The 57,671-nt window shown below is 73.4% G+C and carries 42 protein-coding genes and 1 tRNA gene (1 of these 43 only partly in view); 15 read left to right on the top strand and 28 right to left on the bottom strand.

Annotation, left to right across the window (positions count from 1 at the left end; all coding sequences use genetic code 11):
* Positions 1–133: 133 nt before the first annotated feature.
* Positions 134–769: a TetR/AcrR family transcriptional regulator gene (locus ACWDUZ_RS15295; RefSeq protein ID WP_451632282.1), complete on the bottom strand. Its 636-nt coding sequence runs from the start codon at positions 767–769 to the stop codon at positions 134–136.
* A gap of 203 nt (positions 770–972) precedes the next feature.
* On the opposite strand from ACWDUZ_RS15295, the gene ACWDUZ_RS15290 reads away from it, so the two are divergent.
* Positions 973–1,518, top strand: coding sequence for a hypothetical protein (locus ACWDUZ_RS15290; RefSeq protein ID WP_451632281.1), 546 nt, complete (start codon positions 973–975; stop codon positions 1,516–1,518).
* Between the two features lie 431 nt (positions 1,519–1,949).
* Here the strand turns inward: ACWDUZ_RS15290 and ACWDUZ_RS15285 are convergent.
* Positions 1,950–2,022, bottom strand: a tRNA-Arg gene (locus tag ACWDUZ_RS15285).
* A 320-nt stretch (positions 2,023–2,342) separates the two neighbouring features.
* Between ACWDUZ_RS15285 and ACWDUZ_RS15280 the strand changes: the two genes are divergently transcribed.
* The 4 genes from ACWDUZ_RS15280 (at position 2,343) to ACWDUZ_RS15265 (ending at position 8,761) form a co-directional block, all read left to right on the top strand.
* Positions 2,343–3,965, top strand: coding sequence for a dynamin family protein (locus ACWDUZ_RS15280; protein ID WP_451632280.1), 1,623 nt, complete (start codon positions 2,343–2,345; stop codon positions 3,963–3,965).
* A gap of 444 nt (positions 3,966–4,409) precedes the next feature.
* Positions 4,410–6,257, top strand: a complete 1,848-nt coding sequence (locus ACWDUZ_RS15275) for a GTPase (RefSeq protein WP_451632293.1) — start codon at positions 4,410–4,412, stop codon at positions 6,255–6,257.
* Between the two features lie 267 nt (positions 6,258–6,524).
* The gene (locus ACWDUZ_RS15270) at positions 6,525–7,052 is read left to right on the top strand and encodes a single-stranded DNA-binding protein (RefSeq protein ID WP_451632279.1); all 528 of its coding nucleotides are present in this window, start codon (positions 6,525–6,527) and stop codon (positions 7,050–7,052) included.
* Positions 7,053–7,369: 317 nt separating this feature from the next.
* Positions 7,370–8,761 (top strand): TQXA domain-containing protein, encoded by a 1,392-nt coding sequence (locus ACWDUZ_RS15265; RefSeq protein WP_451632278.1) that lies wholly within the window; start codon positions 7,370–7,372, stop codon positions 8,759–8,761.
* A gap of 421 nt (positions 8,762–9,182) precedes the next feature.
* Here ACWDUZ_RS15265 and ACWDUZ_RS15260 read toward each other — a convergent pair whose 3' ends face one another.
* Positions 9,183–9,725: an HAD domain-containing protein gene (locus ACWDUZ_RS15260; RefSeq protein ID WP_451632277.1), complete on the bottom strand. Its 543-nt coding sequence runs from the start codon at positions 9,723–9,725 to the stop codon at positions 9,183–9,185.
* 239 nt (positions 9,726–9,964) lie between these two features.
* Between ACWDUZ_RS15260 and ettA the strand changes: the two genes are divergently transcribed.
* From ettA to ACWDUZ_RS15245, 3 genes are read left to right on the top strand one after another with little or no spacing between them, the layout of a single operon-like run.
* A complete protein-coding gene (ettA, locus tag ACWDUZ_RS15255; RefSeq protein WP_451632276.1) occupies positions 9,965–11,629 on the top strand; it encodes an energy-dependent translational throttle protein EttA in 1,665 nt (554 codons plus the stop codon).
* Between the two features lie 8 nt (positions 11,630–11,637).
* Positions 11,638–12,087 carry an acyl-CoA thioesterase gene (locus ACWDUZ_RS15250; RefSeq protein WP_451632275.1) on the top strand — a complete coding sequence of 150 codons (450 nt, stop codon included), beginning with the start codon at positions 11,638–11,640 and terminating at the stop codon, positions 12,085–12,087.
* Positions 12,084–12,809: a hypothetical protein gene (locus ACWDUZ_RS15245; RefSeq protein WP_451632274.1), complete on the top strand. Its 726-nt coding sequence runs from the start codon at positions 12,084–12,086 to the stop codon at positions 12,807–12,809. Before ACWDUZ_RS15250 ends, ACWDUZ_RS15245 begins: the two co-directional genes overlap by 4 nt.
* A 172-nt stretch (positions 12,810–12,981) precedes the next feature.
* On the opposite strand, the gene ACWDUZ_RS15240 is transcribed toward ACWDUZ_RS15245, so the two are convergent.
* The 4 genes from ACWDUZ_RS15240 to ACWDUZ_RS15225 form a co-directional block, all read right to left on the bottom strand.
* Positions 12,982–13,941 carry an ABC transporter ATP-binding protein gene (locus tag ACWDUZ_RS15240; RefSeq protein WP_451632273.1) on the bottom strand — a complete coding sequence of 320 codons (960 nt, stop codon included), beginning with the start codon at positions 13,939–13,941 and terminating at the stop codon, positions 12,982–12,984.
* A 196-nt stretch (positions 13,942–14,137) separates the two neighbouring features.
* Positions 14,138–16,903: an FtsX-like permease family protein gene (locus ACWDUZ_RS15235; RefSeq protein ID WP_451632292.1), complete on the bottom strand. Its 2,766-nt coding sequence runs from the start codon at positions 16,901–16,903 to the stop codon at positions 14,138–14,140.
* Between the two features lies 1 nt (position 16,904).
* On the bottom strand, positions 16,905–20,201 hold the full coding sequence (locus tag ACWDUZ_RS15230) for an FtsX-like permease family protein (protein ID WP_451632272.1): 3,297 nt from the start codon (positions 20,199–20,201) through the stop codon (positions 16,905–16,907).
* 190 nt (positions 20,202–20,391) lie between these two features.
* Positions 20,392–20,805: a globin gene (locus ACWDUZ_RS15225; RefSeq protein WP_451632271.1), complete on the bottom strand. Its 414-nt coding sequence runs from the start codon at positions 20,803–20,805 to the stop codon at positions 20,392–20,394.
* A gap of 86 nt (positions 20,806–20,891) precedes the next feature.
* On the opposite strand from ACWDUZ_RS15225, the gene ACWDUZ_RS15220 reads away from it, so the two are divergent.
* Positions 20,892–21,938, top strand: a complete 1,047-nt coding sequence (locus ACWDUZ_RS15220) for a methyltransferase domain-containing protein (RefSeq protein ID WP_451632270.1) — start codon at positions 20,892–20,894, stop codon at positions 21,936–21,938.
* 39 nt (positions 21,939–21,977) lie between these two features.
* Here the strand turns inward: ACWDUZ_RS15220 and ACWDUZ_RS15215 are convergent, their stop codons facing one another.
* From ACWDUZ_RS15215 to ACWDUZ_RS15150, 14 genes are all read right to left on the bottom strand, one after another.
* A complete protein-coding gene (locus ACWDUZ_RS15215) occupies positions 21,978–23,363 on the bottom strand; it encodes an FHA domain-containing protein (RefSeq protein WP_451632269.1) in 1,386 nt (461 codons plus the stop codon).
* A gap of 91 nt (positions 23,364–23,454) precedes the next feature.
* A complete protein-coding gene (locus ACWDUZ_RS15210) occupies positions 23,455–24,801 on the bottom strand; it encodes a vWA domain-containing protein (protein ID WP_451632268.1) in 1,347 nt (448 codons plus the stop codon).
* A gap of 198 nt (positions 24,802–24,999) precedes the next feature.
* Complete coding sequence (locus ACWDUZ_RS15205) at positions 25,000–26,346, bottom strand: protein phosphatase 2C domain-containing protein (protein ID WP_451632267.1); 1,347 nt, start codon at positions 26,344–26,346, stop codon at positions 25,000–25,002.
* Positions 26,347–26,349: 3 nt separating this feature from the next.
* The gene (locus ACWDUZ_RS15200) at positions 26,350–29,007 is read right to left on the bottom strand and encodes a tetratricopeptide repeat protein (RefSeq protein WP_451632266.1); all 2,658 of its coding nucleotides are present in this window, start codon (positions 29,005–29,007) and stop codon (positions 26,350–26,352) included.
* Complete coding sequence (locus ACWDUZ_RS15195) at positions 29,004–30,338, bottom strand: hypothetical protein (RefSeq protein ID WP_451632265.1); 1,335 nt, start codon at positions 30,336–30,338, stop codon at positions 29,004–29,006. Before ACWDUZ_RS15195 ends, ACWDUZ_RS15200 begins: the two co-directional genes overlap by 4 nt.
* 89 nt (positions 30,339–30,427) lie before the next feature.
* On the bottom strand, positions 30,428–31,450 hold the full coding sequence (locus ACWDUZ_RS15190; RefSeq protein WP_451632264.1) for a glutamate ABC transporter substrate-binding protein: 1,023 nt from the start codon (positions 31,448–31,450) through the stop codon (positions 30,428–30,430).
* Positions 31,451–31,485: 35 nt separating this feature from the next.
* Positions 31,486–32,943 carry a hypothetical protein gene (locus tag ACWDUZ_RS15185; RefSeq protein ID WP_451632263.1) on the bottom strand — a complete coding sequence of 486 codons (1,458 nt, stop codon included), beginning with the start codon at positions 32,941–32,943 and terminating at the stop codon, positions 31,486–31,488.
* 372 nt (positions 32,944–33,315) lie between these two features.
* The gene (locus ACWDUZ_RS15180) at positions 33,316–34,287 is read right to left on the bottom strand and encodes an N-acetylglucosamine kinase (protein WP_451632262.1); all 972 of its coding nucleotides are present in this window, start codon (positions 34,285–34,287) and stop codon (positions 33,316–33,318) included.
* Positions 34,278–35,543 (bottom strand): 6-phospho-beta-glucosidase, encoded by a 1,266-nt coding sequence (locus tag ACWDUZ_RS15175; RefSeq protein WP_451632261.1) that lies wholly within the window; start codon positions 35,541–35,543, stop codon positions 34,278–34,280. The genes ACWDUZ_RS15180 and ACWDUZ_RS15175 overlap by 10 nt, the downstream gene beginning before the upstream one ends.
* A 17-nt stretch (positions 35,544–35,560) precedes the next feature.
* On the bottom strand, positions 35,561–36,454 hold the full coding sequence (locus ACWDUZ_RS15170; RefSeq protein WP_451632260.1) for a carbohydrate ABC transporter permease: 894 nt from the start codon (positions 36,452–36,454) through the stop codon (positions 35,561–35,563).
* A 2-nt stretch (positions 36,455–36,456) separates the two neighbouring features.
* Positions 36,457–37,398, bottom strand: a complete 942-nt coding sequence (locus tag ACWDUZ_RS15165) for a carbohydrate ABC transporter permease (protein ID WP_451632259.1) — start codon at positions 37,396–37,398, stop codon at positions 36,457–36,459.
* 3 nt (positions 37,399–37,401) lie between these two features.
* Positions 37,402–38,745 (bottom strand): ABC transporter substrate-binding protein, encoded by a 1,344-nt coding sequence (locus ACWDUZ_RS15160; RefSeq protein WP_451632258.1) that lies wholly within the window; start codon positions 38,743–38,745, stop codon positions 37,402–37,404.
* A 47-nt stretch (positions 38,746–38,792) separates the two neighbouring features.
* On the bottom strand, positions 38,793–40,004 hold the full coding sequence (locus ACWDUZ_RS15155; protein WP_451632257.1) for an ROK family transcriptional regulator: 1,212 nt from the start codon (positions 40,002–40,004) through the stop codon (positions 38,793–38,795).
* A 283-nt stretch (positions 40,005–40,287) separates the two neighbouring features.
* Positions 40,288–41,385: a mechanosensitive ion channel family protein gene (locus ACWDUZ_RS15150; RefSeq protein WP_451632256.1), complete on the bottom strand. Its 1,098-nt coding sequence runs from the start codon at positions 41,383–41,385 to the stop codon at positions 40,288–40,290.
* Between the two features lie 332 nt (positions 41,386–41,717).
* Here ACWDUZ_RS15150 and ACWDUZ_RS15145 point away from each other — a divergent pair, with 332 nt between their 5' ends.
* Positions 41,718–42,254 carry an HNH endonuclease gene (locus tag ACWDUZ_RS15145; RefSeq protein WP_306190126.1) on the top strand — a complete coding sequence of 179 codons (537 nt, stop codon included), beginning with the start codon at positions 41,718–41,720 and terminating at the stop codon, positions 42,252–42,254.
* Between the two features lie 120 nt (positions 42,255–42,374).
* Here ACWDUZ_RS15145 and ACWDUZ_RS15140 read toward each other — a convergent pair whose 3' ends face one another.
* The 4 genes from ACWDUZ_RS15140 to ACWDUZ_RS15125 all read right to left on the bottom strand — a co-directional run bounded on the left by ACWDUZ_RS15140 (position 42,375) and on the right by ACWDUZ_RS15125 (position 48,136).
* The gene (locus ACWDUZ_RS15140; RefSeq protein ID WP_451632255.1) at positions 42,375–43,748 is read right to left on the bottom strand and encodes an FtsX-like permease family protein; all 1,374 of its coding nucleotides are present in this window, start codon (positions 43,746–43,748) and stop codon (positions 42,375–42,377) included.
* Positions 43,745–44,449 (bottom strand): ABC transporter ATP-binding protein, encoded by a 705-nt coding sequence (locus ACWDUZ_RS15135; RefSeq protein ID WP_451632254.1) that lies wholly within the window; start codon positions 44,447–44,449, stop codon positions 43,745–43,747. Before ACWDUZ_RS15135 ends, ACWDUZ_RS15140 begins: the two co-directional genes overlap by 4 nt.
* The gene (locus tag ACWDUZ_RS15130) at positions 44,446–44,988 is read right to left on the bottom strand and encodes a PadR family transcriptional regulator (protein ID WP_451632253.1); all 543 of its coding nucleotides are present in this window, start codon (positions 44,986–44,988) and stop codon (positions 44,446–44,448) included. The genes ACWDUZ_RS15135 and ACWDUZ_RS15130 overlap by 4 nt, the downstream gene beginning before the upstream one ends.
* A gap of 91 nt (positions 44,989–45,079) precedes the next feature.
* Positions 45,080–48,136 carry a beta-N-acetylglucosaminidase domain-containing protein gene (locus tag ACWDUZ_RS15125; protein WP_451632252.1) on the bottom strand — a complete coding sequence of 1,019 codons (3,057 nt, stop codon included), beginning with the start codon at positions 48,134–48,136 and terminating at the stop codon, positions 45,080–45,082.
* A 230-nt stretch (positions 48,137–48,366) separates the two neighbouring features.
* Between ACWDUZ_RS15125 and ACWDUZ_RS15120 the strand changes: the two genes are divergently transcribed.
* The 3 genes from ACWDUZ_RS15120 to ACWDUZ_RS15110 are packed head-to-tail and all read left to right on the top strand — an operon-like array spanning position 48,367 to position 51,266.
* A complete protein-coding gene (locus ACWDUZ_RS15120) occupies positions 48,367–48,639 on the top strand; it encodes a hypothetical protein (RefSeq protein ID WP_451632251.1) in 273 nt (90 codons plus the stop codon).
* A gap of 18 nt (positions 48,640–48,657) precedes the next feature.
* Positions 48,658–50,955 (top strand): 4-alpha-glucanotransferase, encoded by a 2,298-nt coding sequence (gene malQ, locus ACWDUZ_RS15115; protein ID WP_451632250.1) that lies wholly within the window; start codon positions 48,658–48,660, stop codon positions 50,953–50,955.
* A gap of 47 nt (positions 50,956–51,002) precedes the next feature.
* Positions 51,003–51,266 carry a hypothetical protein gene (locus ACWDUZ_RS15110; protein WP_451632249.1) on the top strand — a complete coding sequence of 88 codons (264 nt, stop codon included), beginning with the start codon at positions 51,003–51,005 and terminating at the stop codon, positions 51,264–51,266.
* Between the two features lie 170 nt (positions 51,267–51,436).
* Here ACWDUZ_RS15110 and ACWDUZ_RS15105 read toward each other — a convergent pair whose 3' ends face one another.
* Positions 51,437–52,003, bottom strand: a complete 567-nt coding sequence (locus tag ACWDUZ_RS15105; RefSeq protein ID WP_451632248.1) for a TetR/AcrR family transcriptional regulator — start codon at positions 52,001–52,003, stop codon at positions 51,437–51,439.
* Positions 52,004–52,123: 120 nt separating this feature from the next.
* Between ACWDUZ_RS15105 and ACWDUZ_RS15100 the strand changes: the two genes are divergently transcribed.
* Positions 52,124–53,632: an FAD-dependent monooxygenase gene (locus ACWDUZ_RS15100; RefSeq protein ID WP_451632247.1), complete on the top strand. Its 1,509-nt coding sequence runs from the start codon at positions 52,124–52,126 to the stop codon at positions 53,630–53,632.
* Between the two features lie 147 nt (positions 53,633–53,779).
* Here the strand turns inward: ACWDUZ_RS15100 and pepN are convergent, their stop codons facing one another.
* Positions 53,780–56,359, bottom strand: coding sequence for an aminopeptidase N (gene pepN, locus ACWDUZ_RS15095; protein ID WP_451632246.1), 2,580 nt, complete (start codon positions 56,357–56,359; stop codon positions 53,780–53,782).
* A 112-nt stretch (positions 56,360–56,471) separates the two neighbouring features.
* Here pepN and ACWDUZ_RS15090 point away from each other — a divergent pair, with 112 nt between their 5' ends.
* The gene (locus ACWDUZ_RS15090) at positions 56,472–57,002 is read left to right on the top strand and encodes a DUF1203 domain-containing protein (protein WP_451632245.1); all 531 of its coding nucleotides are present in this window, start codon (positions 56,472–56,474) and stop codon (positions 57,000–57,002) included.
* Here the strand turns inward: ACWDUZ_RS15090 and ACWDUZ_RS15085 are convergent.
* Positions 56,992–57,671: the 3' portion of an aspartate-semialdehyde dehydrogenase gene (locus ACWDUZ_RS15085; RefSeq protein WP_451632244.1), read on the bottom strand. Its footprint extends 337 nt past the window's final position; 680 of the gene's 1,017 nt are visible here — the last part of the coding sequence; the start codon falls outside the window, past its right edge; the stop codon is at positions 56,992–56,994. The genes ACWDUZ_RS15090 and ACWDUZ_RS15085 overlap by 11 nt on opposite strands.

Genomic DNA, 57,671 nt, shown 5'->3' with positions numbered 1-57,671 from the left:
AATGGACGGCCGGTGCCGACGAGCTCCCACCACGTTTGACGCGGCCGTGGCGTGGCCTTACCGGGGGAGGATTGCGCTGTCGCCCTGAGTAATGCGGCTGGCACTGAAGACGCGGCAGAAGGGCAAGACATGGTCAGGTCCTCTCTGGGTGACGGGTGGCACCGGTTCCGGCCAGCACTTGGCCGACCAGTTCCTCGACGTAGTCGGCGCCGATCCGCGCACCGGTGACCAGGAGCCGGTAGTACAGGGCTCCGGCCAGTTGATCGAAGAGCACTTCGGACGACGTGTCCGCGGCCAGGGCGCCCCGCTCACGGGCGCGGTCGAGCAGTGCCAGCGGCAAGGCGTTGCGCCGGGCGAACAGGTTCCGTACGACGTCGCCCATATCAGGGTGCCGGGCGGCGGCCGCGACCAGTTCGGCGACGACTCCGGCCGACCGGTCCCCTTCCCCCGTCAGGTCCCGACCGACTCGGCGCATCCGGTCGAGTCCGGTCGCGACGGCGGTGAGATAGACGCTCAGATCGCGCCTGATGTCGCCGGTGTCAGCGACCGGCACCTCGTCCTGGATCTTGGCGACGAGAGCGACGAGCAGATGGTCCTTTGTGGGCCACCGCCGGTAGAGCGTGGTCTTGGCCACCGCGGCGCGTGCCGCCACCTCGTCCATGGCGAACCGGTCGTAGCCCCGCTCGACCAGCAACTCGTGGGCCGCCGCAAGGATCCGTACATCGGCGTTCTCGCTGCGGGGACGTCCTCTGCGCGCGGGGGCTGTCACAGGCGTTGCTCCTCCTCGTCCAGGCGTCGGTCCGTCGCCCTGACCATTTCGATACGGCGGTTTCGTTATGGAGAGTGGGACGGGTGAGGTGCTGGTAGACCTCGCGGGTGATGAACCGTTTGAGGCAGCGGAGGATGTCCTTCTTGGACATGTCTTCGGCGGTGCGGCGGGCGACGTAGTTCTGCGTCCGTTGGTCGTAGCGCATGCGTACCAACGCGCACGCGGACACGACGGAGAAGCGGGTCGCTTCGGACCGGCTGGGAGGCGTGTGGCCGTCGAACGACGGGGTCGTTGCCGCCGGCGTTGCCGTCAGAACCACGAAACGCCCTGGAGGGGAGATCCTCTCTGGGGCGTTCTGGCGGGTGGCGGGTGGCGCCCCCGGCAGGACTCGAACCTGCGGTCAAGCGCTTACACAACCCCCTGCAAAGGGCAAGGAGTCGACGGCTGCCACGAAGACCGCGAACGCTGTTGACAAGCGGTCCCTGCTGAACCCCCAACAGGCGGCGGCAATCCTCGACTGGATACGGCGCCGGCCGCGCGGCGGCAAGCGGCTCCATGCCTTCTTCGCCACGCTGTACTACTGCGGCCTTCGGTCCGAGGAAGCCTTCGCCATGCGGGTGGAGAACGTGACCTTGCCCGAGCCCGACGCCGACGACCAGCTCAAGCCAGGTGATTTTGCTCTTCCAGGGCGAGTCCGGTGGCGTCCTCGCCGGATCCGTCATCCGTCGGGCGTGGCGCAGCGCGCGTAAGGCCGTACTGCCCTCGCACGTCTTCGAGTCGACCACCGGACGCCGCGCTGTACGACAACCGGAACGCGCGCCTGACGAAGTGGCTCAACGACGGTATCCCGCGCGCCCAGGTGGCCAAGTGGGCCGGCAACAGCGTCGCCGTGCTCCTGGCGACCTACGCTCGGTGGGTCGACGGGCAGCTGCCGGATCTCAAACGGCGGCTGGAAGTCGCGGGTGACCTTCCGGAGGCGGAGCTGCCGGGCGTTGGCTGGTCTTCCACCGGTCGAGGACTTCGACACGTACTCGACACGGCCACCCGCGAAAACCCGGTGAGAGCCGGACAGCCCCGAAGCCTTCCCTTGATCGTCGAGAGGGCGTCCGGGGCTTCGGCGTGTCGTATGTCACCCACACTGAGCAGCGAAAAGCCCTCCCGAGGGGAGGGCTTTCAGGGGCGCCCCCGGCAGGACTCGAACCTGCGGCCAAGCGCTTAGAAGGCGCCTGCTCTATCCACTGAGCTACGGGGGCCTGGTGTGTGGCCTCTGTCGTGGTGCCCGGGTGTGGGCTGATCCGTGACGTTGCCGGGGACAAGGATAGGGCTCCGGACTCCTGGTCCCTGTTGCTTCGCCTCCGTGGCTCGATGTGGAGGTTCAGTGAAGCGGTCCCGATAATCGCAGGCAGGTACGAATCCTGCACCGCTTTTGGCGTCTGGCGCACCGGGTGTTGTGCACTCGTTATGCCTGGACTGTGACCTCGCCCCAGTCATCCCTTCCGTCCGTTGTGTTCTATCGGCGCGCAGACATGCTCATATGCTTCAGATATCCCTCAAAATTGGGCATTCTTCGCATGTGGTGACCTTGGACGTTCGGCCTCAGCTGCTCGAAGCACTTTCCGCCCTGCGCGACCGTGTCGCCGCCGCACGCTTCCCACTGCCCCTCGACGGGGCACCACGCGCGCGTGCCGACCGCGACGAACTGCTGGCGCAACTCGACGACTATCTCGTGCCCCGGCTGCGGGAGCCCGACGCGCCCCTGCTGGCCGTCGTGGGAGGTTCGACCGGCGCGGGGAAGTCCACACTCGTCAACTCGCTCGTCGGGAGACGGGTCAGCGAGGCGGGCGTGCTGCGGCCGACGACCAGGACCCCTGTCCTGGTGTGCCACCCGGATGACCATCACTGGTTCACCGGGACGCGTGTCCTGCCCGGCTTCTCGCGCGCGTGGGTGCCCCGCCAGGACCACGCCGCTTCGATGGCCGGGGACGAACTGCCGTCACCCGAGGACGGTCCCGCGCGCGTACTGCGCGTCGAGACCGTCGAGACCCTGCCCTGCGGCCTCGCCCTCCTCGACGCCCCCGACATCGACTCCCTGATCGCCGACAACCGGTCCCTGGCCGCCGAGCTGATCTGCGCCGCCGACATCTGGGTGATGGTCACCACGGCAGCCCGGTACGCCGACGCCGTCCCCTGGCACCTGCTGCGCACCGCCAAGGAGTACGACGCCACGCTCCTGACCGTGCTGGACCGGGTGCCGCACCAGGTCGTCTCCGAGGTCTCCCGGCAGTACGGGGCGTTGCTCACCAAGGCCGGCCTCGGCGACGTACCGCGGTTCACCGTGCCGGAGCTGCCCGAGTCGGCCTGGGGCGGGGGGCTGCTGCCCGCCACCGCCGTGGCGCCGCTGCGCGCCTGGCTCGTCCATCACGTCCAGGACCCCGCGGCCCGGCAACAGGCGATGTCCCGCACCGCCCATGGCCTGCTGGACTCCCTCAAGGTCCGGATGCCCGAGCTGGCCGGTGCCGCCGCCGCACAGTACGCGGCCGCGCTACGGCTCACCGCCGCCGTCGACAGCGCCTACGACGGCGAGTACACGCGTGTGCGGGGCCGGCTGCAGGCGGGAGCCGTGCTCGCCGGGGACGCCCTGAAGCGGTGGCGTGCCTACCCGCTGGACTGCAGCGCCCGTGAACTGCTCGACGCGCTCGTGGAGAGCCTGGCCACGCTGCTGCTGTGCGCCGTCACCGCCGCCGACGAGCGCATCGACGACGCCTGGCGGCGCGAGCCGGCCGCGGACGCGCCGGGCCTGGCCGAGCGCGACACCTCGATCGAGGGCGCCGAGCACCACATCGGGCTCGCCGTCCGGCGCTGGCGCCGCGAGCTCGAGGAGTACGCCGACGACGAGGCGCGCGGGCTGGACCGGAGCGTCGCGCCGGACCCCGAGGTCGTCGCCGCGCTGGCCGCCACCGGGCTGCTGGGGGGCCGCCGGGGGCGGTCCGCGGGCGAGGGACTCGCGGAGCGGATCGGTGCGCACGGCGCGCTGCGGCTGCGCGACCGCGCCGGGCGGCTGCTCGCCGACTGCCTGGACCGGGTGATGCACGCCGAGCGGGAGCGCCGGCTGGCCCCGCTCGACGCCCTGGAAGTGCATCCCGAGCCACAGGCCGAACTCATTGCCGCGCTGTCCGTACTGCTGAAGGAGAGGTGACCGGTGACCGCCGTCACTGACCAGAACCAAAGAGAACACACCGCTCATGCGGAGGGCACGGTTCGAACAGAGGGCACGGTGGACTCGACGGACGGTCACCGGGGGAGAGCGACGGCGCGGGAGGCGGCGGGAACCGAGGAGGTCCGTACGGTCGGGAGCAGCCTCGCGTACGGGACCGTCCCGGCCTCCGGGGGCGGTGCGGACTCTGATTCCGAACTCGGTGGGGACTTCCGCCACGGGCTCGGTGCGGACTCCCGCTCCGGGGTCCGTCCGCAGTCTCGCCCCGCGGGTGGTCCGCAGTCCCCGGCCGTCCCCGAGAGGGAGAACACGCCGCCCTCGGAGGGCGCCGGGAGGGATCGGGTGGCGGCGCGGTTCGGCGTGGCCGAGGAGTTCGGGGCGGCCGATGGTGGGGCTGTTGGGGCTGCTGAGACCGGTGTGGCCGGTGTGGAAGACGTGGCCGCGGGCCGCCTCGCGCCGGCGGTTTCGGGGCAGGGCACCCGGGTCGGGGACGACGACCGGCACGCGCGGGTGCCGGCCGACGACGGCCACGCGCACGTGACGGACGGCGCAGCCCCGAGCTGTACCGAGTCCGAGGGCGTGTGGGACGACGGGCTGATCGCGCGCCGCGTCACCGAGACCGGCACCAGCGCCGCAGACCTCGTGCCCGTGGCTCCCCGGCCCGCCCGGACCACGCCCGTGCCGCCCCTCGCCTACGACGGACCGCTGCGGTCACGACTGGACGCCCTGCGCGAACTGGTCGGCCTGTCCCGCACCCGGCTGGACAGCCGCACCCTCGCCGAGGCCGGCCGGGTCCTCGACGAGGCCGCGGCCCGTCGCAAGCTCTCCGGGCAGCACACCGTCGTGGCCATCGCGGGCGCCACCGGAAGCGGCAAGTCACAGCTGTTCAACGCCCTGGCCGGCGTGGCCATCTCGGAGACCGGCGTACGCCGGCCGACCACCGCCGCGCCCATCGCGTGCAGCTGGAGCGACGGTGCCGCGACCCTCATCGACCGGCTCGGCATCCCGGGACGGCTGCGCAGGCGCCCCGTACAGGGCTCCGACGCCGACCCGCAGCTGCGCGGCCTGGTCCTGGTCGACCTGCCCGACCACGACTCCGCCGCCGTGCAGCACCGTGAGCACGTGGACCGCATCCTCGGACTGGTCGACGCGGTCATCTGGGTCGTCGACCCGGAGAAGTACGCCGACGCGGTGCTCCACGAGCGGTATCTGCGGCCCATGGCCGGACACGCGGAGATCATGTTCGTCGTCCTCAACCAGATCGACCGGCTGCCCGGCGAGGCCGCCGACCAGGTCCTCGACGACCTGCGCCGACTGCTCGACGAGGACGGGATCGCGCTGGGGGAGTACGACGAACCGGGCGCGACCGTGCTCGCGCTGTCCGCGCTCACCGGCGACGGCGTCGGAGAACTGCGTGAAGCGCTGGGCGAGTTCGTGGCCGAGCGTGGGGCGGCGGCCCGGCGCGTCTCGGCCGACGTGGACGCGGCGGCGACCCGCCTTCTGCCCGTCTACGCCGCACGGCGGCGGGCCGGTCTGAGCGAGGAGGCGCGCGAGGAGTTCGCGGACCGGCTGGCGGACGCGGTGGGCGCCGTCGCCGCGGGCGAGGCGGCCGAGCGTGCCTGGCTGCGCAACGCGGGACGCGCGTGCGGGACGCCGTGGCTGCGACTGTGGCGCTGGTACCAGGACCGGCGCGAGCCTCCCACCGGCCGGCTGCCGGTGCGTACGCAGCCCGACGAGGAGGCCACCGCGCGGCAACGCGTGGAGCAGGCGGTGCGGACGGTGGCCGACCGGGCCTCGGCAGGCCTGCCGGCGCCCTGGGCGCAGGCGGTGCGCGAGGCCGCCGTGCGCGGGGCCCTGGGGCTGCCGGAGGCGCTGGACGAGCTGGCGGCGCGGACCGGGCTGCCCCCCGGGCGGCCGCCGAGGCCGGGCTGGTGGCCGGCGGCGGTCCTGGCACAGGCGTCGATGACGATCCTCCAGGTCGTCGGAGGGCTGTGGCTGGTCGGCCAGATCGTGGGTGTCATGGCGTCGAACCTGGGGGTGCCGGTGCTGCTGATGCTCGCCGGCATCGTCGGCGGGCCGCTCGTGGAATGGAGCTGCCGCATCGCGGCACGCGGGCCGGCCCGGCGGTACGGCCAGGACGCGGAGCGCCGCCTGAGGGAGGCGGCGGCGGGATGCGGCCGGGCCCGGGTGCTCGATCCGGTGGCGGCGGAGCTGCTGCGCTACCGGGAGGTGCGGGAGCAGTACGCGCGGGTCACGGGGGCGGGAGGACGGTGAGCCTGGAGGCCGGCGGCGAGTCCGGCCGATGGTGAGCCCGGAGGCGGGCTGTGTGCGGGGCGGGCGGTCAGGTCACTCGTCCGGGTGAGGGCGTTTTCCACAGGCGGGCGGTGGTCCACAGGGCCGAGCGGGCTCGTCCCGGCGGAGGCAGTCTGGTTCCGCGGCGATCGCGACGGACGCGGTCGGCGCGGCAGACGCAGCCGTACGGGACGGGCCCGTACGCGTGTCCGCCCGACCGGGCGGACCGGGTGAGGGAGGGAAGCACCGATGAACGAGACGACGATCTGCGCGGTGGGCAACGTGGCGACGCAACCGGTGTACCGGGATCCGGGAACGGGGATGTCCGCCAGGTTCCGTCTGGCGGTGACCGCGCGGTACTGGGACCGTGAGAAGAACGCCTGGACGGACGGGCACACCAACTTCTTCACGGTGTGGGCCAACCGGCAGCTCGCGGCAAACACGATGGCGTCGCTGAACGTGGGCGACCCCGTCGTCGTGCAGGGCCGGCTGAAGGTGCGTACGGACTCGCGTGACGGCAACACCCGCGCCTGGGCGGACATCGACGCCGTCGCGATCGGTCACGACCTGGCGCGGGGCACATCGGCCTTCCGGCGCACCGCCAGGCCCGAACCGGCGGCACCCGCCCCGCCCGCGCGGCCCGAGCCGAACTGGGAGACCCCCGTCAGGACCCCGGCCGTGGGCCAAGACACCGCGCAGCCCGTCGAAACGCCCACCGACGCGAGCGCGGAGGCGGGGAACGCCCCACAGCGGCGCGAACCGGCGGCGGTGACATGACCTCACGTGCCGGCAGGCCCCGTCGGCCGTACTCACCGGACGCCGCGCGCGCCGAAGTGCGGTATATCGGTGAGTGCGCTCGGCAACGTCCTGGTTGGTCTGCCGGTGGGCCGGGTTCGCCGGCGGTTGACGGCGATAACGATTCCGATTCGGATCAGTTACCTGACGATCTGACAGCAAACCGCGCTGCGCGAGATCTTTAGGATGCCGGACATGGCTCGATGAGCCCGGAGATTCTGCTGGTGGGACCGCACCCCCACGTGAACGGGTCCTGCTCGGAGGGGAATTCTGTGTGTGCTTCGTACGCTGCGCGGTTCATGCGCAGTTCCGGTGTGGTCCGACTGGCCGCCGCGACCCTGGTGTCCGGGCTCGTCGCCGCCGGTGTGCTGACCGCCGCCGGTCCGGCCGCCGCCGACGGGACACCGCAGAGGCAGGGCGGGGCCACCGCCACCATGGGCGGGCTGAAGACGTTCGGCACCGCCGTCATCCACGACGAGACCGGCAACCACCAGGTGTCGGCGGGCTTGTTCGAGATGTCCGTGGACGGCGGGGGCACGTTGCAGACGTACTGCGTGGACCTGCACAACGCCACGCAGAAGGACGCCAAGTACCGCGAGACGTCCTGGAGCGGCACGTCGCTCGGCGCCAACAAGAACGCCGGGAAGATCCGCTGGATTCTGCAGAACTCCTACCCGCAGGTGAACGACCTGGCGGCGCTCGCCGCCAAGGCGGGGGTGAAGAACCTCACCGAGCAGGACGCGGCGGCCGGCACCCAGGTGGCCATCTGGCGCTACTCCGACGACGCGCGCGTCGACGCCGTGGACCTCCAGGCCGAGAAGCTCGCGGACTACCTCCAGCACAGCGCCCGTGACCTGGCCGAACCGCAGGCCTCGCTGACCCTGGATCCACCCGCCGTCTCCGGCCGCCCCGGCGAGCGGCTGGGCCCGGTGACGGTGCACACCGACGCGAGCAGCGTCACGGTGACGCCCCCGGCGGACGCGGCCACCAGCGGCGTACGGATCGTCGACCGGCACGGCAAGCCGGTCACGTCCGCCCAGGACGGCAGCCGCCTGTTCTTCGACATCCCCGGCGACAGCTCCGACGACGGAACCCCCACGTCGGGCACGGCCCAACTGACCGTCCAGGCATCGACCACCGTGCCGGTCGGACGGGCCTTCGCCTCCGACAGCCGCAGCCAGACGCAGATCCTGGCCGGCTCCAGCGAGTCGACGGTCGCCGCGACGACGACCGCCACCTGGGCCGACGGGGGCGCGATACCCGCCCTGTCCGCGGCCAAGGACTGCGCCAAGGGCGGACTGGACATCAAGGTGGCCAACAAGGGCACCGAGCCGTTCACGTTCGACCTGATGGGCACCGAGTACACGGTTGCCGCGCGCACGACCCGGGTGGTCACGATCCCCGTGCAGGAGGATCAGGCCTACGACTTCACGATCAAGGGCCCCAGTGGTCACGGACAGCGTTTCGCCGGCGTCCTCGACTGCCACACCCAGGGCAGCGAGGCGGGCCTGGACATCCAGACCCTCAGCGAACCGAGCCCGGTCACGGCCGGCGGTCCGGGCGGCACCGACCTGGCGGAGACCGGCGGCTCCGACAGCACCCCCCTGCTCGCCGCCATCGGCCTCAGCCTGCTGGTCCTGGGCGCCACGGTGCTGAGCATCGTCCACAAGAACAGGGCGTCCCGGAGCTGAGCCGGACCCGGGTCAGGACGTTGATCGGTCAGGCGGCCGGAGGTCACGGCCGCCGGTGATCAGTTGTGGCTGTGCGGGCCGTCGCTCACCGAGGGGCCGTGTTCAGGACCGCCGACGAAGCACGGTGCTCCTCGCAGACAGCCCACCAGCTCTCACCGCCCTTGTCCTTGACCCGCACGCTCCAGCGCGCTTCACGTGTGCACGGAGAACCCCACGCACAGCGCCGCATGCGCGATTGCGTGCCGGCAGCATGCAGCTCCGGGCTCCAGTCGATCGGCCCCTCGACAAGTTCCACGACACCAGTGAAGCGTGTCCTTCCCTGCCGGCGCAGTCGAATGCGTGTCGAAGCCGAAGACCGGAACGACTTCATGAAGCCGTCTGCATAGCTCTGCGGCCGTGCGGCCTTCCACGTGCCAAGCGCCTACCGAGCGCCCGTCCCTGTGACCCGGCTGGTCACGACGGCACCGAGCCAATCGGCGAGCACGGAGAAGTCGGCGTCTTCCAGGCCCTTGGTCGGATCGACGCGATGAAGAAGGAACGGCCCGGGATGCTGGGCGGCGACCCAGAGACGGTCCATGCTGCTGATCTCGTCGTCGACCCAGATGAACGGCCGACGGTCGGCCCACTCGACGAGATGACGGGTCTTCCAGTGCAGGCCTCGCGGACTGGTGTCGGCACAGGCGTCCGGCCACGCCACGACGGGAAGCCTTGGCAGTCCGACGCGCGGGGCGACGGCCTCGTTCGCCTCCTCCCTCCACGTCGAGGCCCATACGAGATCACAGCCCAGGGCCGTGAGGCGCGGCCCGAGATCAGGGGCAAGCCGCCCGAGCAGGGGGTTCCCCCGGTCCGCGGCTGCCTCGGGGCCGGAAGCGGGGGATCGCGGACTGCTGGATGACGACCCGAACGGGACGAGTGGTCCGTCGACGTCGAGGAAGAGGATGGGGCGCCGCGCCGCGCTGGTCACGGTCGCACCATAGTCGGAGGAGGCAGGGGCGACATGCGCTGTCCTGGGCCGTCTCCAGGCCGTGCGACGCCCCCGTGGTCGGCCGGCGGTGGCCGGCGGTCGCGGACGAGCCGCCGCCCCGACCAGCGAAACCCCAGGTCACAGGCGTTCGGCCTTACTGGTTTCCGCTACGGGGTGGCGGTCAGGCAAGATGGGATGTATCTGCCCACTGCCAGATTCAAGCTGCCGGACGGTTTCTCTTGGCTGAGTTCATTTACACCATGCGCAAGGCGCGCAAGGCGCACGGCGACAAGGTGATCCTCGACGACGTCACCCTGAACTTCCTTCCGGGTGCCAAGATCGGCGTCGTCGGCCCGAACGGTGCCGGTAAGTCGACCGTGCTGAAGATCATGGCGGGGCTGGAGCAGCCGTCCAACGGTGACGCGTTCCTGTCGCCGGGTTACAGCGTCGGCATCCTGCTGCAGGAGCCCCCGCTGAACGAGGAGAAGACGGTCCTGGAGAACGTCCAGGAAGGCGTCGCCGACATCAAGGGCAAGCTCGACCGGTTCAACGAGATCGCCGAGCTGATGGCGACCGACTACTCCGACGCGCTGCTCGACGAGATGGGCAAGCTCCAGGAGGAGCTCGACCACGCGAACGCCTGGGACCTCGACGCCCAGCTCGAGCAGGCCATGGACGCCCTCGGGTGCCCCCCCGGCGACTGGCCCGTCACCAACCTCTCCGGTGGTGAGAAGCGCCGCGTGGCGCTGTGCAAGCTGCTGCTGGAACAGCCCGACCTGCTGCTGCTGGACGAGCCCACCAACCACCTCGACGCCGAGTCGGTGAACTGGCTGGAGCAGCACCTGGCCAAGTACGAGGGCACCGTCGTGGCCATCACCCACGACCGGTACTTCCTGGACAACGTCGCCGAGTGGATCCTGGAGCTCGACCGCGGCCGCGCCTACCCCTACGAGGGCAACTACTCCACCTACCTGGAGACCAAGGCCACCCGTCTCAAGGTCGAGGGCCAGAAGGACGCCAAGCGGCAGAAGCGGCTCAAGGAAGAGCTGGAGTGGGTCCGCTCCAACGCCAAGGGGCGCCAGGCCAAGTCCAAGGCCCGTCTCGCGCGGTACGAGGAGATGGCCGCCGAGGCCGAGAAGATGCGGAAGCTGGACTTCGAGGAGATCCAGATCCCGCCGGGCCCGCGGCTGGGCAACATCGTGGTCGAGGTGAACGACCTGCACAAGGGCTTCGGTGAGAAGATCCTCGTCGACGGTCTGTCCTTCACCCTGCCGCGCAACGGCATCGTCGGTGTCATCGGCCCGAACGGCGCCGGCAAGACCACCCTGTTCAAGATGATCCAGGGCCTGGAGACGCCGGACGCCGGCGACATCAAGGTCGGCGACACCGTCAAGATCTCCTACGTCGACCAGGGGCGCGCCAACATCGACCCCAAGAAGACGCTGTGGGAGGTCGTCTCCGACGGGCTCGACTACATCAACGTCGGCCAGGTCGAGATGCCGTCCCGGGCGTACGTCTCCGCCTTCGGGTTCAAGGGCCCGGACCAGCAGAAGCCGGCGGGCGTCCTGTCCGGCGGTGAGCGCAACCGGCTGAACCTCGCCCTCACCCTGAAGCAGGGCGGCAACCTGCTGCTCCTCGACGAGCCCACCAACGACCTCGACGTCGAGACCCTCTCCAGCCTGGAGAACGCGCTGCTGGACTTCCCGGGCTGCGCCGTGGTCGTCTCCCACGACCGCTGGTTCCTGGACCGCGTGGCCACGCACATCCTCGCCTACGAGGGTGACTCCCGGTGGTTCTGGTTCGAGGGCAACTTCGAGTCGTACGAGAAGAACAAGATCGAGCGGCTGGGGCCGGACGCCGCGCGTCCGCACCGAGCCACCTACAAGAAGCTGACCCGGGGCTGAGCCGGCAGATGCGCCACACATACCGCTGCCCGCTGCGCTGGGCGGACATGGACGCGTACGGCCACGTCAACAACGTGGTGTTCCTCCGCTATCTGGAGGAGGCCCGTATCGACTTCCTGTTCCGCCCGGACAAGGATTTCCGGCAGGGGTCCGTGGTGGCGCGCCACGAGATCGACTACAAGCGGCAGCTCGTCCACCGGCACGAGCCGGTGGACATCGAGCTGTGGGTGACGGAGGTCAGGGCGGCCTCCTTCACCCTCGGCTACGAGGTCAAGGACGGCGACCGGATCTACGTCCGTGCGTCCACGGTGATCGTGCCGTTCGACTTCGAGGCCCAGCGGCCGCGCCGGATCACCGCGGAGGAGCGGGCGTTCCTCCGGGAGTACATGGACGAGGCGGAGTCCGAGACCGCGATCGAGGCCGAGGCCGAGTCCGAGGAGGAGGCCGTCGCCGCATGACGGTGCTCCACCTCGCCGACGACACGGAGGCGGCGGACCTCGCCGCCTTCCTCTCCCGGCTGCTCCACTACGACCGCGCCGCGGCCGTGCGGCTCCAGGCGGCCGGCACGGCGCTGGCGGTGTTCGGACGGCCCGCGTCCTTCGAGGTGCTGGCGGTGCGCGCGGTGCGCCTGGCCAAGCCCTACGAGAAGGGGCTGGACGTCGCTCTCGACGTGACCGTGTCCGCGGGTGAGCTCCTGGAGTCGGTCGACGAGTCGGCGGCCACGGCCGCCGTGCCCGCCGCGGTGACCGGGCCGCCGTGGGCCGGCGTGCTGCCGCCGCGCGGCGGCTGGCGACCGGAGCCGGGACTGCCCCCGGCGGGCCCCCTGCGTTCCCTGGTGGCCGCCGCCGTCGCCGAGTTCCGCTCCCGTACCCAGGAGCTGGCGCCCGAGCTGCGCACACGCGGCGAACTGGACCGGATCGGGCGGGACATCTGGTCCCGGACGGTCGGTCCGACCCGACTGCCGGTGCGGGCCGTGCACGCGGCGCAGTCACTGGGCTTTCTGCGTCCCGAGCCGGTCGAGGCAGAAGCCGGGGCCGGGACCGCCACGGAGGCCGGGGAAGGTACCGAGGGCGGGCTCGCGCTGTTCTCCTCGGGCGCCTGGCTGCGACTGCGGACTCCGTACGGGTCGATCGCCGTACGGCAGGCGGGCCTCGGCGCCCTGGGCGTCAGCGTCCGCTGAACCCTCCCTCCCGGTCGGCCGACCCACAGGCCAGCCCCCCGGCAGGCCCGCCCACAGGCCAACTCTCCTGGTCGGCCGGCCCACGCGCCGCCCGCCGGCGGGCCGCTCCCCCCGGCGGGCCGGTCCCCACGTCAAGCCCCTCGGTCGGCTCTGCCCCGGGGACGTGTCCGGGTCAGTCGCTCGCGCTGTCGTCCGGCCACACCGCGATGTGGTCCTGCTCCAGTTCCAGCGCCACCCGGTCGCGCATGCCGAGGGTCTGGGTGTACTCGGCGGGCAGCTGGAGGCGGCCGGCGCGGTCCAGCATGGCGTACTCGCGGCTCACCAGCCGCTCGTCACCGGTCGCCGCGTCCACCTCGCTGCGGCGCAGCACCTCCGTGGACGTGCGTCCGTCACGGATGGCGACGGTGCGGCGGACCTCGCCGGCCACCGCCTGGTCGTGGGTCACGATCACGATGGTGGTGCCCAACTGCTCGTTGGCCGTGCGGAAGGCGGCGAAGATCTGCTCGCCGGTGTGGGAGTCCAGTTCGCCGGTGGGTTCGTCGGCGAGCAGCACCGCCGGGTTGTTGGCCAGCGCCACCGCGATCGCGACGCGCTGCTGCTGACCGCCGGACATCTGGTGGGGGCGCCGGTCGCGGCAGTCGCCGACGTCCAGCATCTCCAGCAGTTCCAGCGATCGTTCGGTCTTCGCGCGGCGGCCGCGTCCCCGGGCACCGGACAACTGCATAGGCAGGGCGACGTTCTGCGCGGCGGTCAGGTAGGGCAGCAGGTTGCGGGAGGTCTGCTGCCAGACGAAACCGACGACCTCGCGGCGGTAGCGCAGGCGGTCCTTCGCGGTCATCGCGAGCAGGTCGTGGTCGCCGACCCGGGCTGCGCCGGCGGTGGGGGTGTCCAGGCCGGCGAGGATGTTCATGAGGGTGGACTTGCCGCTGCCGGAGGCGCCGACGAGGGCCATGAGCTCCCCGTCGCGGACCAGGAGGTCCAGGCCTTGGAGCGCCTGCACCTCCACCCCGTCCGCGGAGAAGATGCGGACCAGGCGGTCGCAGCTGATCAGGGCGTCGTGGCCGTAGGCGGGCCGGGTGCGGTCCTCGGTAACGCGCCGGGCCAGATCGGCGAGGGTGGGTTGCGTCGTCATCGGGAAGCTCCTGCACGAGGGCTGCGGCTACGGCGGTGAGGGCGGCTGCGGCGGTCCCCGAGGCCGGGGCGGCCAGGGAGGCCGGGGCTCGGGCGATTGCGAAAGCCCGGGCGGCTGCGGTGGCCATCGGGGGTCCGGCGGCCACGGTGGGCGGGGCGGGTGAGGCCGCCGTCGCGGCCCCGGTGTTCCAGCGGGCTCATCTCGCGTCCCCCGCCCGTAGCTCCCGTACCGTGCCCCGGCGGGACGTCCACCATGCCTGCACGACGGCGACCGTGACCGCCAGCAGCAGCACCGCCACCGCCGGGAGGATCAACGACAGCGGATCGGTCCGCAGCGCGTTCCGGCCGACGGACGCCGCGCTCGACGGCAGGGCGATGCCGGTCAGGTCGACACCGGGGGAGAGCAGCCGGATCGTGGCCCAGCCCGTCAGCGCGCCGCCCACCGCGGCGAGCAGGGCCTGCGGAAGGGACTCCAGCACGAGCAGACGCCGGCCCTGGGCGCGGGTGAGGCCCATCGTGCGCAGGCGGGCGAGGAGAGCGGCGCGCTCGGGGGCGGCGCGCAGCAGCGCGAGGAGCAGCGCCAGCACGGCGTAGCCGGCGCCGGCCGCGACGGCCGCCGTGTAGATGCGCTCGGCGCCGGACTGCAGGGGCGAGTCCACGTAACGGGCCCGCTCGGCGGACCGCAGCCGAACGGTCGCGTCCTTGCCGGCCGCCCGGCGCAGGGCGTCCGCGTCCAGATGGCCGCCGGTCACCAACAGCGTGCTGGGGCCGGCCGCCTCGCGGCTCAGTCCGGCCCGGTCCACGATCAGGAAGTTGGCTCCGGGAATGGCCGGAGTCTCGTCCCGGACGAGGACGATCCGTACGGTGACCGAGGTGCCGTCGTTCAGCCGGACCGAGAAGGGCTGGGTGCCGTAGGTCCGGGCGACCGAAGGAGAGGCCAGCGCGGGCAGCGGGGCGTCGCGCCCGCCGGCCGTCCGCCGCAGCCGCTCCTGCGGGAACGCGCCGAGCCCGGTGCCGCGGGCCAGGGCGGCGTAGTCGGCCGGGACGACGCCCGCCAGTGACACCTGCGTCTGGTCGTCACCCGCCTTGGCCTGGTAGTCCGCGCTCACTTCGACGAGGTTCCGCACCCCCGGTGTCCGGCGGACCTTTTCGGCCAGCCCGGCCGGCAGGAGACCGGTTCCCTCGATGCGGGCGTCGGCGCCGACGGCGAGGAGGGCCGCGTGGTCGCGGGCGTGGGTCACTCCGGTCAGCACCGAACCGCCGAAGGCGGCCGTGGTGAGCGCGGTCAGCAGCGCCAGCAGCGGAAGCACCGCCGAGGTGCGGGTGCGGCCGGCCCTGGCGAGCGACAGATGGCCCACCGCGCCGCGCAGTCGGCCGGCCGGGCGCGCCAGCCAGCGCAGCGGCAGCGGGTACAGGCGCACCAGCACCAGCGCCGCGATCACCCCGACCAGCACGGGCGCCAGCGCCACCAGCCGGTCCCCGGTGGTGCTCGCGGCGTCCGCGTCACCGGACGCGGCGGACGCCTCTGTGACGCCCCTGCGCCGAAGGGCCTCCACCGCCGCCGCCGCGATGATCAGCAGGGTCAGCTCGGCCACCGTGCGGCGCCGGGAGGGACGCGCCGAGACCGCCTCCTCGCGAGGGGCGTTCAGGCGGACCGTGCGGTGCCCGAGAGCCGCGTACAGGGGCAGCGCCGCACAGGCCACGGCCGTGACCGCGGCGGCGGCGAGGATCGCGGGCAGGCGACGGCCGTCGGGGACGGCGAGCAGGGCCGCCGTGAGCCCGAGCAGCCCGGCGGGCACGGCGACCACCGCAGTCTCGGCCAGCAGTCGGCCCGTCAGGCCGCGCAGGGAGGCGCCACGGGCCCGCAGCAGGGCGAGTTCGGCGCGTCGGCGGTCGGTGGCCAGGCCGCCGGCCATGAGAAGGATGACCACGGCGACGGTCGCGCTGCCGAGGGCGGCGATCGTGACCAGCGGGCCGATGCCCGAGCTGAGCCGGTGGTACTCGATGAGGACGTCGTCGAGGTCGGTGCTCACCTGTGCGCCCGGGCCGGTCGTCGCCCGCACCCGTTCGAGGCCCGGCCCGGACTCCACGGAGGCGACCGCCGACCGCAGCCGGCCGAGCTCATGGGCGTGCACGGTGCTGGTGGCGGGGGCCACCTGCCAGTAGCCGACGGGTCTTCCGTTGGTGCCCAGCAGCGCGGGGCCGGCCCCGGGCGGCAGCAGCAGGGCGCCGAGCCAGTACCTCGGCGGGTAGGGGTCCGGCGAGGGCACGCGCACCAGCGCCGGGGTGCGCAGCAGGGGTGTGGTCGCCCAGTAGGCGCCGTCCGGTTGGCGTGGGGTGACGATGCCGGTGACGCGCACGGCGAGCGGGGGCCGGGACAGGGCGGGCACGTGGACGACCGAACCCACCTTGATGTGCAGGGCCTTGGCCGTCGCCTCGGTCACGGCGGCCTCCACGCCGGGGGTCGTCGCGGTCACCCGGCCGTCGACGCGCGGCAGACGTCCCGCGCGGACCGAGGAGTGGTCGGCGAGTCCGTTCTGCGCGACGAGGCTCAGTTTCGCGGGCAGCCCGCTGGGCTGCGGAATGTAGCTGTCGTAGACGGGGATGTCGTTGGAGGTCTGCACGCCGTACGACGACTGGTCGAGGTCGGCGACGAGCGGCGGGCGCACGGCGCGCAGGACCCCGGCGTACTGCCGGTCGAGGGTGGGCGGCAGCAGCGCCTCCTCCTGCTCCTGCTGCGAGGCCTGGAAGCCGGCCGGGGGTGCGTACACGGTCACGGTGGTGCGTCTGGGGGTCGCCTGGTCGATGGACCGGACCAGTCCGGCGTCCTCGTAGCGGTCGAGGGCGCGCGGGAACATCGCGGCCAGACACGCGGTCACCGCCACCAGCACGGCGAGGGCGGCAGCGGCACCGGGCGCGGTGCGCAGCCGCAGGCGGACCCAGGCGGGAGTGACGGGGTTCAGCTCACTCACCTCCGCGCTCTCGAAGGGACACCGCCGGGTCGGCCCGGCGCAGGGGCAGCACCGCCGTGACGACGAGCGGTGCGGCGGCGACGGCCGCCAGGAGCAGGGCGACCCGGCCGACCGGCTGTTCGACCAGCACGGTCGGCATCGGTTTCGTGGCCTGGCCGGTCAGCAGGATCAACGGGATCACGGCCCGGGCGAGGATGCCGCCCAGGGCCACCCCGACCAGCAGCGCCAAGGCCACCAGCACACCCTGTTCGGCGGCGAGCATGCGGGCCAGCTGGCGGCGCGGGACGCCCAGGGCCCGCAGCACGGCGAACTCGGCGTCGCGCTCGCGCAGCGCACCGGCCGCGCCGACCGCGAAGCCGACCGCGGCCAGGGCGGCGGCGACCACGGCTGCCGCGGTGAAGGCCGAGGCGGATCCGGCGCCGAACGGGTCGTTGCGCAACTGACGGGCGATCTCGTCGCGCACGATGACCTGCGCCGGATCGACGTCGGGCAGCGCCCGCAGGGCCGCGGCGACGTCCGCCTCGTGGTGGGGGTCGACACCGAGCCACCATTCGCTCGCCGCCGCGCTCTCGCCGTAACGGTCCTGGAGCAGCTGGTTCACCGACCGCAGGTCCATCAGCAGGCCTCCGCCGTCGTGCGCCGCGTCCACGGCACCGCCGTCCTGCTCGGCCCCCACCACGGTCGGCAGCGCCCGTACCGCGCGGACGATCCGCACCGGAAGGTTCTGGCCGGCGAACGACACCTCGACGCGCTGTCCCGGATGCGCGCCCGCGGAGGTCAGATAGCGGTCGGTGGCCACGGCCGCGATCTCCGGCCGCTTGGGCTGTGCGACCCGCAGCCGCACGGCGACCGTGCCCAGGCCCACCGTCTCCGACAGCTTGCGCGGCACATAGCCCGTGCCGTAGGTGACGGTCAGCGGACGGGACGAGGTCACCTTCGGGGGCGCCGGGGCGGTGCTGCCGTCGGCGGAGGCGGTCGGGGCGCTGCCCGCCGAGGTCACCGTCCAGGCCGTCGGCGCGACCAGTCGCCGCACGGTTCCGCCGGCTTCGGTGGCCTCGACCTCCGAGACGGTGAGGCGGTGCTGCTCGGCCCGGTCGACGGGCTGGGTGACCTCCAGGTCCAGGCCGGTCAGCGTCAGCGGGCCCGCGACGGCGGGCAGCTTCAGGTCCAGGGGGTGGGTGCGGCCGTCGGCCGGCAGGGAGCCGAGCGGCAGCCGGCGCGGGACGCCGGAGTGGTCCTCCAGCGTGACGGCCAGGTTCGCCGACGTCGCCGGGGCGTCCGGCACGGAGGTGCGCAGGGCCATGGTCAGCCGCAGCCGGGTCGTGGCCGCGGGGATCCGGACGCCCGCCGTCGCGGTTCCGGGGGCGAGTCCTGTCAGCAGTTGCCGCACCGGCTCGGACGCCAGGTCACGGCGCATCAGCACCGAGTCGGCGGCGTCCGCGGTGTCCAGTGCGAGGACGGTCGCGGTGCGGTCGCCGGACAGCGGGACGGTGGCGCGCACGGCGGGCGCGGCGGCCTGGACGTGCGGGAGGGCCGCGTACTGCTCGGTCCGGCCCAGTTCGCCCTCCCCGGCGGCCAGTACCCGCACCGGAACACCGGCCAGGAAGTCGGCCTGGTCGTTCTGCGACCTGTCCCAGGACGCACCCTGGCCGATCGCCAGCATGCCCAGTGCGATGGCGAGCACCAGGAGCAGCACCGGACCCGCACCGCGCCCCGGCCGGCGGCTGAACTGCCAGCCGGCCAGGGCCGTGGACAGTCCGCGCCCGCCGGCCGCCCGACGCTCGGCCAGCCGCGCCACCAGCGGCAGCAGCCGCAGGGTGAGCACGGTGCCGGCCAGCAGCGCGAGCGCGGGCGCGACGACGAGCAGCGGGTCGACGCCGAGCGTGCCGGCGCGGTCGCCGGCGACCGCGCCTGACGACTGCCGGCTCAGCTGCCAGTACGCGACGGCGGCCACCGCCAGCAGACCTACGTCCGCGCCCGCCCGCAGCGGCGCGGGCAGCGCCCGGGCCCGCCGACGGGTCTCGAAAGAGGAGGTCAGCGCGGGCAGTGTCACCGCCAGCGCACAGCCCAGCGCCACCGCCGCCGCCACCAGCCACACGCCTGCCCGGCCGGTCGTGTCCGAGGCGTTCAGGTGCAGTCCGACCCTGGCCAGGGCGCCCTGCCCCGCCAGCAGTCGGGTCAGCGGGTCGGCCAGCAGCGGCGCGCAGGCCACGGCGGGCAGGGCGAGCAGCAGTGCCTCGACCGCGGCGAGGCCGGCGAGCCGGGCCCGCGAGCCGCCGCGTGCCCGCAGCAAGCGGGTCTCGCCGGAGCGTTCGCTGCTCAGCAGCCTGGCCACGAGGAGCAGGGCGTACCCGGCGAGCAGGGCCAGTTGCAGCGCGGCGATCAGCAGGGTCGAGCGGGCGACGAGCAAGGAGCGGTCGAGCCGGTCCAGGACGTCGGGCAGCGCGGTCGTGACGTCCGGGGTGCCGTCCTCCACAGCGGTTTCGCGCAGCGCGGCGGCCGAGTCACCAACGGCGTCGCGCAGCGCGCCGATCCGCCCGGTGGTCAACGTCGAGAAGTCCGCCGACGCCTGCCACGAGGTCTGTCCCGTGCTCACCCTGCCGTCGGCGAGGTCGCGGGGATCGGCCAGCAGCGGCCCGTACATGGTGAATCCGACCTTCCGGACGCCTCGGCCACCCAGGTCGTCCAGCCGCCAGTACGGCGCGTCGGCGCGGGTGGGCCGGTACAGGCCGGTGATCCGCACATGGACCGTGGGGCCGCCGAGCCGGTCGGCCAGCGTGAGCCGGGCGCCGGGCGCGAGGCCGAGGCGCCGCGCGGCGGACTGGGGCAGCGCGGCCTCGAGGTCACCGTTCGCGTGCGTGCGGGGCAGACGTCCGGAGACGAGCCGCACCTGCGCGGGGTCCAGCGCCGCGAAGTACGTCAGGTCCGGGTCGCCGGACCGCTGAGCCGGCGGCTGCAACGAGCGGGGCAGCCCGTACGGTCCGGATCGCACAAGGGTGCGCACGGTCACCGGCAGCCCGTCGAACGCCGCCTCGGCCTGCTTGCGCACGGCGGCGTCCGTGGCCGCCCGCCCTTCGGGCGGCACCTCGGCCTGGACGACCAGGGTCGCGTCGGCCGCGTTGCGCGCGTCGCCCAGCGAGCGGCGCAGCGCGGCGTCGCCGATCGCGCCGGAGTAGGCGGTGAGCGTCGCCAGTACGGCCGTGGTGAGCAGAACCGTGAGCAGCGCGGCGGCCAGCAGCAGCCGGTGCGCACGCGCTCGCAGCAGGAAGAATCCCGTCAACCCCGCCACCCGGCTCCCCCCGCGGTTGTCCAGACCACCTCCGGCCGATGGTGTCAGAGGCGCACCGTCCCGGGTAAGCGTTTGTGGCCCCAGCTTGATCGGATCGTGACCGGAATGCGGCGTCCGATCACCGGAATGCGGGCCTCCGGGTGCGGTGGGTGACCGGGCCGGGTGGCTGGGCCGAGTCGCGGGCGAGGGCTCAGTCGGGAGTGTTGATCATGGACGCGGCCGCGTACGTCAGGTAGTTCCACAGCGTCCGCTCGTGCTCCTCGGACAGGCCCAGCTCGTCGACGGCGTCCCGCATGTGCCGAAGCCAGGCGTCGTGCGCCGCCCGGTCCACCTTGAAGGGCGCGTGCCGCATGCGCAGCCTCGGATGGCCGCGCCGCTCGCCGTACGTCGTCGGACCGCCCCAGTACTGGATCAGGAACAGCCGGAGCCGCTCCTCGGCCGGACCCAGGTCCTCCTCCGGGTACATGGCCCGCAGTTCGGGATCGGCGGCGACCCCCTCGTAGAAACGGTGAACCAGCCGGCGGAAGGTCTCCTCCCCGCCGACCTGCTCGTAGAAGGTCTGCTCCTGAAGCGTGCCGCGCCGAATCTCATTCACGTGCTCCATGGTCTCAGACGGCCGGACCCGGGACGCGGGGGCCGGGACGACCGACGGTGCTCGCCTGTGGCGCCCGTGGGCAGGACAGTGGAGGCATGGGCGCGCACACAGGCGAAAAGGGATACGAGAGGCGCGGAGCTCGCGAAGGCCGCGAAGGCGACGAGGGCAGGGGCGGTGGCGGCCTGGACGAGCCGGCCGCCGTGGCGCGGGAGGCGCTGGTGCGGGAGATCGACGCCAGCGGCGCCTGGGCGTCCGATCCGGTCTGGCGGGAGGCGTTCACCGCCGTGCCACGGCACCTGTTCGTGCCGTACTACTACGTGGGCGTCGCCGGCGGGTACGAGCGGCGCTGGGGCGAGAGCCCGGAGGCGAAGGCGCGCGAGCGCTGGCTGCGGGGTGCCTACGAGGACGCCCCGCTGGCCACCCGGCTGCGCGACGGGGAACTGGTCTCCTCCAGCAGCCAGCCCTCGCTCATGGCGCAGATGCTGGCGGAGCTGCGGGTGGCGGAAGGCGACCGGGTCCTGGAGATCGGCGCCGGCACCGGCTACAACGCGGCGCTGCTCGCCCACCGGCTCGGCGACGACGACCTCGTCACCACCATCGACCTCGACCCGGAGATCACCGAGTCGGCACGCCGGCACCTGGCCGCCGCGGGCCACCACCCGGTCGTGGTCACCGGCGACGGCGCCCGCGGGGTGCCCGAGCGCGCCCCCTTCGACCGGATCATCGCCACCTGCGCGCTGCCGTCGATCCCGCGCGCCTGGCTCGCCCAGTGCCGGCCGGACGCCCGGGTCCTGACGCCGATCGCCACCGGCCTGCTCGCCCTGACCGTGCGGGACGCCGCGCGCGCCGAGGGCGCCTTTCTGGCCACGCCCGCCTTCTTCGTGCCGCTGCGCGGCGAGGGCAGGCCCGAGCCGCGGCCCCCGCGGCTGGACGGGCTGCCGGCCCGGGCCCGCGAGGACGAACTGTTCCGCTTCCTGCTGGCCCTGACCCGCGGCGGCCTGGACCCCGGCGAGGCGTACGCCCTGTGGGAGCACGAGGGGTACCCGGGCCGCGAACGCTACGGGATCACGGTGAACGGCGAGCAGGCGTGGGCGTGGCTGGACGACCCGGAGGGACCGTACACCTGGCCCCTTCCGGGCTGACCGTCGATCCCCCGGGGCCGGCCGGCGCCGGCGGAGGAATCAGCCGCGCCTGATCGTGATCGTCGTCCATGCGCCCACGTGCACGCGGTCGCCGTCCTGCAGCGGTACCGGCACGAAGGGCTGGATCGGTTCCTCGGAGCCGTTGACCGTGGTGCCGTTCGTCGAGTTCTGGTCGACGACCGCCCAGCCGCCGTCGGGCTGCTGCACCAGCACCGCGTGCTGGTGCGAGACACCCGGGTCCTCCGGCGGCACCGACAGGTCGATGTCGGGGGTGTCGCCGGTGGAGTGCCGGCGCCGGCCGATGGTGATCTGGTTGCCGGTGAGGGTGCGCTGCTGCTCGGGCGAGTACGCGGGCAGGTTCAGGCCCGCGGCCTCGGGGCCGGAACGCTGCATCATCGACATGAAGTAGTCGCGGTCCGGGCCGATCGTCGCCGTCCAGGTCGCCGGCTGCTGCGGGGCCGGCGGGAACGGGAATCCGGGCGGGGCCTGCGTGGCGCCGGGCTGCGGGTACCCGTAGCCGCCGCCCTGGCCCGCACCCGGGCGTCCGGGGGCACCCGGGCCGCCCGACGTGGCCGGTCCCGTGGACGACGGTGGTGAGATCACCCAGTCGTCGTCACCGCCGAAGGACGGACCGCCGCTCTGCGGGCGGCTCGTCTCCTGCGGGAACGGGGGCGGGGCGGGCGGGCCGGACCGGTGGAAGGCCTGCGGGGCGCCGCCGGGCTCGCCGGGGCCACCGGGGCCCGTGTGCGGCGTCGGGCCGGGCGGCGGCGGGACCGGCCGCGAGGGGTCGGGACCGAAACCGGACGGTCCGGAGTCGCCGCCGAAGCCCGAGGGGCCGGGGCCGCCGGGGCGGCCCGGAGGCTCGGTGCCGAACGGCGGGCCCGGTGGGATCGGTTCGGCGGGCCGGTTCATCTGGGAGGGCCGGGAGCCCTGGTAGTCGAAGGAGTCGCCGCCGCCGAAGGACGGGCCGCCGGGCGGCTGCGGGAACCGGGCGCCCGGGACCGGACCGCCGGGGCCGCCCGGACCAGGGCCGCCCGGACCGGGTCCGCCGGGAACACCGGGTCCGGGCGCGGGCCGGCGCGGCGCGGCGGGGGTGTACGAGGTGGCCGTGTTCGTCAGGAAGTTCCAACGGCACTCCTCGCAGAACGGCGCACCTCCCTCGCGGGGCGTGCGGCACTGCGGGCACAACTCCGGCTCGGCGCCGGGCCCACCCGCCGGACGCGGGCGTCCTCCGGCCGCGGTCGCACCGGGAGCGCCCGGTCCACCGGGACCGCCCGGTCCACCGGGGCCGCCGGGTCCCGGTGCGGGCGGAAAGCCGTAGCCGCCGACCGGGGGAGGCGGTGGCACGGCACCGGCCATGCGGTGACCGCAGACCTCGCACCAGTCGTCGGAACCCGACTGGTGTCCGTTCGGGCAGGTCGGCATGTCGGCGCTTCCCCCTCTCCTGTCCGGCCGGTTCGACCGGATTTCTCCCACCCCGAGGGGCCAGGCTCGCTGTCTGTTGCTGTCTTGTTCGTCACTTCTTCACGCGAACGGTCTTGGTCGACCGGGTCTCGAGAGTCATCTCGTCGGCCTCCTCGACCTTCGCCTTCAGTCGCACAGTACCTGCCGCCGCGTCGACCACGTCCACCACCTTCGCAAGCAGTTTCGCAGTATCCGCGTTCCCCGAGGCGCTGGCGAGCTGAACCGCCCGGCCCAGTTTGGCCGTTGCCCCATCGATATCGCCCGCTTTGCGCAGATCGAGCCCCTGCTGGATGGCCTGTGCCAGTTCCGCCTGCCCGGTGTAGTGCGCGACCTGCGGGTTGATGGAGGTCGAGGCGACCATGTCGTCGGTCCACACGGCCCGTACCAGACCCTGGGCGCCGAGGTTCTGTACCGATCCGTCCGGTTGGGGAACCATCAGCGAGACGCGTGCGGCGAGCATCTCCTGCCCGACGGCCGCCGCGGGCACCTCCACGCAGAGGTGGTAGTCGCGGGACTCGTCGCCCCAGGAGCCGGTCGGGTAGTCCCCGGCCCGCGGGCTCGCCTCGACGCGGCGGACCGTCAACTCCTCGACGGTCGGCGCCACTTGCTTGACGAAGCGGATGCTCGTCCCGACCGGTGTCCACACCCGCATCGCGACGTCGGCGACCTCCTTGCCCATCGCCGTCTCCATCATCTGCGTGAAGTCGGCGGCCAGGGCCGCCGGATCGGCGACGATGTCGGCGGTGCCGAGCAGCGCCGAGGCGATCGATGTGACTTCTTTCACTTCCCAGTCGGTGCCCACGCCCCGCGCGTCACAGGTGAACCGGCCGGCGCACTCCTCGAGCGTCCGCCGCAGGTCCTCCGGCGCCTCGTGCTCGTTGCGGCCGTCGGTGAGCAGGATGCCGTGCCGGATGGTGACGTCCGCCGACGACAGCAGCCGGTCGGCCAGCCGCAGCCAGGTGCCGATGGCCGTGCCGCCGCCCGCGCTGAGCCTGCGCAGCGCCGTCTTGGCCTGCTCCCGGGTCTGCGCACCGGCGACCGCGAGCCGGCCGCCGCCCGGGTAGACCTCGGTGGCCACGTGCGTGCCGCCGATCACCGCGAAGTGCACACCGTCGCGCAGGGTGTCGATCGCGGCGGCCGTGGCCTCGCGGGCGTTGCGCATCTTGGTCGGCGGGTAGTCCATCGAACCCGAGCAGTCGACCATGATCGCCACCGCCGCCGACGGCCCCTGACCGGGCGCGTACAAGTGCGGGGCGGCGACCGCGCTGCCGATGGTGCCGCCGCCGGTCGCCGTCACCGTGACGATGGCGTTGACCTCGCGGCCGCCCTCCGGCAGGTACTCGTTCTGGTACACGTCCACCGAGAACCGCGGCACGCTGGACTTCGAGAAATTGGCCATGCCTTCCCAGATCCCCCTCCGGGCCCCCGCGAGCGGGGCTGACGAGTGTGCTGTGTACGGACCGGTCCCCTCCGGCCCCGTGGAACCTCCCCCTTGCGGGCTTCCCCGTGCGTACGTCCCCGCGCCGGCGTTCCCGTGCACCACGGGGATACCCGAGGGACGCGCCGGGGCCCCGTCACACGCCCCGGCGTGCGTCCCTCACGCCGATCCTGCCCCCTGCGGCGGGGCCGGGAACGGCAGCACGGCCACTGTTACGTTGTCGTGGCCCCCGCCGTCGAGCGCGTGACCGACCAGCACCTGGGCTGCGTGCAGCGGCCGCGCGGCCGCGTCCGGCGGCAGGACCTGGGCCATCTCCTCGGCGCTCTCGGCGTAGTTCCACAGGCCGTCCGTGCACACCACGACCACGCCGGGCCGGTCCGGTTTGAAGGACGCGGTGTGGGGCTCCAGTTCGTAGGCGTCCGCGCCGAGCCAGCCGGTGATCGCGTGCGCGCGCTCGTCGGCGTACGCCTCCGCCTCGCTCATCAGGCCGGCGGCCACCATCTGGGCGGCCCAGGAATCGTCCTCGGTGAGCCGGGCCGGCGGTGCGGTGCGGTCCAGCGGCACCCAGTAGGCGCGGCTGTCGCCGACCCAGCCGACGACCAGCAGCCCGGCGGTGACCACCGCGCCGACGAGGGTGCAGGCCGGGGCGTTCTGGTGGGGGGAGTGCTCGCGCGCGGAGGTGGGTTCCTCGGCCAGCGAGTCGACCGCGTGCGAGGCGGCGACGATCGCCTCGTGCATCGCCTGCTGCGGGTGCGTGCCCCGGGGCAGCGCGGCCAGCAGGAACTCGCTCGCCGCCCGGGAGGCCGCGAGGGAGGCCTCGTCGGGGCGGGTCGCGGAGGACACGCCGTCGCAGACGATCGCCACGGCCACGGCCGAGCCGTCGGGCAGGGTCGTGGTGCCGACGGCGAACGCGTCCTCGTTGCGGTGGTGGCGCAGGCCACGGTCGCTGACCGCGGCCACCGGACCCGACTCCTGCTCCATGTGGTCGCGTTCGCGCGGCTGCGCGTGCCCGCAGTTCTCGCAGTAGCCGTCGCTGTCGACCCGGCCCGCACGGCAGGCCACGCACACTGCGGCGGACTCGCCCGGGGCGCCGCTCTCCGCGGCCACCCGTGGATCGGGTGCCTGCAACGGGTACTCGTCGGGCTCGTCCGGCCGGTCGAAGCGCACCCCCGCCCCCGACGCGGGAGCCGTCGGCGAGGGCAGCGGGGAGCCGTCCGAGTCCATGCCGGGGAGGTCCGTGGGCAGATGCGTCCCCGACGGGTGTGCGGCGGCGTCCTGCTGCTGCGCGCGCGGCCATGCGGCGCCCCGCGCGCCCTCGTCCTCGGCGGGCGCGGACGGGCGCGGCACCGGGCCGTTGCTCATCGTGAGCGTCGGCGTGTCGCCCGACGCGGCGGCGGAGGCGGACAGGTCGTATCCGCAGGCGCCGCAGAAACGGTCACCCGACTCGAGCGGCTCCGCGCAGCTCGGGCAGTTCGACAGGGCGGCCTGCTGGTGCATCTGCGACATCAACTACACCCACGTCCGGGGGCGGTAACGGTTGGCACGTTCCACCAGGTCGATCCTCTCCTCGCCGCCGGGCGCCAGCCGGGCCAGCGTGCGGTACGAACGCTCCAGGCCGAAGCGGAGTCCCCGCTCGTCCAGATCGCTGCCGAGCAGCACCCGGCGGGCGGCCGGGTCGGCGGCCCTGCCCCCGGAGAGTATCCAGTCCAGCGCGCAGCCGAGGACCTCCGCCGACAACCGCTCGCGGCGCGCCGGGTCCAGGCCGTACGCCCGCAGGGCCTCCACCTGCCCGGCGGCCGCGGTCAGATCCTCCAGGAACGGCGTGTCGGACGCGACCGCCGTACGGTGCCGCAGTCGCGCCCGTACGGCCGCCACGCGGGCCGCCGTGTAGTGGATGGAGGACTCCGGAACCGACTCCAGGGTCCGTACGGCCTCCCGCCGGTCGCCGGCGGCGAGCTGCACCCGGGCCAGGGCGAACGCCGCGCCCACGTGGCTCGGGTCGGTCGACCACACCAGGCGGTAGTACTCGGCGGCGTTGTCGAGCTGGCCGAGGACCTCCGCGCACAGGCCGAGCGCCAGCTTCGGCGCGATCTCGCCGGGGAAGGCGTCGTAGACCGCGTCGAAGGCGAGGGCCGCGCCCTCGTGGTCGGCGGTGACCAGGCAGGCCACGCCCCGGTACCAGACGACCCGCCAGTCGTCGGGCTGCTGCTCCTCCAGTTGGCGCAGCACGTCCAGCGCCGGGCCCGGATCGCCGGTCTGGAGCCAGGCGCGGACCTGGCGCAGCCGGGTCTCGGTCGACTGGGTGGGGGCGGCCGCGAGGGCGTTGATCAGCTCGCCGGGCGCCGACGTCAACAGGCCGGTGAGGAAGCCCGCGTTGGGGTCGGCGGGGTCCACGTGCGGCACGGGCAGGGCGAGCGCCGCCGCCGGGGCGTCGACCGGCTTGACCAGCATCACGGCGGCCGGCGCACCGGAGGCGGCCGGGCCGCCGACGGGCGGGCGCGTGGTGGCCGCGGCCTGCGCGGCGCCTGCGGCAGGTGCGGCGAGGGCGGCGCCCGCGGTGTTCGTGGTGCCGGCGGTGTTCGTGGTGTCACCGGTGGGCGTGGCGCCGGGTGTGAGCGCCGGGGCGGGGGACCTGCGCGGCCGTACCGGTCGCGCCCCCAGCCGCGAGACGTCCCCGTCCAGGGCCGGGAACAACTCCGTGTCCGTGACCTTCGGTTCCGGACCGAACAGGGTCGACAGGGCGGGCCGGGCCCGGCCCGTCTGCACCGACACGACCTCCCGCAGCACACCCGTCAGCTGCTCGGCCATCTCCTGCGCGGAGGCGAACCGGCGGGCCGGGTCGGGGTCGGTGGCGCGCACCAGCAGACGGTAGAAGGACTCGTACTGCCGGAAGACCTCGATGCTGTCGGGGTCGGGCAGGGAGTCCACGAAGACGTTCGTGTAGCCCTGGAAGTCGAAGGTGAGCACGGCGAGCGTACGGCCCACCGTGTACAGGTCGCTCGCCACCGACGGGCCGACCTCCGCCACCTCCGGCGCCTGGTAGCCGACCGTGCCGTAGATCGCCGACTCGTCGTCGTCCATGCGGCGCACCGCGCCCATGTCGATGAGCTTGAGCTGGTCCTCGGTCTGGATGGCGTTGTCGACCTTGAAGTCGCAGTACAGCAGGTTGCGGCTGTGCAGATGGCCGAGCGCCTCCAGCGCCTCGATGCCGTACGCGCAGGCCTGCTCCACCGGCAGCGGGTCCCGCCTGCCGTCCGGCGTACGGCGGGAGTTGGCGATCTCCTTGAGCGACTTGCCGCCGACGTACTCCATCACGATGTAGCCGTCGAGGGAGCCGGTGCGCTGGTCGAGGTGCTCCACGAAGTTGTAGATCCGCACGATGTTGGCGTGCTCGATCTCCGCCAGGAAGCGCCGCTCGGAGATGGCCGCCGCCATCGCGTCCTGGTCACCGGTGTCCAGCAGGCCCTTGAGCACCACCCAGCGGTCCGAGACGGCCCGGTCCACGGCGAGGTAGATCCAGCCCAGACCGCCGTGCGCCAGACAGCCCGCGACCTCGTACTGACCGTGCACGATGTCCCCCGCCCGCAGCTTGGGCACGAACGAGTACGGATGGCCGCACTTGGTGCAGAAACCCTCCGTGCGTCCCGGCCGGTCGCCACGGGCCCGGCCGACGGGCGCCCCGCAGTCCGAACGCGAGCAGAACCGCTTGCGCTCGGGCACCTCAGGGTTCGCCAGCACCATCGAACGCGGGTCCGGACGCGGTACCTGCGGCACCTGCACCAGCCCCGCCCCGAGCCTGCCGCGGCTCGAGGAGCCCGCCGCGGAGCCGGAGCTGCGCACCGACACCGAACGGCTGGACGAACCGCCCGACAGCGAACGCGACAGCCGCCCGGACACCGAGCGGCGCGACTTCGACGACTGCGACGACGTACGCGCGCTACGGCCGCTGATGCCGGAACCGCCGCTGCCCGCCGAGCCGCGCGAGCCCCCGCCGCCGCCGGTGACCCCGGTGGGCAGCGAACCCACCAGGCCTCCCCCGGAGGGGGCGCCCCCGGCCGACACCACCGGTGCCAGACCACAGGTGTCGCAGTACAGCTCGCCGCCGCCGACGTCCTCGTAACGGCCCCCGCAGCCGGGCCGCTGACAGGACTGCCCCGCCTGACTCATGACTCCCCCCTACCGTCACCGTCCTGAGGGCCGCCCTGCGGCGGCACCCGTGCGGACCCCAGCAGCTCGGCCACCGCCTGCTGGTAGCGCAGCACGGCCTGCTCGGCCACCCGCAGGTCGCACGGCGCGCTCCACAGCATGCGGCGCGCCGCGTCGTACCGCTCGACCAGTAGCGGGTCCTCCGCCAGGCCGTGCCGGGATACCTTCGCCCGGTACGCGTCCAGGCGGCCCCGCAGCTCGGCGCGGACCGCCAGCGGGGCCGTGACGGCCGTCAACGACTCCCGGGCCCGCAGCAGTTCGTCCTCCGCCTTCTGCTCCAGGGAGTCCAGCAGCGGCGACAGCCGGTGCCACTGCGCCTGTCTGCGGAACTCGGCGGCCGTGGCGAGCTGTTCCTGCAACACGGTCGGCGGGCCGCTGACCACCGGCACCTCCGTGGCGGCGATCTTCGCCAGCACCTCGCCGCGCGCGGTGCGGGCCTCGGCGAGGGTGCGGTCCGCACGCGAGAGCAGGTCCCGCAGCCTGATCAGCCGCTGCTCGGCGTCCTGACGCACCCCGAGCACCGCGTCGATCTCCCGGCGCACCTCCTCCAGGGCCCGCGCCTCGCGGTCGTACACCGTGGTGTCCGGCCGGCCGCCGCCGGGGGCCGAACTGCCCTGCGCCGGCACCCAGAAGGCGAGCGGGTCGGAGACCACGTCCTCGCGCAGCCTCGCCAGGGTGCGGGTGATGCGCTCCAGGTCGTCGCCCGCCGGGTGTTCACCGGGACGGACGCCGACGGAGTGCGCGAGTCGGCGGGTGCGCTGGAGCTCCGCGGCCAGCAGATCTATGCGGGCGGGCAGCGCCGACCAGACCGCGTCGGCCGCGACCACCATGTCCAGACTGGTGGCGTACAGCTCGTTCATCCGGTCCACGAGACCGGCCAGCGAGAAGGTCTCGCTGAGCCGTCCCGCGCCGCCGTGCTGCCCCGGCACGCTCGCCGTGGCCGCCGCCGCGCCCGCGACCGTGACCGCCTCGCCGCGCAGCAACTCGGTCAGCTCCACCAGGTCCTCGCGGCTGGACCAGCGGCGGCGGGCGCGGATCTCACGGGCGGTGCGCAGCGCGCCCGTGTAGGCGTCGAAGTACGTCCACAGCAGGGTGATCGACGCCTCCGTCGTCGCCCAGCGCTCCCGGGTGACGCCGGTCAGTTCGGCGCCCTCCAGAAGTCTGCGGCCCGCGTGGTCCTGCAGGGCGAGGAGCGAGGTCTCGATCGCCTCGTGCTCCTGGCCGAGCCGCGCCAGCGCACGGTCCACCTCGTCCCGGTCCAGCACCGGCCCGGCGGGGTCCGTGCCGCCCATCGATCACCTCTCGCTGTGTTCCGTGTGTCGTGTCCGTCGGTCGTACGTCGGTCGGTGGCGCCTTCGCCGCCCCGCGCGGGGCGCCGAGGTCACCGGTAGCGCGGTGTCGGCGGAGTGGCCGACTCCGGATCCATACCCGCCGTGGCGGACAACCACCTGTCGTACGACGCCTTCCAGCCCCCGTCCTTGCGGTAGTTCTCCAGTATCCGGTTGACCTGACGTACCAGATCGTCGGCACCCAGCTTCATCGCCACGCCGTAGTACTCCTTGGTGAACGTGCCGCCCTTCAGCTCCACCGCCGGGTCCTGCGCGGCCTGGCTGGCGGCGAGCGCGCCGTCGGTCACCACCGCGTCCACTTCGCCCAGTTGCAGCCGCACCAGACAGTCGAGCTGGTTGGGGACGGTGGTGGAGATGTCGGTGGAGGCGGGCAGCGTGCCGTCCTTCTTGTCGGCGGCCAGGTGGTCGTAGGCCGTGGAGCCGGTCGCCGAGCACACCTTCCGGCCGGCCAGCGTCTTGTCGTAGCCCTTGATCGGGGACGTCCTCGGGGCGAGGACCTGCTGGCCGGTCAGGAAGTACGGGGCGGAGAACGCCACCTGCTTCAGCCGGTCGCAGGTGATGGTCATGGTGCGCACCACCATGTCGACCCGGCCGCCGCGGATCGCGGGGATGCGCTCGTTGGTGGGGATGGCCCGGAACTTGACCTTGTCCGCGTCGCCGAGGATGTCCTTGGCGATGCGGTGGGCGAGGTCGATGTCGAAGCCCACCAGCGCGCCGGAGGCGTTGTTGGGGTTGCGGTAGCCCCAGCCGTAGCTGTTCTGGTCGACGCCGACCGACAGGTAGCCGCGTTTCCTGATGGCGTCGACGGTGGGGCCGTCGGCGCCCGCGGGGGCCAGGCTCTGGTCCTGGGCGTTGGCGTCCGTGCAGGTGCCGGCCTTGGCCTGGAGGCCCTGTGCCGTGCCCGGGGCCCTGTGACCGGCGCCGGAGGCCGCGCTGTCGTGCGACTGGGTGTGCGGCAGCAGCAGGACGAACGCCAGCGCCAGGGCGCAGACGACCGCCATCGCTCCCACGCCGCCCCAGCCCCTCAGGCCGGTCCGCAGCCGTCGCACTCGCATCCTCGCGCCTCCTTTCACCCCTGTCCCGCTCCCTGTCACCGGTACTCCGACAGCCTGCGCCCGATGCCCAGCAGGGCGCCGGCCGCGCCGAGCACCGTGAGCACCGCGGAACCGACCGGCAGGCCGGTCATCGCGTTCCGCCCGTCCTGTGCGGCGTCCTTGAACTCGCTCGTCTCGTGGGTGAGCGCCGACGCCAGGGAGGCGTCGACGTTGTCGAAGCACACGCCCGTCGACTGGCTCCGGGCGCCGGCGGCGCCGATCACCTTGTCGCGTGCCTGCTGGTAGTCGCCGGAGTCGTTGGCCTTGCGCGCCTGCGCGTGCCGGGACTTCCAGACCTTCATCGACTGGTTCGCGGTCTGTACGGGGCCCCGGCCGGCCGGGTCGTCGGCGAGGGCGGCGGCGCGGGCGAGGGTGTCGCCGAGCGCGCCGATCTCCTGGTCGTACGCCCAGTCGTAGGCGTCCATGACCGTGCCGTCCTTCAGGGTCTTGGTCTCGGCGCCACGGCTGACCAGGGTCAGGTTCTCGTCGCTGCGGGCCTTGAGGGAGGCGATCCGCGCGTCGTGCAGCACGTTCAGCGAGCGGACGCCGTGGGCGTAGGAGCCGTTGAGGCCGGCGCGGGCCACGCTGTGGCCGACGACCAGCCACAGCAGGGCGAGCGTGGTGGCGGCGGTGGCGGCGACCAGGCCGCGGTTGAGGACCCGGTTGGTGCGGCGGTAGGTGCGGTGCTGGGCCCAGGCGAGGCCGGCCAGGGTGAGGACACCGAGGGCGATCGCCGCCCACGGATAGGGCGTGGCGTCGCCGTAGTCCGCGCTCAGGCGCTGGTTCTCCTTCTGGTACAGGTCCTCGGCCGCCGGGAGCATCCGGTTCTGCATGAGGTTGTTGGCGGCGCGCAGATAGGCGCCGCCGACCGGGAATCCCTGCCGGTTGTTGGCGCGGGCCGACTCCACCAGGCCCTTGTAGCGCGGCAGGAGCTCGTTGAGCTTGGTGATGGTGGCAGCGGAGGGCGAGCCGGGGTCGGAGTTGGCGGCGGCGGTGACCAGTCCGGCGGCGGCGGTGCGGACGTCGGACTCGTAGCGCTCGCGAGTGGCCCGCGTCTCCTGAAGGCCCGCCAGATAGCCGCTGGTGGCCATGGTGTTGGCGTCGGCGAGGGAGCGGTAGATGTCGGCGGCGCCGGAGCTGAGGGGCTGGCTGCGGTGCAGCACGTCGTCGGCCGCCGTGGCCCTGTCGGTGGTCTGCCAGGCGGTGACGGCGCCGAAGGCCACGAGGAGCAGGGCGAGGACGGCGCCGATGGCGCGGAGGCGGCCGGGTTCGGTGGTGGCGGCGGCGCGTAGGCGGTCCACGGCCTCGGCGAACGCGGTGCGGCGTGGGGGAGCGGTGGGTGCGGTGGTTCCGGGTGGGGCGGGGGGCGGCACCGGCGGGGGCGGTGTGGCCGGCAAGGTGGGCAGGGCGGGGCCGGGTGGTGGTGCGGAGCTGCTCGCCGGCGAGTGTGTCACTGCTGACCTCCCCCATGGTCATCCATCGCCTCAAGTATCCCCGCCGGTACGGACATCCGCACCGGCCTTCACTGGATCTTGATCGGATCGCAGTGTCCCTGCCCATGAATACGCCGGGCGAGCCGGTTCGGTTCCCCCGGTCCGGGTGACTGCCGCGTGATCGGTTCGTGGGCGGGCCGGGCCGTGGCGGCGCGTCCGGCCCGCCGCACACGGGCGTACGGCCCGGTCCGGCCCGCCGCACACGGGCGTACGGCCCGGAGGAACCACGGCGGGCAGAGGAGGGACCACGGCACGCGGCGAGCCGCGTACGCACCCCGCGGCCCTTCCGCCCTCGCGCGGCCGGCGATGCGCCGGGGCGCCCCCGCCTCGAGGTCAGGAGGCGAAGTGCGTTCGCGCCCTTTCCTGCGCCTCCGGCGGTGCTCCCACGTGGTCCAGGCCCAGGAGGGCCGCGCCCAGGACCGGGCGGGCGGTGACCACGTGGGGGGTGGCCTTCGGGGCACGGGCGGCGAGGTGCGCCCGGATGCCGTCCTCCAGCTGGGGGTGGCGGGCGGCCAGGACGCTGCCGCCCAGCAGGACCGGGGTCTCCTCGGTGAGGAGGTCCAGGCGGCCCAGGGCGACCGTCGCCATGGTGACGACCTCCTCGGCCAGCCGCTCGACGATCGCGTGGGCGATCGGGTCGCCCTGTGCCGCCGTGGTGAACAGGACGGGGGTCAGTTCGTGCCGGCGGTGCTCGTCGACGGTCCTCAGGTGGAGGGCCTCGATGAGGGCGTACATCGACCGGAGGCCGAAGTGGGCGGGCAGCGTGCGGGCCAGCGCCGTGGGCTCGCCGCGGCCGTCCTCGGCGCGGGCGGCGTACCACAGGGCCTCCTCCGCCAGGCCCCAGCCGCCGCCCCAGTCGCCGGAGATGCGGCCGACCGCGGGGAAGCGGGCGGTGCGGCCGTCCGGGCGCATGCCGACGCAGTTGATGCCGGCGCCGCACACCACGGCGACGCCCCGGGGTTCGGCGATGCCGGCCCGCAGGATCGCGAACGTGTCGTTGCGCACCTCGACCGTCGCGCCCCACGCACGCGCGTGCAGGGCCGCCGCCAGCTGTTCCTCCTCGACCGGCAGGTCGGCGTTGGCCAGGCAGGCCGAGACGTGCGAGACGGAGGTGACGCCCGCTGTCACGCAGGCCTCCTCCACCGCCCGGGCGAGGCCGGCCACCGCCGCTTCGACACCCACGGCCGGGGGCCGGAAGCCGCCGCCGCGGGCCGTGGCCAGGACCGTTCCGTCGGCCGCCACGACCGCGACGTCGGTCTTGCTGTTGCCCGCGTCGATGGCGAGGACGCTTGCGGTCAGGCCCACGCGAGGTGCTCCCGGTTGTGTGCGATCAGCTGGTCGGTGAGGGTCTCGGCGTACCCGTACTGACCGACGAGGGGGTGCGCGAGCAGTGCGCGGAAGACGCGCTCGCGGCCGCCGCGCAGGGCCGCCTCCAGGGCCAGGTCCTCGTAGGCGGTGACGGCCGCCACGAGGCCCGCGTAGAGGGGGTCGAGCGGGGCGACGGGCAGGGGGCTCGCGCCCTTGGGACCCACCGCCGCCTGGACCTCGATCACCGCGTCGTCCGGGAGGAAGGGCAGGGTGCCCTTGTTGTGGGTGTTGACCACCTGGTACGGGCTGCCTCCTCCGCCCAGGAGGGCCGCCGCCAGGTCGACGGCCGCCTCCGAGTAGTAGGCGCCGCCGCGCCTGGCGAGCAGCGCGGGCTTCTCGTGGAGGGACGGGTCGCCGTACATCTCCAGCAACTGCTTCTCCATCGCGGCCACTTCGGCGGCCCGGGACGGCTTGGTGCGCAGTTCCGCCACGACCTCGTCGTGGGCGTAGTAGTAGCGCAGGTAGTAGGAGGGGACGACGCCCAGGCGGTCCAGCAGCGGGCGGGGCAGGTGGAGGCCGCCGGCGATGGTGTCGCCGTGCGCGGCCAGGAGGCCGGGCAGCACGTCCCTGCCCTCCGGACCGCCCAGGCGTACGCCGGTCTCCCAGGTGAGGTGGTTCAGGCCGACGTGGTCCAGGTGGATGTCGGCGGGCGCGACGTCGAGCATCGCGGCGAACTTCCGCTGGAAGCCGATCGCCACGTTGCACAGGCCGATCGCGCGGTGGCCGGCCTGGAGCAGGGCACGGGTGACGATGCCGACCGGGTTGGTGAAGTCGATGATCCAGGCGTTCGGGTTGGCGCGGCGGACGCGGTCGGCGATGTCCAGGACGACCGGGACCGTGCGCAGGGCCTTGGCCAGGCCGCCGGCGCCGGTCGTCTCCTGGCCGACGCAGCCGCACTCCAGCGGCCACGTCTCGTCCTGGAGGCGGGCCGCCTGGCCGCCGACCCGGAGCTGGAGCAGGACGGCGTCGGCGCCGTCGACAGCTGCCTCCAGGTCGGAGGTGGTGACGACACGGCCGGGGTGGCCCTGGTGGGCGAAGATGCGGCGGGCCAGGCCGCCGACCAGCTCCAGGCGGTCCGTCGCCGGGTCGACGAGGACCAGTTCCTCGACGGGGAGGGTGTCCCTGAGGCGGGCGAAGCCGTCGACGAGTTCGGGGGTGTAGGTCGAACCGCCGCCGATCACGGTGAGTTTCATCTGTGTTCCTCGGTTCTCTATCCCTTGACTCCGGTGAGCGTGACACCCTCGACGAACGCCTTCTGGGCGAAGAAGAACACGAGGATCACGGGGGCCATGACCAGCACGGTCGCGGCCATGGTGAGGTTCCAGTCGGTGTGGTGGGCGCCCTTGAACGACTCCAGGCCGTAGGAGAGGGTCCAGGCGCCCGGGTTCTCCGAGGCGTAGATCTGCGGGCCGAAGTAGTCGTTCCAGGCGTAGAAGAACTGGAAGAGGGCGACGGCCGCGATGCCCGGCTTCGCCATGGGCAGCACGACCCTGAGCAGGGTGCGCAGTTCGCCGCAGCCGTCGACCCTGGCCGCGTCCAGGTACTCGTTCGGGATGGTCGTCAGGAACTGCCGCAGCAGGAAGACGGAGAACGCGTCGCCGAAGGCCATCGGGATGATCAGCGGCCACAGCGTGCCGGACAGGTCCAGCTGCTGGGCCCAGAACAGGTACATGGGGATGATGATCACCTGCGGGGGCAGCATCATCATCGAGATCACCAGCATGAGCGACAGATTGCGGCCCCGGAAGCGGAACTTGGCGAGGGCGTAGGCCACGGGGATCGAGGACGCGGCCGTCAGGACCGTGCCGGCTCCGGCGTACAGGAGCGTGTTCCGCCACCAGGTGAGGAACCCCGGGGTGTGGAAGACCTTGCTGTAGTTGCCCCATTCCCAGGTGTGCGGGATCAGGTCGCGGCTGAGCGCCTGACTGTCGCTCATCAGCGAGGTCAGCAGGACGAAGACGAAGGGGAGGGCGAAGAAGAGCGCGGCCGCCACGCCGAGGGCGTGGACGGCGATCCACTCCAGGGCGGCTCTGCGACGGGCCGTGCGCGCGGCCGGGGAGGCGGGCGGCTTCAGCGCGACGGGCTTGTCCAGTACCTGGGTCATCGTCAGTCACCTGCCTGGATCAGACCGCCCCGGCGCCGCATCAGGAACGCGGTGAACGCCATCGAAAGGGCGAAGAGAACGAGAGCCACCACGCAGGCCGAGCCGTAGTCGAAGCGCTGGAAGCCGAGGTTGTAGACGAGCTGGGGGAGGGTGAGCGTGGACTTGTCCGGGTAGCCCGGCTCGAACTGCGTGCCCGCGCCCTGGATCACGCCCGAGGCGACCTTTCCGGCGATCAGCGGCTGCGTGTAGTACTGCATGGTCTGGATCACCCCGGTGACCACCGCGAACATCACGATCGGGGAGATGTTGGGCAGGGTCACGTAGCGGAAGCGCTGCCAGGGCGAGGCGCCGTCGAGTTCGGCGGCCTCGTACTGTTCGGTGGGCACGTCGAGCAGCGCGGCCATGAAGATGACCATCAGGTCGCCGACGCCCCACAGGGCGAGCAGGGTCAGGGCCGGCTTGGACCAGGTGGGGTCGTTGAACCAGCCGGGGGCCGGGATGCCGGTCTTCTCCAGCAGGGAGTCCACCGGGCCCGTGCCGGGGTTGAGCAGGAAGGCGAACGCCATGGTCGCCGCCACCGGCGGGGCGAGGTAGGGCAGGTAGAACAGGGTGCGGAAGACGCCCGCGCCCGTCCTGATCTTCGTGATGAGCAGGCCCACGCCGAGCCCGAAGACGACCCGCAGGGTGACCATGACCAGGACCAGCCAGAGGGTGTTGCGCAGGGCCGGCCAGAACAGCGGGTAGTTCTGGAAGACGTAGGTCCAGTTCTTGGTGCCGCTCCACGTCGGCGGCCGGAAGCCGTCGTAGTGCATGAACGAGAAGTAGACCGTCGAGACCAGCGGGTACGCGAAGAAGACCGCGAATCCGATCAGCCACGGTGACATGAAGGCGAGGGTGCGAAGCGCCGACCGGCGGCGCTTCGACGCCAGGGTGACCGTGCTCATCGGCTACTTCGCCTGCGCGATGTCGGTGTCGATCTGCGCGGCCGTCTTCTTCAGGCCGGCCTTGAGATCGGTGGCCTTGCCGCTCTCGTAGTCGTAGCCGAACTGCTGGATCGTCACCAGGTACTGGCCGCCGTTGATGGAGGCGGGCGTGGTGGTGGAGTCGGGGTCGGCCGCGATGTCCAGGAAGGTCTTGAAGCGCTGGTCGTACTTCAGCTTCGGGGACTCCAGGGCGGCCAGGGTGGACGGCACGTTGTGGATGTCGTTGGCGAAGCCGACGACCGCGTCGGTGTCGGTGGTGATGTACTTGACGAGCTCCCAGGCCGCGTTCTGCTTGTGGCTGGTGGCGGCGATGCCCGCGATGGTGCCGGTGATGTAGCCCTTGCCGTACTGGCTCGCCTGGCCGTCGGGGACGGGCAGCGGGGCCACGCCGATCTCGAACTTCGGCTTGGCGTCCACCGCCATGCCCAGCCGCCACTCACCGTCGAGCTGCATGGCGACCTGTCCGGTGTGGAAGGGGTGCTTGGGGCCCCACTCGTCGCCGAGCGTGGCGCGGAACTTCTCCAGCCTCTTGAATCCGCCGAGTTCGTCGACCAGCTTCTTCTGGAGCGTGAAGCCCTGCTCGAAAGCCGGGTCCTCGGCGAGGTTCGACTTGCCGCTCGCGTCGAAGTAGGTCGGGGAGAACTGCGCGAAGTAGTGCTCGGTCGTGGACTCCCAGCCGTGGTAGTCCGGCATGAACCCGAGCTGTTCATAGCCGTCCCCGTCGGGGATCGTGAGCTTCTTGGCGTCCGCCTCGAATTCCGACCAGGTCTTCGGCGGGGCCTTGATGCCGGCCTTCTCGAACGCGGTCTTGTTGTAGTAGAGGCCGTAGGCGTCGCCCAGCAGCGGCACCGTGCAGCGGTTGCCGTCGAACTGCGTGTACTCGTTCATCGCCTTCGGGAACGTCTTCTCCGGGTCGATGGCCGACTTCTCGAAGAAGGGGTTCAGGTCGACCAGCGCGCCCGAGGAGCAGAACTTGCCCACGTTGTTGGTGGTGAAGGAGGAGATCACGTCCGGTGCCTTGTCACCGCCGGTGCGCAGCGCCTGGTTGATCTTGTCGTCGGTCATGTTGCCGACGACGTTGACGTGGATGTTGGGGTGTGCCTTCTCGAAGCCGGTGATCAGGGACTTGACGGCCTTCACCTCGTTCGGCGCGCTCCAGGCGTGCCAGAAGTTGATCGTGGTGTCCTTCGAGGCGTCGTCGTCCGTGCCGCTGCCCGACTGGCCGGTGCAGGCGGTGGCGAGGAGGGCCAGGGAGGCGGTGAGGACGAAGGCCGCTTTTCGGGCAGCCGAGGGTGCGGATGCGGGCATGGCGGGATCTCCCAGGGACGGGGACGGGTGAGGAGGAAGAGGGTGGCTCAGCGGGAGGTGTCGAAGACCTCGTCGCGGGTGGTGGCGAGCGCGCTCTCCAGCGCGCCGCGCAGCACGGGGTGCTCGCGGACGTCGCCGACCACCAGGTGCGGCCGGGAGGCGGCCAGCTCCTCCAGTTCGGCCTGGACGAGAGTGCGCAGCACCTCGCCGCCGGCGGTCAGTGAGGCGCCGCTGAGCACGACGAGTTCGGGGTCGAGGACGGAGACGAGGGAGGCCAGGCCGGTGGCGAGCCGGGTCGCGTACGTCGTCAGCAGGGTGCGGTGGGGGCCGGTGGCGTGGTCGGCGGCGCGGGCGACGAGCGCGGCGGCGGCCTCGGTGTACGGCCCGCCGGGCACGTCCTCGATGCCGAGCTCCCGGGCCAGCCGCGGCAGTGCCTGGGAGCCGGCCAGCTCCTGGTAGCCGCCGCTGTTGGCCCGGATGACCTGGCGGACCAGCGGGGTGCCGGGCACCGGCAGGAAGCCGACCTCGCCCGCGCCGCCGGTCCAGCCGCGGTGCAGCCGGCCGCCGAGGACCAGGGCGGCGCCGAGGCCCGCCTCGTTCCACAGCAGTACGAAGTCCTGGTGGCCGCGGGCGGCGCCCAGGCGCTGCTCGGCGACGGCGACGAGGTTGACGTCGTTCTCGTACTCCACCGGCATCGGCAGGGCGGCGGCCAGCTCGTCGAGAATCGTGAGGGAGTGCCAGCCGGGCAGGTGGGAGGCGTAGCGCAGCCGGCCGGTGTTGGGGTCGAAGGCGCCCGGGGTGCCGATGACCAGCCGGTGGACGTCCGCGCGGGCCAGCCCGGCCGCCTTCACCGCACCGTCCAGGGCGTCGGTGACCTGCTGCACCACGGGCTGGGACGGCTGGCGGCGCGGGGTCGGCAGCTCGAACTCGCCGACCGTGCGGCCGGTGATGTCGGCGACGGCGGCGCGGATGCGCTGCGGGGTGACGTCGAGCCCCGCGGCGTACGCGGCGGCCGGGTTGACCGCGTAGAGCTGGGCGTTGGGGCCCGGACGACCCTCGCTCGTCCCCGTGGCGAGGACCAGTCCGGCGGCCTCCAGCCGGGCCAGGAGCTGGGAGGCCGTCGGCTTGGACAGGCCGGTCAGCTTGCCGATCCGGGTCCGTGAGAGCGGCCCGTGCTCCAGCAGCAGGTCGAGGGCCGCCCGGTCGTTCATGGCGCGCAGGACGCGCGGGGTCCCCGGCGTGCCGGCGGTTCCTGCCATGCCTCTCGCCTCCTGCCCTCGGCCTGCCCGGCCTCCCCACATGATCACCCACGATCCGCGGGGGGTGCACGGCTGTCGCCGGACTTCACTGTTAGGAAGGTTTCCTGTTCGCGTGGAAGGAACCTAGGGCCGAGGCGGAGGGGGCGTCAAGAGAGAACGCCCCCGAGGCGACGGAGTCGTCACCTGCGGGGGCGTGCGCGGGGCGTACGGGGGGCGTGCGGGTCAGGTGGCGGAGGCGAGTGCGGGCCGTGGGCCGGTTCGGTGGCCCACGGCCGCGATGGCGCTACTTGTCGGTCGACCGCTGTGAGGGAGTGATCGGCGTCGCCGCCTTCGTCTGCGGGGAGGCGGCGTCGGAGTACACCGACGGGGCCGCGACCGAGGCCATCGGGTCGGGCGCCTCCTCCTCCGCCGGGGCCGTGGCGCCGCCCACGATGCGGATGTCGGCCGCGTCGAAGGCGCGCTTGATGCGCCAGCGCAGCTCGCGCTCGACGGCCACCGACTTGCCCGGCATGGTCTTGGCCGAGACCCGGACCACCATGGAGTCGATCAGCACGCTGTCCAGGCCCAGCACCTCGACCGGGCTCCACAGGAGCTCGTTCCAGGGCTCCTCCTTGCTCATCCGCTCGGCGACCTCGGTCAGGGTGGCCTTGAGTCCGTCCAGGTCCTCGCTCGCCCGGACGGTCACGTCCACACCGGCCGTCGCCCAGCCCTGGGAGAGGTTGCCGATCCGCTTGACCTCGCCGTTGCGGACGTACCAGATCTCACCGTTGCCGCCGCGCAGCTTGGTCACGCGCAGGCCGACCTCGATCACCTCGCCGGAGGCGACGCCCGCGTCGATCGTGTCGCCGACGCCGTACTGGTCCTCCAAGATCATGAAGACACCGGAGAGGAAGTCCGTGACCAGGTTGCGGGCGCCGAAACCGACCGCCACGCCCGCCACACCGGCAGACGCCAGCAGCGGGGCGAGGTTGATCTTGAAGGTGGACAGGATCATCAGCGCGGCCGTGCCCAGGATCAGGAAGCTCGCCACCGAGCGCAGCACCGAGCCGATCGCCGCGGAGCGCTGCCGCCGCCGCTCGGCGTTGACCAGCAGGCCGCCCAGCGCGGTGCCGCCCGTCTGCTGGGCGTTGCGGTTCATCCGGTCGATGAACTTGGTGATGGCCCGCCGGACCACCACTCTCAGCACGACCGCGATCACCAGGATCAGCACGACCTGGAGGCCGATCGCCAGCCAGGTGGACCAGTTCTGCTCGACCCAGCTCGCGGCCTGGTTCGCGCTCTGCTGGGCGTCCTGGAACGTGGGGACCGTCACGTCCGGCGACTTCGAGGGAGTCGGCGACGGAGACGGACCGGCGGCCGGCAGGACGGCGGGCAAGGACACGGCAGGTACCTCCAGATGCGTCCACCCTCCGGCGCGGCGGTCGATATCGTCGAGATCACGAAGAGGTCACCGGACGGGCAGAGGCACCACACTAACGGGGCACGATGTGTGGGTCGTCGCGATGCGCGAAGGCGCCGCTGCGCAGAAACGGTGCCCACCCGCCTCACCAGGCCGTGTGAACGGCCCGTGACCCGGGGGATGAATCAGGTGTGGTCGAAAACACTCCCAGCCCGTTACCGGGACATGGTGGCGCGTTCACCAGGCATGAGGGGAGACTGACTGCAGATCGTCCCGGCGCGAGCCACGCGCCGCCGGCGTACAAGGAGGCCCCCGTGCCGCATGTCCTGGTCCTCAACGCGTCGTACGAGCCCCTCGGCGTCGTACCGCTCCGCCGCGCGCTCGTCCTCGTGCTCGAGAACAAGGCAGTCTGCCTCGAGGAGTCCGGCGCCCATATGCACAGCGCGTCCCTCACCGTGCCCGCACCCAGCGTGGTCCGGCTCAAGCGCTTCGTCCGGGTTCCCTATCGGGGACCCGTTCCGCTGACGAGGCGAGCGCTCTTCGCCCGCGACGGCGGCCGCTGCATGTACTGCGGCGGCGTGGCCACCAGCGTCGACCACGTCATCCCGCGCTCGCGCGGTGGCCGGCACGCCTGGGACAACGTGGTGGCCTCGTGCCGCCGCTGCAACCACGTCAAGGCCGACCGCCACCTCGTGGAGCTGGGCTGGCGCCTGCGCCACACACCCGCTCCGCCCACCGGTCTGGCCTGGCGCATCATCGGCACCGGCCATAGGGACCCGCGCTGGCTGCCCTACCTGCAGCCGTACGGCGCGGACGACGCCCTGGCCCGGATCGACGGCATCTCCGCCTGACGATCCGGGCCTTCCTCGCCCCGGGCCTGCCGGACAGCCCCAGCTCCTGTCCGGCGGGCACCACCCCAGGGCTGTCCCGCAATGCCCGGCCTACGGCACCTCGCCGTGTCGTCGGACCCTTCAGGCGTACCGCAGCTCCCCCGGCCGTACCGTGCGCCGCAGCAACGGCAGGGCTGCCGCGGCGGCCAGCAGGCAGGCGGCGTACACGCCGGCCGGGACCAGCAGGGCCGCGTACGGCACCGACCAGCCGGTGGCGCCGTCGGACGCCACCGCGGCGTAGGCGGTGCCGACGGCCAGCCCGCCCGCGCCCGCCACCAGGGTGGCCGGGGCCAGCGGCAGCGCGGTCTCCAGCAGCAGCGCCCGGGCGAGCACCGCCCGTGGCACCCCGGCGCCGACCTGGGCGGCCAGGCCCCGGCGCCGGGTGGCGAGGGACTCCGCGGTGCCGACGGCGAGCGCGACGAGGACGAACACCAGGGCGAGGCCGATGGCCGCGGTCGTCAGGTCCACGCCGGTGGTGTAGAAGGCCATGTCCACCCCGAGCGAGCCCCGGCGACGCTTCTCCTCCAGGTCGGCCAGCAGTGCCTGCCGGACCCCCACGAACCCGGTCCCGACGACCGTGACCAGCAGCACCGCCGCATGCGCACGGGCCGCCGCCCATGGGTCGTCCCGCAGCCGCTCGGACGCGATCAGCACCGCGGAGGAGCCGGTCCGGGCCGCGAGCAGCCGCCCGGTCAGCCCGGACACGGTGCCCGTGAGCCACACCGTGCCCACACCGACCGCCAGCACGGCCGCGAACACCACGAGCGGCATGAGGCCATGGCGCGAACCGGTGGTGGTACCGGCGGACGTACTGGCCACGGCGAGCGGTGCCGCCACGACCACGACCAGCAGCGCGCCGAGGAACGTCAGCCCGGGGCCCCGCCCGGTCCGGGGCCGGCCGCGCCGCGCCCAGCCGAGCGGCGAGGTCACCACCCGGCGCAGCGCCAGCACCCCGGCCGCCGTGCCCAGCACCGGCACACCCGCCGCGATCAGCGCGATCCCGGCCCAGGCCAGGGCCGGGGGCCGCTGCCACACACCCGGCAGCACCGGCACCGCCACCACGGTGGCGAGCACCGAGCCCAGCAGACAGGTCAGGCCCGTCTCCAGTGCGACGATCCGCCGGACCCGGCCCGGCTCCGCACCCGTCAGCCGCAGCGCGGCCGCGCGCCGGTCCCGGTGCACCGCGCCGATCCGGGTGCACTGGCCGAGGAAGCCGAGCACCGGAACCAGCAGCAGCGACAGCCCGACGATCACCCCGGAGCGCTCACCGGGATCGTCCAGCAGGCCGTGACCGAAGGAGAAGGAGTGGTGCCCGCGCACCGAGGCGAGCACGGCCGCCGCGAACCCCAGGCCCGCCGCGCACATCGCCCCCACCGCCGTGAGCCCGATCCGCCACCACTCCTGCCGGTCGGACCCCCGTACGAGCAGCCAGGCCAGCCGCAGATCGGTTCTCACGCGCGCACCTCCGGCCCCGCCGTCACGCCGTCCCGCATCACGCCGTCCTCCAGCCGCACCTCGCGGTCCGCGTACGCCGCCACCTGGGCGTCGTGCGTGACCACCAGCACCGCGGCGCCCGTCTCCCGGGCCGTGCGCACCAGCGCCGCCATCACCTGCTCGCTCGCCAGCGAGTCCAGCGCCCCCGTCGGCTCGTCCGCGAAGACGACCCTCGGGCCGGTCACCAGCGCTCGCGCCAGCGCCACGCGCTGCGCCTGGCCGCCGCTGAGCTGCCCCGGCCGCAGTTCCCGCTGTTCCCCCGCGCCGAACCGCTCCAGCCAGTCGGCCGCACGTGCCTGGGCCGCCCCCCGCGCGGTCCCGGCCAGCATCAGCGGCAGTGCCACGTTGTCCAGGGCCGTCAGCTCCGGGATCAGCTGGCCGAACTGGAACACCACGCCGAAAGCGGTGCGGCGCAGTTCGCTCAGCCGCCGCTCGGGCAGGGTGTCGACGCGTTCCCCGGCGTACGTGACCGATCCCTCGTCCGGGGAGGCGATGCCGGCCAGGCAGTGCAGCAGCGTGGACTTCCCGCTGCCGCTCGGGCCGGTCACGGCGACGATCTCGCCGGCCCCGAGTTCCAGGGCGGCCCCGCGCAGCGCCGGGGTCCTGCCGTGCGCCTTGACGAGGTCACGAGCCACCACAAGGGGCTCGGGTCGGTTGCTCATGCTCGGTCGGCCTCCGTGGTCACAGTGGTCAAGGTGGTGAGCCGGGCCTGGGTGGTGGTCATCCAGCGCAGGTCGGCGTCGAGGTGGTTGAGGGCGTAGTCCGCGGCCAGCACGGTCGCCAGTTCGGCGTCCGGAGCGGTCTTGAGCGCGGTCAGCTCCCGCATCCGCTCCATGTGGGCGGCGCGCTGCGCGAGCAGATGGGCGGCCGGGTCGCCGTCGGTGAGGATCGCGACGACGACCTTGGCGAAGATCTCGTTCGTCACGAACGGCGCGGGCGGGGTGATCTGCCCGGCCCAGTCGGCCGCTTCCCGGGCGCCGTTCTCGGTGAGGCGGTACAGCGTCCGCTCCGGTCCGCCGTCGGCGTCCGTGCCGGCCACCTCCGCGAGACCGTCGCGGACCAGCCGTTGCAGGGTCGTGTACACCTGCCCGTAGGCCAGCGGGCGGGCCTGCGGGAAGTGGTCGTCGTGGCGTCGCTTGAGGTCGTAGCCATGGCTCGGACCTCTGGCGAGCAGGCCCAGCAGGATGTGTCGGGTGCTCATGGAGATCATTATGTACTCAGTACATGTACTGAGTGAATAGCTGGGCGCGATCAATCGTCCGGACGAAGGGACTCCGCATGCCGGGGACGTCTCAGTCCGCCACCGCGTACGCCTCCACCGACCACAGCGAATAGCCGTACCGGGTGGCCCGCTTCTGGCCCTGGACGCGGACGAAGCGCACGTCCTGCTCGTCCGTCCCCACCGTCTCCCGGCCGCCCCGGCCGTCCGTCACCGAGGCGGCGGTGCGCCAGCGGCGGCCGTCCGAGGAGACCTGGATCCGGTAGGCCGACGCGTACGCGTCCTGCCAGTGCAGAACCACCCGGCCCAGCCGCACCGGACGGGCCAGCTCCACCTGCCACCAGGCGCCGTCGTCGACGGGCGACGACCAACGGGTGCGCGGGTCCCCGTCGTTGGCGGCGGACGCCGGGAAGTCGGGCGTCTCGTCGCCGGACGAACGCGCCGTCCCGGTACGGGCCACGTCGCCCCCGGCGGTGCGCGGGAAGGCTCGGACGGTGAGCGTGCGGGTGACTCCGGCGAAGGCGACGCGGACGTCGTAGGACCGGGTGGCCGCGGTGGGCGGCACGGTCACCTCGAGGGGTACGTCGACCTCGGTGCCGCGCGGCACCGTCAGCGCGGCGGCCGGGACACGGACCTCGATGCCCTCGGGAGCCGCCACGGTGACCTTGTCGTGCACGTCCGCGGGTCCGCGCGCGCTCAGCCGGGCGGTCAGCCGCTCCGTGCCGCCGATCTCCGCATCCGTCCGCGGGCGCGGCAGCTCCAGACCGGCGGCGGGCGTGTCGGCGAACCACGGGACCACGTGACGGACCCGGGAGGACCCGGGGCCGGTGACGCGGACGGCGTCGACGGGCGTGCCCGCGGCCGGCCGGGCGACGGCCGGCGGACGCGTCCAGGCGCCCGACACCGGGGCCGAGGACGGCGGCCGGGGCGGCCAGAGGCCCGGCGGGCGCGTCGTCGTGCCGGTGGGTGCGCCGCCGGTCCCCGGGAGCTGTCCGACCGTCAGTTCCGTGGCGCCCCGCTCCGCCAGCGCCCCGACGCGCTGCCAACCTCTTCCGGCGACGTGCGCCTCGACGGTCCCGCCGGTCCCGGGATCCGCCAGCACGCTCACGGCGATGAGGGGGCGGGGGCGCGGCAGCCGCACCACCGCCCGGCCGTCCTCGCTCCCGATTCGCGCGCCGGCGGACGCCTGCCCGGTCAGGCCGGCCCAGGTCTCGTACGCCTGCCGCGCCCGGTCGAGGAAGGGATCCAGCACGCCCTTGCCGACGGTCACCCCGGCACGCCCGGCCTCGTCCCGCAGCCGGCCGAGCGTGCGGTACGCCGCCCAGGCGCCGGCCGCGTCGCCCGTGCGCTGCGCGCGCAGCATGCCGAGCGCGGCCGTGCCCGCCGCGCCGTAGCGGGCCAGCTGCCGCGACCACGGGGCGACTTCCGCGGCGAGGCCGGGGTCGGCGGCGAGCGCGCCGGGGGTCCGGCCCAACTCGGTGAAGGCGGCGCGCAGTCGCTCCTCGGCGGTCTCGTTCGCGGTGCGGTCCGTCGTCGTGCGGGCCCGCCACAGGGCGGCGATCAGCGGGCGCAGATACGCCGACTCGGTGCCGCCGAGCACCGAGGAGGCGTCGTTCCCGGCCAGCGCCGACAGAGCCCGCTCCCGCCGTCCGTCGCCCGCCGCCAGGTCGGCGATCGCCGCCCGCCAGGAGTCCTGCGGGCGGTAGTCGCGCGGGTTCCACGCGTAGTCGGCGGCGGTGAACAGCGGGATGCGGGAGGCCTCGGCCTGCTGCATGGCGTTGGCGAGCAGGGCGGCCGAGCCGTTCGCGACCGCCGGTTCCCGGCCGGTGTAGGGGCCGAGGAAGATCCGGTCCTCGGCGTAGTCGTTCACCGGGTAGTTGTCCATGGTCACCAGCGGATGCCCGAACGCCTCGCGGACGCCGGCGAGTTCGCCGCCCGTGATGGTTCGCGGCACGACGCCCACCCCTGTCCAGGCCACCTGCACCGACTCGTCCAGCTCGCCCGCCAGCGCCCGTCGGTAGGGGGTGGCGCCGTCCTGGTAGAACTCGGTCGGCAGCAACGACAGGGGCGCCGCGTCCGGGTGGCGTTCCGTCAGGTGCCGGGCGAGCGCGTTCGCGACCCGTGCCTGCGCCCGCGCCGCCGCTTCGGGGCCGGACCCGAACCGGTCCGGGTCCGCGCCGCAGTGCCACTCGCTGTAGCTGACGTCCTGGAACTGGAGCTGGAAGGCCCGGAAGCCCAGCGCCCACATCGCGTCCAGCTTGCGCGTGAGCGCCCGTACGTCGGCGTCCGAGGTGAAGCACAGGGACTGGCCCGGCGCCACCGCCCAGGCGAGCGTGACGTGGTTGCGGCGCGCCCGCTCGGCCAGTTCGCGGAAGGCCGCCCGCTGCGCCGCCGGGTACGGCTCACGCCACCGGCCCCGGCGGTAGAGGTCGTCGCCGGGGGCGTACAGGTAGCGGTTCTGCTTGGTGCGGCCCATGAAGTCGAGCTGCGCGAGCCGCTGTTCGTGCGTCCACGGGGTGCCGTAGAAGCCCTCGGTGGTGCCGCGCACGGCGGTGCCGGGCCAGTCCCGGACCGAGACGCCGGGGATCGTGCCGTCGGGGCGCACCAGCTGCCGCAGCGTCTGCACGGCGTGGAACAGGCCGTCCTCGCCGACGCCGGTGAGGGTGACGGCGGCGGCGCCGCTCGCGGACGGGTGGGCGCGGTCGTGACCGACGGTGACGAGGTAGCCGCCGGAGGGCAGTGCGTGGCGCGGATCACCGTGCGGCCGTTCGGTGCGGGCCCGGACCACCAGGGTCCCCGCCGGGACCGGATCGGCCGCGTCGAGGTCCGTGACGGTCCGGGCCCCGGCGCCGCGCAGCAGCGCGCGCAGCGCGTCGAGGGCGTAGGGGTCCGCCGACGGGTCGGCGATCAGGGCGACCCGTCGGCGGACCGTGACCGCGCTGCCGGTGGTGCGCAAGGACTGGGGGCGGGGCCAGACGGTGACGCCTCGGGAGGCGGAGACGGGGGAGGTGCCGGTGCCGATGCCCGGGGCCGCCGGCGGTGCCGCGACGGCCGCCGGCGCGGCCGTGAGGGTCCCGGCGACGACGGCGAACGCGAGTGCGACCGCCCCCTTTCCGCGCCGAACCTGCACGGCCCCTCCTTCGTCGTTCGGAATCCCACACGGCGGTGTCGAGGAGTGTCGAGCCCACCACTCGGCGGGGACGGGTGTCAATGAGAGTGGCCGCTGTGCCTACTTTGCCCCACCCTGAAGAAGCGGAATGTGACCCGCGGCATGTCGTTCGGCGTTGTACGTCTGCCGTCGCGTGCACTGGGTAGGGCTGCGGTAATCCGCACTGCTGCCGTACTCGACGAGGAGACCCCGTGTCCGCACCCGCTCACCTTCTGCTCCCGGCCCTGTCCGACACGGCCCTGTCCAAACCCTGGGCGGAACCGGTTCCGCACCCGGGTCCGGCCGCCGACGATTCCCGCCCGGACGTCTTCAGCGCGGAGGGCGCCCGCGCCGAGCTGCCGCTGACCAGCGAACCTCCGCTGCCCGACGCCGAGCCGCTGACCAGCGAACCGCCGCTGGCCGAGGCGCCTCCCCTGACCAGCGAGTCCGCCGCCGACCCGGACCCCAGCGGCACGGAGTACTAGGAGTTGCAGGAGTGATGGATGACAGCGCCCCGGCCGGCCGAACCTCTTGACGACGAGCTGACCCGGCTCGCCGTGCTGCACGGCGTCGCCACCTCCTACAGCCCCTCGCCGGGCCGTACGGTGGCCGCCTCCGCCGCGGCGGTGGCCGCGGCGCTGGCCGCCCTGGACGTCGACGCCGGCACCCCCGAGGCCACCCGAGCCGCACTCGCCGCCCGCGAACGGCACCTGGCGCGGCGACTGCTCCCGCCCACGGTGGTCCACTGGAACGACGACGACAGCCCCGGACGCCGGGACCCGGACGTCCCCGGCCCGGACCTCGGCGGCTCCGCCGGCAGCGGTGGCTCGGAGGGCCGGAACACCAGCCCGCCCGGCGGGAACACGAGCCTGCTCGACCGGGAGACGAGCCTCGCCGCCGTTCTCGCCGGGCTGCCGCCCGGGACCCGGCTGAGCGTCGAGACCGAGCAGGGCGAGACGCGCTCCACGGTGGACCGCGACCTGCCACCGGGCGTCCACCGGCTGACCGCCACCGCCCCCGACGGCCGTACCGGCGAAGCCCATCTGATCGTCGCCCCGCCTCGGCTGCCCACCCCGTCCAGGCGCTCCTACGGGCTGCTCGTCCAGCTGTACTCCCTCCTCTCCCGCCGCTCCTGGGGCATGGGCGACCTCGGCGACCTGGCCGAGCTGAGCGCCTGGGCGGGACGCTCGCTGGGCGCCGGGTTCGTCCAGGTCAACCCGCTGCACGCGGCCGTGCCCGGCGCGCCCACCGACCCCTCTCCCTACCGGCCCTCCTCCCGCCGCTTCCCGGACCCGGTGCACCTGCGCGTCGAGGACGTGCCCGAGTTCGCCTACGTCACGGACGACGCCGACCGCGAGCGCCTGCGCGCCCTGCTGGAGCGGGCCGAACGGCTGCGCGCCGCCGTCCTCGACAAGGGCGCCCTGATCGACCGGGACGCGGTGTGGGAGCTGAAACGCGAGGCACTTCGATCGGTGCTCCGAGTACAGCTCGGCCCCGGCCGCCGTGCCGCCTACGCCGACTTCCTCGCCCGGGAGGGCCGGGCGCTGGAGGACCACGCCACCTGGTGCGCCCTGGCGGAGGTGCACGGATCGGACTGGAGGCGGTGGCCGGAGGGGCTCCGCGACCCGCGCTCCGCCGAGACCGCGCGCGCCCGCGCCGCACTCATGGACCGCGTCGACTTCCACTCCCGCCTCGCCTGGCTCACCGACGCACAGCTCACCGCCGCCCAGCGCACCGCCCGTGAGGCCGGCATGCCGATCGGGATCGTGCACGACCTCGCCGTCGGGGTGCACCCCGACGGCGCCGACGCCTGGGCGCAGCAGGACCACTTCGCGGCCGGCATGTCGGCCGGCGCCCCACCGGACGCGTTCAACGCGCGCGGCCAGGACTGGGGCCTGCCCCCCTGGCGTCCCGACCGCCTCGCCACATCCGGCTACGCGCCCTTCCGCCGCCTGCTGCGCGCCCTCTTCCACTACGCGGGGGCCCTGCGCATCGACCATGTGATGGGGCTGTTCCGGCTGTGGTGGGTGCCGCAGGGCCGTCCGCCCACGGAGGGCACGTACGTCCGCTACGACGCCGAGGCCATGCTCGCGATCCTGGTGCTGGAGGCCGCGCGGGCGGGCTCCGTGGTGATCGGCGAGGACCTGGGCACCGTCGAGCCCGGCGTGCGCGAAGCCCTGGACCGGCGTGGAGTGCTCGGTACGTCCGTGCTGTGGTTCGAACGGGACTGGGCGGGCGACGGCCGCCCGCTGCCGCCCGAACGCTGGCGGGCCGACTGCCTGGCCACCGCGACCACCCACGACCTGCCGTCCACCGCCGCCCGCCTCACCGGCGAGCACGTCGAGCTGCGCGACCGCCTCGGCCTGCTGACCCGCCCGCTGGAGCAGGAGCGGACGGAGGCCGCCACGGACACCGGTGAGTGGCTGGCGCTGCTGACCGCACTGGGGCTGCTGCGGGGCATGGGCGGCGGTCACTGCGCGGCCGACGAGGAGGCGGAGATCCGGGCCGTCCACCGCTTCCTGCTGCGCACCCCCGCCCGCATGATCGGCCTGTGGCTGCCGGACACCGTCGGCGACCGCCGCCCGCAGAACCTCCCCGGCACCTGGGACCAGTACCCGAACTGGCGGCTGCCCGTCGCCGACGCCGAGGGCCGCCCGGTGACCCTGGAGGACCTGGCCGCCTCCCCGCGCCTGCACGCCCTGACGGACATGCTGCGGGCGGGGGTGCGGGGAGAGGCGGACGGGAGGGGAGAGGAGGACCGGGCGCGGGCCGGTGAGGGGGCCGCCCGGAACGGCACATAGGGCACCCCGGACGCGCGCCGCGTTCCGGCGTTCGCTACGTTGGCATCGTGGACAAGAAGAAAGCCCTGCGCGCCGGCACCCTGGCGGCCGGTACGACGCTGATGATGCTGCTCATGTCGTCCCCCGCGTTCGCGGTGATGCGCGACGACGGTGACGACCCCGGCCCGGGGCTGAGCGTCGCCGAGACGCTGGGTATCTTCGTCGGCATCCCGCTCCTGCTGTTCCTCGTCATCGCGGGCCTGGTCATGGCCCTGGACAAGTCCCGCAAGCAGGACACCGGGCGTGACGTGAACATCCGGGCCAAGGCCTGACCGAGGGCCTGCCGGGTCCTCCACCCTCCGCTTTCTCCGCCGAGGGCGTCACCCCGCCTCCGTACGCACCGCCGTACGGGGCGAGGGGCGCCCTCGGCGCGTTTTTCCGGAACACGGGGCCCGCGGGCGGCCCGGCGTGGCTCCGCCGGGCACGCGGCCGCCGGCGGCGGTCAGGGGTGCGCCGCGGTCAGGTACCGCTGCACTGTGGGCGCCAGCCAGGCGAGGATCTCCTCGCTCGCCAGGGCGACGACGGCCGGGATGCGCAGCACATAGCGGGTGAGGGCGAGACCCAGCAGCTGTGAGACGACCAGCGCGGCCCGCTGGGGCACCTGCTCGGGGTCGGGGCACACCGCCTGGGCGACCGGCACCAGCTGCTCCCTGAACACCTGCTGCAAGCGCTCGGCGCCTGCCGGGTTGGTGACGCCCACCCGCAGGATCGCGGTGAGTTCCCCGTTCTCCTCCCACAGCCGCAGAAAGTGCGACACCAGCGCGCGGCCGACCTCCTCGCGGGGCAGCGCGGCGACGTCCGGCAGGCGCAGGTCGGGGGAGACGACCGCCGCGAACAGGCCCTCCTTGTTGCCGTAGTACCGCATCACCATCGACGGGTCGATCTTGGCGTCCCTGGCGATCGCCCGGATGGTGGCCCGTTCGTACCCGTCGGCGGCGAACCGGGCGCGGGCCGCGTCGAGGATGGCGGTACGAGTGGCGTCGGAGCGTCGGGGAGGGGTCACAGACATGCCGACGATCGTAGGCCAACATTCGTTGGCCAACAAGTGTTGACTGCCCTGGGGTGGCGGGCCTACCGTTGCCTACAAGCGTTGGCCAACAAGTGTTGATGGGATGTCCAGGAGGCCACCATGACCGGCACCACGGGAAGCACCGCCCCCACCGTCATCGTCGTCGGCGCCGGCCCCACCGGGCTCCTCCTCGCGGGCGACCTCGCTGCCGCCGGAGTCCGTGTCACCCTCGTCGAGAAGCGCCCGCACCGGATCAGCAACCTCTCCCGCGCCTTCGTCCTGCACGCCCGCACCCTCGAGCAGCTCGACGCCCGCCCGTCGTCGGCCACCACCCTCGACGGACACGCTTCGCGCGCACCTCTTTCGCGGAGCCTCGCCGACGACCTGGAGGCCGTCGGCCGCCCCCTCGGCCGGCTGCGGCTCTTCGACCGGCTGTCCCTCGACCTCGACGCCCTGCCGTCCCGGTTCAACCATGTGCTCGTCCTCCCGCAGTACGAGGTGGAGAAGGTCCTGGAGCGGCGCGCGGTCGAGGCCGGCGTGGAGTTCCGCCACGAGTCCGAGGTGACCGCGCTGACCCAGGACCCGGACGGCGTCACCGTCGAGGTCCAGGGGCCCGACGGACGCCCCGAGTCGCTGCGGGCGGCCTATGCCGTCGGCACCGACGGGATGCGCAGCCGGGTGCGCGAGGCGGTCGGGCTGCCGTTCCCGGGGCACTCCGTGATCCGCTCCGTGGTACTCGCGGACGTGCGGCTCGCCGAACCGCCCGAGACCCTGCTGACCGTCAACACCGCCGGTGACGCCTTCGCGTTCCTCGCGCCCTTCGCCGACGGCTACCACCGCGTGATCTGCTGGGACCGCGGCCGGAACGTCCCCGACCACGCGCCGGTCGACCTCGACGAGGTCAGGGAGATCACCCGGCGCGCCCTCGGCCGCGACTTCGGCATGCACGACGCCCGCTGGACGTCACGCTTCCACAGCGACGAGCGCCAGGTTCCCGCCTACCGGGTCGGCAGGGTGCTCCTCGCCGGCGACGCCGCCCACGTCCACAGCCCGGCCGGCGGCCAGGGCATGAACACCGGCCTCCAGGACGCGGCCAACCTCGGCTGGAAGCTGGCCCAGGTCGTCACCGGCCACGCCCCCGAGTCGCTCCTCGACACCTACGAGGCCGAACGCCACCCGGTGGGCAGGGCCGTCCTGCGCAGCAGCGGCGGCATCGTCCGCCTCGCCATGGCCAAGCGCCCCTGGACCCTGGCCCTGCGGGCCGCCCTGGTCACCTTCCTCGGCCTCTGCGGCCCGGCTCGTCGCAAGGTGGCCGGCCGGATCTCCGGTGTCGGCTTCCACTACGCGGCTCCCCGCGGCTCGCACCGCCTCGTCGGCACCCGCGTACCGGACCTCGCCCTCGCGGGCGGCGGCCGGCTCTACGAGGCGCTGCGCGGCGGCCGGTTCGTGCTGGTGGCGCCGCGCACCCAGGAGGTCGCGCCGGAGCGCGCCACCCGGCTGACCGCGGCGCGCTGGGCGAGCGACCGCCGCACCGCCCTGCTGGTCCGCCCCGACGGCTACGTGGCCTGGGCCGCGGACGCGGCCGACGACGCCGCGGTCGAGGCCGCGCTCGCCGCCCACGTGGGCTGAGGCCCGCCCCGCCCCCGCGGGCCGGCGCTCACCGTCCACCTGGACGGAAGGGGCGTACGGCGAGGGGCAGGTGCGACCGAGGGGCGCCCGGTGCTCGACCGGGCGCCCCTCGTCGCCGTACGGACGGGTGGCCGTGGGGCCGGGCTGTCAGCCGGCCGCCGCGTCCGCCGCCTGGGCCTTCAGCGCCCGCTCGACGCCCGCCCGCGACTCCGACACCAGCCGGCGCAGGGCCGCGTTCGGCTCGGCGGCGGCCAGCCACTCGTCGGTCCTGCGCAGAGTGTCCTCGGACACCTGGATCGACGGGTAGAAGCCGACCGCGATCTGCTGGGCGATCTCGTGGGAGCGTGCGTCCCAGATGTCCTTGACCACGTCGAAGTACCGCTCGGCGTACGGCGCCAGCAGCTCGCGCTGGTCGGTCTGGACGAAGCCCGAGATGACCGCCTCCTGGACGGCGTTCGGCAGCTTGTCGGAGTCGATGACCGACGCCCAGGCCTCCGTCTTCGCCTCGGCCGTCGGGCGGGCGGCGCGGGCGGTGGCCGCGTGCCGCTCGCCGGCCGCGGTCTTGTCCCGGGCGTACTCGCCCGCGATCTCCGGCTCGTCGAACCGGCCGACCGCCGCGAGCCGCTCCACGAACGCCCAGCGCAGCTCGGTGTCCACCACCAGGCCCTCGATCGACTGCGAGCCGTCCAGCAGGCCCTCCAGCAGGTCCAGCTGCTCCGGTGTGCGGGCCGTCGCCGCGAAGGCGCGCGCCCACGCCAGCTGGTGGTCGCCGCCGCCCTCGGCCGCGCGCAGATGGGCCAGCGTGGCCTCCGTCCAGCGGGCGAGCAGGGCGTCGCGGGCGGCCGGGTCGGCGTACAGCTCGATCGCCAGCTTCACCTGTCGGTGCAGCGACTGCACGACACCGATGTCGGACTCCTTGCCGATGCCCGACAGCACCAGCGACAGGTAGTCGCGGGTGGCCAGCTCCGCGTCCCGGGTCATGTCCCAGGCCGACGCCCAGCACAGCGCGCGCGGCAGCGACGACTCGAAGTCGCCCAGGTGCTCGGTGACGAAGGCCAGCGACTGCTCGTCCAGGCGGACCTTGGCGTACGACAGGTCGTCGTCGTTGAGCAGGACCACCGCCGGGCGGCGCCGGCCCGCCAGCTGCGGCACGGCGGTGAGCTCGCCGTCCACGTCCAGCTCGATCCGGCCGTCGGCCGCGCGCACCAGCTTGCCGGTCGCCTCGTCGAGGTCGTACAGGCCGACGGCGATGCGGTGCGGGCGCAGCACCGGCTCGCCCTTGGCGCCGGCGGGCAGGGCCGGGGCCTCCTGGCGGATGGCGAAGGAGGTGATGACGTCGTCGGCGTCGGTCTCGATCTCCGGGCGCAGGACGTTGATGCCGGCCGTCTCCAGCCACTTCTTCGACCAGGTCTTCAGGTCGCGTCCGGAGGTCTCCTCCAGAGCGCCCAGCAGGTCGGTCAGGCGCGTGTTGCCGTAGGCGTGCCGCTTGAAGTACGCCTGCACGCCCCGGAAGAACTCGTCCATGCCGACGTACGCCACCAGCTGCTTGAGGACGCTTGCGCCCTTGGCGTAGGTGATGCCGTCGAAGTTGACGAGGACGTCGTCCAGGTCGCGGATCTCCGCCATGATCGGGTGCGTGGACGGCAGCTGGTCCTGCCGGTACGCCCAGGTCTTCATGGAGTTGGCGAACGTCGTCCACGAGTGCGGCCAGCGCGAGCCGGGCGCGTGCGCCTGGCAGGCGATGGAGGTGTAGGTGGCGAACGACTCGTTCAGCCACAGGTCGTTCCACCACTCCATGGTGACCAGGTCGCCGAACCACATGTGGGCCAGCTCGTGCAGGATCGTCTCCGCGCGCATCTCGTACGCCGCGTCGGTCACCTTGGACCGGAAGACGTACTGGTCGCGGATGGTCACCGCGCCCGCGTTCTCCATCGCGCCCGCGTTGAACTCCGGCACGAACAGCTGGTCGTACTTCTCGAACGGGTAGGCGTAGTCGAACTTCTCCTGGAACCAGTCGAAGCCCTGCCGGGTGACCTCGAAGATCGCGTCGGCGTCGAGGAACTCGGCGAGCGAGGGCCGGCAGTAGATGCCGAGCGGCACGGACCGCCCGTCCTTCTCGTACACGCTGTGCACCGAGTGGTACGGGCCGACGATCAGCGCCGTGATGTACGTCGAGATGCGCGGCGTCGGCTCGAACACCCAGACGTTGTCCCGGGGCTCGGGCGTCGGCGAGTTCGACACCACTGTCCAGCCCTCGGGGGCCTTCACGGTGAACTGGAAGGTGGCCTTCAGGTCCGGCTGCTCGAAGGAGGCGAAGACCCGGCGGGCGTCGGGCACCTCGAACTGCGTGTACAGGTAGGCCTGGTCGTCCACGGGGTCGACGAAGCGGTGCAGGCCCTCACCGGTGTTGGTGTAGGCGCAGTCGGCGACGACCCGCAGGACGTTGCGGCCCTCCAGCAGGGCGGGCAGGGCGATCCGGGAGTCCTTGAAGACCTCGCCGGGGTCGAGCGCGTCGCCGTTGAGGGTCACCTCGTGGACGGCCGGGGCGACCAGGTCGATGAAGGACGCGGCGCTGTTCTCAGCGACGTCGAAGCGCACCGTGGTCACGGACCGGTAGGTGCCGCCCTCCTGCGCGCCGGAGAGGTCGAGATCGATCTCGTACGAGTCAACGGTGAGCAGCTTCGCCCGCTGCTGTGCCTCTTCGCGAGTCAGGTTTGTGCCAGGCACGCGGTCATCTCCTCGTGGTGTGTCGGTGCGGTCATCCTTCCACGGCACCTGAGCGGAAGGCGATGTCCGGATACCGCCGGTGAAAGGACCCTAAGGGCGCGAGCCTGGAGGCATGCGGACCACCACGACGACCACCTACCCGGCACGGCCCATCGCCCCCGCCGTGCTGAAGGAACTGCGGGAGAGTGACGACGCCGGGCGCAGGACGCGCCCGTTCGCCGACGCCGAGGGCGGCTCCCCCCTGCGCTGCTGCCTGCGCAGGAGCGAGCCGGGGGAGCGGATCGCACTGGTGTCGTACGCGCCGCTGCGCCGCTGGGCGCGTCGGACCGGGGCCGCCCCGGGGGCGTACGACGAGCAGGGCCCGGTGTTCATCCACGCGGAGGACTGCGCGGGGCCGGACGGTGGCGGACTCCCCTTCACCGACGCCCATCGCACGGTCCGCCGCTACTCGGCCGACGGCCGTATCCTCGGCGGCCGGCTGGTCGAGGGGAACCCCGCCGCGTTCGAGACGGCCCTCGCGGAAGCGTTCGACGACCCGGCCGTGGCACTGGTCCACGTCCGGGCCGTCGAGTACGGGTGTTTCCTCTACGAGGTGCGCCGGGACCGGCCGGCCGCCGGGGCGGGACCGGCGACTAGCCCTTGAGCTCCGCCGCCACCAGCTCCGCGAGCTGTACCGCGTTCAGGGCCGCGCCCTTGCGGAGGTTGTCGTTGGAGATGAACAGGGCCAGGCCGTTGTCCACCGTCTCGTCGCGGCGGACACGGCCGACGTAGGCCGGGTCCTGGCCGGCCGCCTGGAGCGGGGTCGGGATGTCGGACAGGGCGACGCCGGGGGCGCCGGCCAGCAGCTCGGTCGCGCGCTCCGGGCTGATCGGGCGGGCGAAACGGGCGTTGACCTGGAGGGAGTGGCCGGAGAAGACCGGCACGCGCACACAGGTGCCGGAGACCTTCAGCTCCGGGATCTCCAGGATCTTGCGGGACTCGTTGCGCAGCTTCTGCTCCTCGTCGGTCTCGTTGAGACCGTCGTCGACGAGGTTGCCCGCGAACGGCAGCACGTTGAAGGCGATCGGGCGCTTGTAGACCGACGGCTCGGGGAAGTCCACCGCCGCGCCGTCGTGGGTCAGCTTGTCCGCGTCCGCGACGACCTTCTGCGTCTGCCCGTGCAGCTCGGCCACGCCCGCCAGGCCCGAACCGGACACCGCCTGGTAGGTGGCGACGACCAGCGCCTGGAGCTCCGCCTCCTCGTGCAGCGGCTTCAGCACGGGCATCGCGGCCATCGTGGTGCAGTTCGGGTTGGCGATGATGCCCTTGGGGC

This window comes from Streptomyces sp. NPDC003393, assembly GCF_053589015.1.
Note: the sequence above shows the minus strand (reverse complement) of the source record. Positions and strands in the feature narration are given on the sequence as shown.

Bases quoted from the DNA above. Each gene is read 5' to 3' on its own strand.
- ACWDUZ_RS15290 (WP_451632281.1), top strand. From the start codon at position 973: ATGCGTACCAACGCGCACGCGGACACGACGGAGAAGCGGGTCGCTTCG.
- ACWDUZ_RS15270 (WP_451632279.1), top strand. From the start codon at position 6,525: ATGAACGAGACGACGATCTGCGCGGTGGGCAACGTGGCGACGCAACCG.
- ACWDUZ_RS15265 (WP_451632278.1), top strand. From the start codon at position 7,370: ATGCGCAGTTCCGGTGTGGTCCGACTGGCCGCCGCGACCCTGGTGTCC.
- ACWDUZ_RS15250 (WP_451632275.1), top strand. From the start codon at position 11,638: ATGCGCCACACATACCGCTGCCCGCTGCGCTGGGCGGACATGGACGCG.
- ACWDUZ_RS15245 (WP_451632274.1), top strand. From the start codon at position 12,084: ATGACGGTGCTCCACCTCGCCGACGACACGGAGGCGGCGGACCTCGCC.
- ACWDUZ_RS15240 (WP_451632273.1), bottom strand. From the start codon at position 13,941: ATGACGACGCAACCCACCCTCGCCGATCTGGCCCGGCGCGTTACCGAG.
- ACWDUZ_RS15225 (WP_451632271.1), bottom strand. From the start codon at position 20,805: ATGGAGCACGTGAATGAGATTCGGCGCGGCACGCTTCAGGAGCAGACC.
- ACWDUZ_RS15220 (WP_451632270.1), top strand. From the start codon at position 20,892: ATGGGCGCGCACACAGGCGAAAAGGGATACGAGAGGCGCGGAGCTCGC.
- ACWDUZ_RS15215 (WP_451632269.1), bottom strand. From the start codon at position 23,363: ATGCCGACCTGCCCGAACGGACACCAGTCGGGTTCCGACGACTGGTGC.
- ACWDUZ_RS15210 (WP_451632268.1), bottom strand. From the start codon at position 24,801: ATGGCCAATTTCTCGAAGTCCAGCGTGCCGCGGTTCTCGGTGGACGTG.
- ACWDUZ_RS15205 (WP_451632267.1), bottom strand. From the start codon at position 26,346: ATGTCGCAGATGCACCAGCAGGCCGCCCTGTCGAACTGCCCGAGCTGC.
- ACWDUZ_RS15200 (WP_451632266.1), bottom strand. From the start codon at position 29,007: ATGAGTCAGGCGGGGCAGTCCTGTCAGCGGCCCGGCTGCGGGGGCCGT.
- ACWDUZ_RS15195 (WP_451632265.1), bottom strand. From the start codon at position 30,338: ATGGGCGGCACGGACCCCGCCGGGCCGGTGCTGGACCGGGACGAGGTG.
- ACWDUZ_RS15190 (WP_451632264.1), bottom strand. From the start codon at position 31,450: ATGCGAGTGCGACGGCTGCGGACCGGCCTGAGGGGCTGGGGCGGCGTG.
- ACWDUZ_RS15175 (WP_451632261.1), bottom strand. From the start codon at position 35,543: ATGAAACTCACCGTGATCGGCGGCGGTTCGACCTACACCCCCGAACTC.
- ACWDUZ_RS15170 (WP_451632260.1), bottom strand. From the start codon at position 36,454: ATGACCCAGGTACTGGACAAGCCCGTCGCGCTGAAGCCGCCCGCCTCC.
- ACWDUZ_RS15165 (WP_451632259.1), bottom strand. From the start codon at position 37,398: ATGAGCACGGTCACCCTGGCGTCGAAGCGCCGCCGGTCGGCGCTTCGC.
- ACWDUZ_RS15160 (WP_451632258.1), bottom strand. From the start codon at position 38,745: ATGCCCGCATCCGCACCCTCGGCTGCCCGAAAAGCGGCCTTCGTCCTC.
- ACWDUZ_RS15155 (WP_451632257.1), bottom strand. From the start codon at position 40,004: ATGGCAGGAACCGCCGGCACGCCGGGGACCCCGCGCGTCCTGCGCGCC.
- ACWDUZ_RS15135 (WP_451632254.1), bottom strand. From the start codon at position 44,449: ATGAGCAACCGACCCGAGCCCCTTGTGGTGGCTCGTGACCTCGTCAAG.
- ACWDUZ_RS15130 (WP_451632253.1), bottom strand. From the start codon at position 44,988: ATGAGCACCCGACACATCCTGCTGGGCCTGCTCGCCAGAGGTCCGAGC.
- malQ (WP_451632250.1), top strand. From the start codon at position 48,658: ATGACAGCGCCCCGGCCGGCCGAACCTCTTGACGACGAGCTGACCCGG.
- ACWDUZ_RS15105 (WP_451632248.1), bottom strand. From the start codon at position 52,003: ATGTCTGTGACCCCTCCCCGACGCTCCGACGCCACTCGTACCGCCATC.
- ACWDUZ_RS15100 (WP_451632247.1), top strand. From the start codon at position 52,124: ATGACCGGCACCACGGGAAGCACCGCCCCCACCGTCATCGTCGTCGGC.
- ACWDUZ_RS15090 (WP_451632245.1), top strand. From the start codon at position 56,472: ATGCGGACCACCACGACGACCACCTACCCGGCACGGCCCATCGCCCCC.